We start from the raw sequence: 57,671 nt of genomic DNA on the forward strand, positions 1-57,671 counted from the left end.
GCCCAGCGGCCCGCCGTGCGTGCCGAACTCGTCCGGGCGCAGGTCGGACACGGGCGAGGAGCCGCGCCCACCATCAGCGGCTGGGCGGACCTTCTTGATGCACGGGTGCTGCGCGAGCAGGCAGACGGGCAGCACTTCGTCTGGTGGCCGACCCTTGTCGCGCCTCGTGCCGATGCCGTCCTCAAGCGGGTTGTCAGCGACGGTCACCTGCCCTGCCGGCGGATGTCGGTGCCGGATGACGTCTGGCACGCGGCCTCATCCATACTTCCCCGGGCCCGAGCACTCAGCGGAACCTTCGCCGGAGGGAGCAGAGGAGGCTCCTTCACCGAAGGAGGCGCGACCTTCTGCTTCGCGACCGTGATGGCGGCAGCAGGTGTTGAGGGGTCCGACGAGGAGCCCTTCGAAGCATGGCTGGCCGCCAACTGCGCCGAGGGAGGCATCGACGACCTGCCGGGAACCGTACTGGTGTGGCGCGACGCGGACCATCAAGACACGCATGCGGCGGTCACTCTCGGGGGCGGTTGGGTCCTACACAAACCAGGCCAGCAGTGGGTCAGCCCTCGCCAGGTGCTCACGGTGTGCGACCTCATCCGTACCGCCCCACCGGGAGTCACCCTTCACCGGTACTCCCTGCGGGATGCCGGCACCCGCACCGCACTGGACGAGCCAGCCTGAGACGCGAGGCGTCCCGTCAGCAAGCTGATGTTGACAACGAGTCATCCTTCGGTGACATCGGCTGCTGAACGTCTCGGCCGGCGAGGGTGATGACGAGCTGACCGGGCCGCCCAGCCATCTACCTGGCCGTCGGCCAGCCGTCTACCTGGCCATAGGCGAGCGGTGGGCAGGCTCTCGTCCGGCCCACGGCGAGGCGTTCGAGACCGAGTGGTCGAGCCGCGGGCGTCGATGAGCCGAAGCTCGCAGCACTCGGGTTAACGCGTCGGTAACTCCTCGGGTCTGGAAAGGTGTGCGGTGGTGGCGGCGGCACAGCGCCACGAAGTTCACGCGGAGTCATGGGAGGGCCGGTCGGTGTTCAGGCGGATCGCAGTGGTGAATCGTGGCGAGGCCGCGATGCGGCTGATCAACGCTGTCCGCGAGCTCAACGCCGAGGGCGGGGAGCCGATCGAGACGGTGGCCTTCTACACCGACGTCGAGCGGACGGCGACGTTCGTACGAGAGGCCGACCTCGCCTACTCGCTGGGCCCGGCATGGACGCGGCCGTACGTCGACCTCACGGTCCTTGAGCGCGCCCTCCGCGAGACGGAGGCGGACGCCGCGTGGGTCGGCTGGGGCTTCGTCGCCGAGGATCCCGCGTTCGCCGAACTGTGCGAGCGGCTCGGCGTGACGTTCATCGGGCCGACGCCGGAGGCGATGCGGAGGCTCGGCGACAAGATCGCCTCCAAGCTCATGGCCGAGGAGGTCGGCGTACCGGTCGCGGGGTGGAGCGGCGGCCCGGTCGAGTCGCTGGAGTCCGCGCTCGCCGCGGCCGAGAAGATCGGCTATCCGCTGATGCTCAAGGCGGCGGCTGGGGGCGGCGGCCGGGGGATCCGCGTGCTCATGTCGGCTGAGGACCTCAAGCAGGCGTACGACCGAACCCGCGACGAGGCGGAGCGTGCGTTCGGCAGCGGCGTCGTGTACCTCGAGCAGCTGGTGGTGGGCGCCCGCCACGTGGAGGTGCAGGTGATCGCCGACGGTCAGGGCAGCGCCTGGGCCCTCGGCGTGCGGGACTGCTCGTTGCAGCGCAGAAACCAGAAGGTGATCGAGGAGTCCGCCTCGATCGTGCTCTCCGCCGCGCAGGTCGATCAGCTCAAGGACTCGGCCGAGCGGCTGGCGCTCGCCGTCGGCTACCGCGGCGCCGGGACGGTGGAGTTCCTGTACCGGCCCGACGATTCGTTCTTCGCCTTTCTCGAGGTCAACACCCGGCTGCAGGTAGAACACCCGATCACCGAGGTGACCACCGACGTCGACCTGGTCAAGGCCCAGCTACGCGTCGCCGCCGGTGCCCGGCTGGAAGGTACGCGGCCGACCGAGAGCGGGCATGCGGTCGAGGCGCGGCTGAACGCCGAGGACCCGGACCGCGACTTCGCTCCGTCGCCGGGCCGGATCGCCCTGCTCGACCTCCCGGCGGGACCCGGTGTGCGGGTCGACACCGGGGTCAGTGCGGGCGACACCATCCCGTCGGAGTTCGACTCCATGATCGCCAAGATCATCGCCTACGGCCGGACACGAGAAGAGGCCCTCGCCCGGTTGCGACGGGCGGTTGCCGCCACCACGGTGATCATCGAGGGCGGCGTCACCAACAAGAGCTTCCTCCTCGAACTGCTCGACCAGCCCGAGGTGATCGACGGCAGCGCCGACACCGGCTGGATCGACCGGGTACGCGGTGAGGGTCGACTGGTCTCGCACCGGCACTCCGGCATCGGGCTGGTCGCGGCGGCGATCGAGGGGTACGAGGAGGCCGAGCAGGTCGAGCGCCTTCGGCTGCTGGAGACCGCGCACGGCGGCCGGCCGCAGGTGCAGCACGAGGTGGGTCGGGCGATCGACCTCAAGCTGCGCGGGGTCGCCTACCGCGTGACCGTGGCACGGGTCGGTCCGAACCGGTTCCGGGTCGGGGTCGGCCACGGCGACGACCTGCGCGTGGTCTACGGGGAGCGGGAGCGGTTGGGCCCGTACTCCGGCCGGCTGGTCGTCGGCGGCCGGAGCTTCCGGCTGGTGACCGCCACCCACGGTCCGGTGCACCTGGTCGAGGTCAACGGCGTCACCCATCGGGTCAGCCGGGACGAGGGCGGGGTGATGCGTTCGCCGGCCCCGGCCCTGGTCGTCGCGACGCCGGTGGCGCAGGGAGCAGAGGTCGAGGCCGGCGCACCGGTGTTGGTGCTGGAGAGCATGAAGATGGAGACGGTGCTGTACGCGCCGTTCCGGGCCACCGTGCGTGAGCTCCTGGTCTCCGCCGGGAGTCAGGTGGAGACCAGCGCGCCCCTGGTCCGACTGGAGCCGGTCGCCGACGGGAGTGCCGCGCCCCAGGCCACGGCCGACCAGGGAGTCGACCTGGACCTGCCGAGCGAGACCGTGGAGAGGTCCGCTTCGGAGCGGGCCGAGCGAGGCCTGGACGACCTGCGCAGCATGCTGCTCGGCTTCGACATCGACCCGCGGGGCGAGGGCGAGATACTCGCCGGCTACCTGGCCGCCCGGGCCGAGCTGGCGGCTGCCGGACAGGCGCCGGTGACGGCGGAGATCGAGCTGTTGCAGGTGTTCGCCGACTTCGCCGAGCTGAGCCGCAACCGTCCGGCCGGTGAGGAGGTCAGCACCGAGAACCGGGTCCACAGTCCGCGCGAGCACTTCCACACGTACCTGCAGAGTCTCGACCCGGACCGCGGCGGCCTGCCGGAGGCGTTCCGCGTCCGGCTCGCCCGCGCCCTCGGCCACTACGGCGTGACCGACCTGGAGCGCAGCGCCGAGTTGGAGGAGGCGCTGTTCCGTATCTTCCTCGCGCAGCAGCGGTCGACGCCGGAGGTGCTGCTGGTCACCGCGGTGCTGCGGTCCTGGATCGCCGAGCCGAGGCCGGCCCCGCCACTGGACGGTCGGGTTCGCGACGTGTTGGAGCGGCTGGTGCTCGCCACCCAGCTGCGCTTCCCGATCGTCGGCGACCTGGCCCGCAGCGTACGTTTCCGCTGGTTCGACCAGCCGCTGGTGGACGAGGCGCGGGCTGAGGTGGTGGCGGGCATCGGCAACGAGATCGCGTCGCTCGCGGGGAACCAGGACACGCCGGACCGCCGGCAGCGGATCGAGGCGCTCGCGGCCATCCCCGAACAGATCGCCCGGTTCCTGGCCCGGCGGCTGGAGGGCGGCTGGGGCGAGTGGGAGCCGATGCTGGAGGTGCTGATCCGCCGGCACTACCGCGAGTACGAGCTGCACGACCTGGGGGAGTCCACCGTCGACGGGAGACCGTTCGCGACGGCCGACTACTCACTGGACGACAGGCCGACCCACCTGGTCAGTACGGTCGGCACGGTCGCCGAACTCGCCGACCCCGACAGCGGTCTGGTCCGCGCGCTGACCGCGCAGATCGCCCTCAGGCCCGCCGGGCACGAGGCCGTGGTCGACCTGTACCTGTTCGGGCCGGACACGCCGCAGGAGCAGGAGGCGTCGGACGTGTTCCGTGGGCTGGTCGCGGCCCTGCCCCTGGCCCAGCGCGTACGCCGGATCTCCCTGGCCATCGCACGGGGCGGCGACCAGGCGGTGGAGTACTTCACCTACCGGCCGGTCGGCGGTTCGGTCGCCGAGGACGACAACATCCGTGGTGTCCACCCCATGGTGGCGCGGCGGCTGAACCTGTGGCGGCTTCGCGACTTTCGGATCACCCGACTCGACGCGCCCGAGGACGTGCTTCTCTACCACTGCGTGGCGCGGGAGAACGACGCCGACCAGCGGCTGGTCGCGCTCGCCCAGGTCCGCCAGTTCGCCGTGGTCCGCGACGACGACGGGCAGGTGACATCGCTGCCGCACGTGGAGCGGGCGATCGCGAACTGCCTGGAGGCGATCCGCCGGGCTCGTAGTGCGCGCGGTACGGCCGGCGCACGCCTGGACATGAACCACGTCTGGGTGCACATCTGGCCCGTCGTCGATGCCCAGGTCGACGAGCTGACCGCCATGCAGCGCACCATCACTCCGCTCACCGTGGGTGCGGGCATCGAGGAGGTGCTGACACAGGGCCGGGTCCGGACGCCCGACGGCGCGGTGGCGTCGGTGGTCGCGCGCTTCTCCTACCAGCCGGGAGCCGGTGTCGTCACCTCGGTCGAGGCGCCGACGACCGAGCGGCTCAAACCGCTCGACGACTACGCCCAGAAGATCCTGCGCTCGCGTCGCCGCAACATGGTCTACCCGTACGAGCTGACCGACATGATCGCCGGTCCGGGCGGCTCCGTCGTCGAGTACGACCTGGACACCACCGGAACGCTGGTGCCGGTCGACCGGCCGCGTGGCCTCAACAAGGCGGGGCTGATCGCCGGGGTGGTCAGTACGCCGACGCTGCGCTGTCCCGAGGGCGTCACCCGCGTCGTGCTCAGCGGCGACCCGACGAAGTCGCTCGGTGCGCTGGCAGAGGCCGAATGCTCGCGGGTGATCGCGGCACTCGACCTGGCCGAGCGGATGCGGGTACCCGTCGAGTGGTACGCGCTGTCGGCCGGTGCCCGGATCTCGATGGACTCCGGGACCGAGAACATGGACTGGGTCGCGGGGGCGCTGAAGCGGATCGTGGAGTTCACCCAGAACGGTGGCGAGATCAACGTCGTCGTCGCGGGTATCAACGTCGGGGCGCAGCCGTACTGGAACGCCGAGGCGACGATGCTGATGCACACCAAGGGCATCCTGGTGATGACGCCGGACAGCGCGATGGTGCTGACCGGAAAGCAGACGCTGGACTTCGCCGGCGGCGTCTCCGCCGAGGACAACTTCGGCATCGGTGGCTACGACCGCGTGATGGGCCCGAACGGCCAGGCGCAGTACTGGGCGCCGGACCTGAAGGGTGCCCGGGATGTTCTGATGGCGCACTACGACTACACCTACGTCGCGCCGGGGGAGTCACGGCCGCGGCGGGCCGAGACGGTCGATCCGGTGGACCGCGACGTCTCGACGTACCCGCACAACGCACCGGACAGCGACTTCCGCACGGTCGGCGACATCTTCTCCGCGGCGACGAACCCGGACCGCAAGAAGCCCTTCGACATCCGCACGGTGATGCGGGCGGTCACCGACCAGGACCACCCGGTACTGGAACGCTGGGCCGGGATGGCCGACGCGGACACCGCCGTGGTCCAGGACGCGCGGCTGGGTGGGTTCCCGGTCTGCCTGCTCGGAATCGAGTCCAGGTCCGTACCCCGCCGAGGCTTCCCACCCGCCGACGGTCCCGACGTCTACACCTCCGGAACGCTGTTCCCGCGCTCGTCGAAGAAGGCGGCGCGAGCGATCAACGCGGCCAGCGGCAACCGGCCACTGGTGGTGTTGGCGAACCTGTCCGGCTTCGACGGGTCACCCGACTCGATGCGGAACCTGCAGCTGGAGTACGGCGCGGAGATCGGCCGGGCGATCGTCAACTTCGTCGGACCGATCGTGTTCTGCGTGGTGTCGCGCTACCACGGTGGAGCGTTCGTGGTCTTCTCCAAGAAGCTGAATCCGAACCTGACCGTCCTGGCGGTGGAGGGCTCGTTCGCATCCGTGCTCGGTGGCGCGCCCGCGGCCGCGGTGGTGTTCGCCGCCGAGGTCGACGCCCGTACGTCGGCCGACCCCCGGGTGTCGAGCCTGGCCGCACGGGTCGCCGCGGCAACCGGGGCGGAGCGGGCGGCGATGGCGACCGAACTGGCGGAGCTGCGGGTCGCCGTCCGGGCCGAGAAGCTCGGCGAGGTGGCGGTTGGCTTCGACCGGGTGCACAGCATCCAGCGGGCTGTCGAGGTCGGCTCGGTCGACGCGGTGATCCACGCCGGCGAGCTGCGACCCCGGCTGATCGACGCGATCGAACGGGGCCTCAACGGGTCGAGCGACCCCACCGCCGAGAAGGAGTAGCTCCCATCGGCGCCCACTGAGCTTCGCTGTGGTCGGGGTGCCCGCGCGGACCGGGGCGTCGTGTGGTTCGCTGGACGGCCTGTCGTGCACCCCGGGGTCGGGGGTCTGGAGGACGAATGTCCGTCGGTCGCACCGTTGCCCGGACGAAGCTGCGCCTTGCCGTTGCCGTGCTGGGGGTGGTCGGCGCCGCCGCCGGGTGCGGGAACGGCAGCGCCGCGCCGGCCCAGCCGCCGCAGCCACCGGTCAGCGCGACCTCGCGGGCGCCCAGCCCGCCGGCGACGCCCTCGCCGGTGCCCAGCCCTCCGGTTTCGTCCTCCGCCACTCCGACCGCCCCGGCGCGGCCCACTCCGCGCTCGACCACGCAGGCCCAGGAGTGCGTCGACCAGGTGTACTCCGGGATGTCCAGCGCCCAGCGCGTCGGCCAGCTGATCATGTCCGCGGTCGACACGTCCGGGGTCACCGCGTCCGACCTTGACCTGCTCCGCCGCGACCATGTCGGCGGAGTCATCCTCATGGGCCACACCAACGCCGGGGCGCAGCACGTCCGGTCGCTCACCGACCGTGTGCAGTCGGTGGCCCCGACGGTCGCCGGGTCGAGGGTGGGTCTGCTGGTCTCCGTGGACCAGGAGGGCGGCCAGGTCCAGGTGCTCAACGGCCCCGGCTTCTCGGAGATGCCCGCCGCCGACGTCCAGGGAAACTGGCCGACGGCGCAGCTCCAGCAGCGTGCGGCGGACTGGGGCCGCCAACTGCGCGGCGCCGGTGTCAACCTGAACTTGGCGCCGGTGGTCGACGTGGTCCCGCCGGACCTCGTCTCCGCCAACCATCCGATCGGTCGCCTGTCGCGCGGGTACGGCAACGATCCGGAGACGGTCGCCCGGCAGTCCACCGCGTTCCTGCGTGGGCTCGCACAGTCGCACGTCGAGTCCACCCTCAAGCACTTTCCGAGCCTGGGCCACGTCGTCGGCAACACCGACTTCTCGGCAGACGTCACCGACGACGTGACCACGCGCACCGGCGACTTCGTCCTCCCGTACCGCAGCGGCATCCAGGCCGGGGCGGGCTTCGTCATGGCGTCCCTGGCCACCTACACCCGGATCGACCCCGCGAACCTCTCCGTGTTCTCGTCCGTGCTGCTACGCGACGTGCTGCGCGACCAGCTCGGGTTCGAGGGCGTCGTGATGTCCGATGACATGGGCAATACCGTGGCCCTCAAGTCGGTCCCCCCGGGCGAACGCGCGACGAGGTTCCTGGCCGCGGGCGGGGACATGGTGCTGACGGTCGATCCGTCGACCGTGGACGCCATGACCTCCGCGGTGTTGTCCCGGGTGTCGAGCGACGCGTCGTTCCGTGCCCATGTGGACGCGAGCGTGCACCGGGTGCTCGCCGCGAAGGTGAAAGCCGGCCTGCTCGACTGCTCGGGGTGAAGCTCCGGCGGGGGCCTGCCGGTAGCCGAGGCGTCAGTCGAATCGATCGCTGAGGATCTCCGCGGCAGATTCCCGAGCATCCTCGTTCGGGTCGGAGCTGGCGAGGTTCGCCACGACCACTCGGGCATCGGCGGGCCAGGCCCAGGACGGCCAGTCCCTGAGTACCTGCAGGGACATGTTCCTGTTCCGGGTGACAGGGCTGTCCAGGCCGACGAGTACCAGATCGCCACCCACACCCACATGGTCGCGCAGGGCTTGGAGAGTCCAGTCGAGCGCGGAGTGCGGTGCCCAGTCGGATCCCAGGCCGAGTTCGTCCGCGGCGCCGGTCGCGATCTCCTTCAGCGGAAGCAGGTCGCGTGCCAGGGCCACGAGCTGTTCGGCTCGTTCACCGTCGGCTTGCCTCCACGCCTGAAACCAGCCGCTGCCGAGCGGATCCTCCCGGATCTTCTCGACGTGGACGTGGAACGTGTCGATGCCCCACATCTGCGCGGCTCGTTCGGCTTGCCAGAACTCGGTTTGGTCGTCGGACAACAGGCCGACGGTGATTCGATCCCGCCACACCTCTCGCCACAGGATCTCGTCACACCGGTCCTCGAAGGTCTCGCGGCGAGTGGCCGTCCACCCCTTGGCGCTGCGGGACTCCCAGCCATCCTTGCGGGACAGGAAGGAACGGATCTCTCCGACCGTGTGCAGGTCGACAAGGGTCTCGGCGCGAGTGTTCATGTGATGGAGAAAGGCTTCCACCGCGTCAGCACCGGACACGTAGTCGTCGAGGTCCTCGGCGGGCCCACCACTCACCAGCGCCTGCAGGATCTCCCCGGCCGCGGTCAGGAGTTCCCGGTCCACGTCCTCGGTGAGGAGTGCGTCGAGCAGACCACCTGTCGTGGCGGCGATGAAGGCGAGGTACTCGTCCATGATGGAGTTGCGAAACCCCTGGCGGAGGATCCAGGAGCGGATCGCTGGGTCCTTGGTGTTGCGCAAGCGTTCGACGCAATGGATCCGTCCCCACCCGTCGACGGCGCTGGCGAGTGCCCAGAGCTCGGACTCGGGCTCAGCAAGGCCGTTCGTCATCGCGACCGCGGCGTAGAGGGTGAACTCCTCATGGGCGCCGAGCGCGCGCACCACGCCGACATCGCGGCCAAGCCCGGTGACCCCCAGGATCGCGATGCCGACCTTCACCGCCCCACGATCCGAGGCCGTCGTCGCCAACCATCGGCCCAAGGTGTGCAACGCCGTCATGTCAGGCCGAAGCTCCGCGAGGCGCTCGACCATCGGATCGATGAAGTCCAGCACGCCATCGTCGCAGACAACGGTGTAGAGCTCGCGGAGATTGGGTCCTGACTGACGGTCGCATGCGCTGGCGAACGCCTCCGCGGCGGCGATCGCCTTCGCGGCGGACTGACCGCCGCCCAGGCCGTGACCGAGCACGCCGTCAAGTGCACCGGCAGCCCAGCGAATACCCCCGGACATCGCCTTCGGCTCGTCAGGGAGAGCGACCCCTGACTCCTGAAGTCGACCGGCAGCGTCCAAACGCGTACGGATGAACTCATAGATCGAAGGGCCAGAGGCCACGCTGGGGAGACCATCTGCCACGGGTGTAGCCTCTCACGCCGACTCCGCCGCCCGCCAACCAGTTCGGTGGCGACAGGTCCGCCCACCTGTTCTCGGTTCCCAACTGCGCTCGTCCAGCGTTCGCCGGTGGTTCACCGCGTCATGGCGAGCTACTCGATCGACGCTCGTACTCTTCGCCAGGCATCACCGAACCAGCGAGGAGTTCACGCGTGCACAGCCCTTCGAACGACGCCACCGCCACCACGCTCGGCCGCCGGGGCCTGCTCGGCCTGGGGGCGGGTGTGCTGGGCGCACTGAGTCTCGGCGACCGGGCGCTCGCCGGGCCGGCAGCGAGCGCGAGGCCGTCCGGCTACCCGTTCACACTCGGCGTCGCGTCGGGCGAACCGCGGCCGGACAGTGTCGTCATCTGGACCCGGCTGGCCAGCGAGCCACTGGCGGACGACGGATTCGGCGGGATGCCGGCACGCGACTTCGCGTCGAAGTGGCAGGTGGCCGAGGACGAGCGCTTCAGCGTCGTGGTCCGTGCCGGCGCCGCGCGCACCGGCCCTGAGGTGGGCCACTCCGTGCATGTGGAGGTCGACGGGCTGCGGCCCAACCGCGAGTACTGGTATCGCTTCCGGCTGGGGACCGAACTCAGCCCGGTGGGCCGCACCCGCACCGCACCCGATCCGGCCCAGTCGATCGCGTCGATGTCGTTCGCGTTCGCCAGCTGCCAGTCGTTCGGTCAGGGCTGGTTCACGCCCTACGAGCACATGGTGCAAGACGATCCCGACGTCGTGCTCTTCCTGGGCGACTACATCTACTGCCAGCCCGCCGGCCCGGTCGCGTATCCCGGCAGCCCGGTCGCCAGCCGCATCCTCGCCCCGCCGCGGCGGTGCGAGACGCTCGGCGATTTCCGCGCACGCTATGCCACCTACAAGACCGACCCGCACCTGCAGGAGGCACACCGCCTGCTCCCGTGGTCAGTGACCATCGACGACAACGAGATCGAGAACGACCTGTGGAACGACCCTGACCCGGCCGCTGTCGAACGCCGACGTGCCGGGTATCAGGCGTACTGGGAGAACATGCCACTGTCGCCCGCCCAGCGGCCCGTGGGAGCCACCATGCCGGGGAGCTTCCGGCGCCTGAGGTACGGCACGCTGGCGACGTTCCACATGATCGACTCCCGCCAGTTCCGCACGCAGCCGCCCACGGCGGTCTGCGCACCGGAGGAGCGGCCCGACGGCTACTGCCCCGACGTGCTGAACCCCGCGAGTTCCATCCTCGGCGACGAGCAGGAGGCGTGGCTGCTGGACGGGCTCAGTTCCAGCGGTACCACCTGGAACGTGCTCGGCAACCAAATCGCGTTCACCCAGCGCGACGCCGACGGCCGCCTGCTGCCACCAGAGGAACGCGACCTTGGCGGCGGCTGGGACCGTTACGTCGCGGACCGGCAGACGATCCTCGATCACCTGGTCGCCGACGACATCCGCAACCTCGTCATCGTCACCGGCGACTCACACCGCAACTGGGTGCTCGACACGCCCCGCGACTACCGCACCTGGGACGCCACGGTGCCTCCGGTGTGCACCGAGTTCATGGTCACGTCGATCACCTCCGGTGGCGAACGCAATCCCGACCCTCGCTACGCGCCCCAGAAGTCCACCCCCCACCTGCTCTACCGCGACCAGTCCCACGGATACGGCCTGACCCGGCTCACCCCAGCCGAGATGCGGACGGACTATCGGGCGGTGTCCACCATCTGGGCGCCGACGTCGACCGTGGACACGATCAGCTCCTGGGTGGTCCACCCCGACCGCCCTGGCGCCAGCAGGGCCTGATCCGGCTGCGAGTCGCACGAGCGGCACTCCGCCGTGCGGTTAGGTGACCTGCCTTCAGGACCGTGCCACACTGCGAGGACTATGTCGGACACCACCCAGCGAGCCTGGTGGGTTGCCGTCCCTCGACCGGTGCTTCTGGTGGCTGGTCTGATGGTTGCCCTGCTGCTTGCCCTCTCGGGCGCCTACGGCTTCCATGGCGACGAGATGTACTACGTCATGGCGGGTCTGCATCCCGCCTTCGGCTACGTCGACCAGCCGCCACTCACCCCGCTCCTGTCCGCCGCCTCGGTGGGTGTGCTGGGCGTCTCTCCGACCGCGATCCGCGTGCTGCCGGCCCTGGAGATGGGGCTCGTCGTCGTCCTCGTCGGGCTCATCGCGCGGGACTTCGGCGGATCCCGAAGGGCGCAGCTGCTCGCGGCTGTCACGGCTGCCGTCTCCGGGTATCTCGGTGCGGGTCACCTCGACACCACCACCGAGTTCGACCTGTTCGCCTGGGCGCTCATCCTGTGGCTGGTCGTACGGCTCCTCGCCGGCGCCGACCCACGGCTGTGGCTGGCGGTTGGCGTGACCGCTGGGATCGGGCTCGAGAACAAGGACACGCTGTTGTTCCTGGGCGCTGGGCTGGCCATGGGTCTTGTCCTTGCTCGCCGCTGGGACGTCGTCCGCTCGGGGTGGGCCTGGGCGGCGATCGGGATCGCGCTGCTGCTCTGGGCGCCGAACCTCGTCTGGCAGGCGGCCAACGGCTGGCCGCAGCTCACCATGGCGTCGCGTATCGCTGGGTACGCCACGGACAACCGCGCCCAGATGCTCCCGCTGCTCTGGCTCTTCGCCGGGCCGGTCCTGTTCCCGGTGGCCGTCGCCGGCATCGCCTGGATCCTCCGGGCGAGGAACGCGGCGCCGTGGCGGGCGGTCGGTCTCGCGGGCCCGGCCGCGTTCGGCCTCGTCGTCGTGACCGGAGGCAAGCCCTACTACGCGATCGGCAGCGTGGCTGTGTTCATGGCCGCCGGTTCGATCGTCGTGGACCGCTGGCTCGCGCGTGGACACGCCGTACTCAAGGGGGTTGGCTTCACCGTCGCGGTGGTGGTCTCGGGGGCGCTTGTCGCGTTCCTGACCCTGCCGGTCCTGCCCGTCACCACCTTTGCCGCCAGCTCGCTGCCGGCCACGGTCCCCGACGCCGCGAACGAGGTCGGTTGGCCGGCGTTGGTCGCCACGGTGGAAGGTGTGGTGGCCGCGTTGCCCGCGGACGAGCGCGATCGAGCGGTGATCCTGACCAACGACTACAGCGAGGCAAGCCCGCTCATCCTGCTCGGATCAGGACTGCCACCTGTCTACTCCGGCCACAACGCGTACTGGGCGTGGGGCCCGCCACCAGCCGACCGTACGGTCGTGGTCCACGTGGGCGACTGGCGTCCGACCGACTGGAGCCGCTTCTTCGTCGGCTGCCACGACGCGGCCCGGATCGACAACGGGCTGGGCATTCCGAACGGGGAGCAGGGCAAGACCGTCTCGGTCTGTACCGGCCTGCGGGCGTCGTGGCGGACCATGTGGCCCGCGCTCCGGACCATCAGCTAGGAGACAGTGGCCTGCCCGGCGCGGCGAGTGGTCGGGATCCGGTGACGACCGAGAGAAGGACCCCGAGTGCTCAGTCGGCCAGTGTGGTGGCCATCCAGTCATGGACGCCGCCCACGTCCCTGGGGCCTTCGGTTGGCCCCATACGGAGGCTGGACTGGACGGCTCTGGCCTGCGTCCAGCGGAGCGCCCTCGCGACGTCGATCTCAGCGGCGTCGGCGAAGATGTCGATCCGCCTGCGTAGGGCTTGCTCGGGGTCGGACAGGTCTCGCAGCTCGGTCCACCGGTCGCGTAGGTGGGTGAGGCACTCGAACGCGATGTCGCCGACGTAGCCGAGGGGGTCGATGGCGAGCCAGTCCTCGCGCGTTCCCCGGAGAACGTTGGACTGGTTGAGGTCGCCGTGTTGGACGGTGTCGGGTTGGCCCGGACCGAGTTCCGCACAGGTCGCGATGGCGGCATCGACAACCCGCGCGGGAAGGGGATGACCCGCCGCGGCCGACATGGCAGGCAGCTCGATCGCCCACTGCTCGAACACCGGCTCCATCCGAGGCAACTCGGGCGGTGCCGGGACAGCGAGTCGTCGGGCCAGGCGGCCGATGATCGTCATTGCTTCGTCCGCGTCGGGAACAGTGGTCAGCGACTCCGGGCGGAGTTGTTCGAGGAGCATCGCGGCGTTCTCCTCGTCGCGCTCCCACAACAGCACGGCTCCCCGCCCGGCCCAGGTGGCGAGCGTGGTCGCCTCGAACTGCGGAACGTCGTACGGCGGCGAGATCTTCACCATGGCACCACTACCGTCCAGCCGACGTACGGGCACCACGACTCCTGCCCACCCGGACATGGTGGGCCCGGCGATCTCACACGACCAGCGCTCCAGCAGCCCCGTGACGATTTCGGGCAGCCTGTTCAACCACTCACGAGCCCGCTCGCCCTGGCTCTCCAGGAGTGCATCGCGAAACAACGCCGGGACAGCCAGAGCATGAGGGTCCGCTTGACTCATGGCAGCCGATTCGACCAGCACCGCGTTCGTTCGTCCACCAGTTTCCTCAACCGAGCTGTGACAGGGCCGCGCGCAGGAACGCGTCACGACGGGCGGTCGGCGTTCCGTCTCCGTCTCCGTCCAGTTCGGTGGGGGTGTTGAGTGCGGCGACGGCGTCCCAGTAGGCGACGTCACGCGCCCTCGTACCGGTCGCGCGTTCCCAGCCGTGGAGCACGTGGTCGGGCGCTTGCGGGCCGAACGTGATCGCGACCTGCTTGCGAAGCTCGCACAGGTCGACTCCCGGAGCACCGACGCCGGCCGTCTTCCAGTCGATGAGCGCCGCGATGTCGTTGCCGGCCCAGAGGAGGTTGCCGGGCCAGACGTCGCCGTGGAGGTAGACGGGTTCGCCGGACGGCAGACCGTACGCCGTGATCAGGTCGTCGGCCTCGCTCAGTAGTGGTGTCGTCGGCATCCGGCTGGCGCGGCGGTCGGCGGCGAAGTCGTCCACGGCGATCGGTCGCGGCCGGAACGGTAGGTCTTCACGCGGCGCCATCGCGACGGCGTGGACGCGTGCCAGGGCAGCGCCGGCGGCGCGCAGCCGTTTTGCCGACGGAGGCGGTGGCCAGGCGGTGGTGCCGGGGACAACGGTCTCGAGCGTCACGGGAACTCCGGCCAGTACGCCCTGGAGGTCGGCGTCCATCAGTCGCGGAGCCGGCAGCAAGCACCGTTCGGCCACCTCGAGAGCGGCCGCTCCGGTGGCGACCATCGCGGCGTCGATCCGCGGAGTCGGCGCCCGCAGCACGGCGTCGGTCAGACGACCGCGGTGGTGGAGAGTGAGCCGCCACGGGCCTTGGTCGTCGTGGAGGGCTTGTACGTGGGCGATCCTCGCGCCGGCGCCGATGGCGGCGGCAGCCCAGTCCAGCATGCGCATCGTCGGCATGCCACCGCTTGCGCGTTCGGTTTCCCGCATGCGCGAGCCTAGCGGCCAGGCCGCGGCGGACATCCATCGCGTCAAGCGTGGGCGGGCGCCAGGGGGATCCGTACGGTTCACTATGGGCGGGGACATTCGGGCGTCACGCACCGCAAGGAAGGCTGCTCGCCATGGCGTACGACATTCACATCGTCTTCGACTGCAAGGACGTGGACAAGGTGTCGCGGTTCTGGCTGACCGCGCTGGAGGGGTACAACTACCCGGGCAGCCCGCCGGACCAGCCGCCTGGCAGTCCGCCAGCCGGGTACGACAGCTGGGAGGCCATGGCCGACGCCATGGGCATACCCGCGGATCAGCGCTACACGACACGTACGATCATCGACACCCAGGGCAGCCGGCCCGACATCTTCTTCCTCGCCGTGCCCGAAGGCAAGGTTGTCAAGAACCGCGTGCATCTGGACATCAAGGCCTCCAACGGGTTGCCTCCCGACCAGGTACGCGCGCGGCAGGACGCCGAGGCGGAGCGACTGGTCGCGGCGGGCGCGAACATCCTCGCGCGGGTCGAGGGGATCCTCGTCATGCAGGACGTCGAAGGAAACGAGTTCTGCATCACGTAGCGGCTGTCGCCGGGTCGGAGACGGCCTGTGTCTCCTGGCTCCGGGTGCGTCTTGTTTCCCCGGTCGGAAGGAGTGAGGAGTTGTTGTCTGCGAGTCAGTACGACGAGTTCGAACGCACCGGCCTGCTGCGTCTGCCGGGTGCGATCCCTGACGTCGCCGCGATGTGCGACCGGATCTGGGACCACCTGCTCGAAGAGCGCGGGATCTCCCGGGCCGATCCCGCGACGTGGCCGGCCGACGGCCGAATGTCCGGCCTCCGAGGTGTCGGTCGGCACGGTGAACTCGACCGGATCGGCAGTTCGATCCTCCGCGCCGCACTCGACGGCCTTCTCGGGAAGGGGCGGTGGCTCGAGCCGCGGACGTGGGCTCGGCTCCTGCTCACGTTCCCGAATCGCGAGTCGGTCGAATGGGACGTGCCGCTGGGCGCGTGGCACAACGACTTCATACCGTTCCAGGCCGAGGCTGGGCTCCGGGCAGTGCAGCTGTTCGCGTTGCTGAACGAGGTACGACCACAAGGTGGCGGCACTCTCGGGCTCCGCGGATCACATCGACTCGTGGCGAAGTACGCCGACCCGGCCGGAGACGGCCCGCACCCGCGTGAGCTGAGGCGCGACATGGGATCGGCTCATCCGTGGCTTCGCGAGCTGTGGCGTGGTGGGTCCGACTCGGTATGCGACCGCACGCAGCGGTTCATGGTCGAGGGCGCGGTGCTGGACGGCATACCCGTACGGGTTGTCGAACTCAGCGGCTCGCCGGGTGACGTGTTCCTGATGCACTGCGACACCTTCCATGTGGCCGCGCCGAACTGCCTTGACCAACCGCGGATCATGGCCACCAACGTGATTAGCCGAGAACGTGCACGGAATCCAGGGCCGATCTAGTGTGCGGAGGATGCTCGCGCCTCCCGAAGATCTCTCGACACATCAGGTTTCCTGCTACCTCGGAGAGCACTGGGGTCTGCTCCGCGCCGAGGTGACCTATGTGCCCCTTGGGCACGGCAGCCACAACTGGGCCGTTGTCGCGGCGGATGGCACCAAGTGGTTCGTCAAGGCCAGCCGATCCGGCCCGGACTCGGATTTCTCCCGGGCGACCTACCAAACGGCGGCGCTCCTGCGCGAAGCTGGGCTGGATTTCGTGCTCGGCCCGGTACGCGACCGGTCCGGTGAGGTGCGACGGCAGGTCTCGTCGAACTGGGAGCTCGCCGTCTTTCCCTTCATCGAGGGACGGAATCCCGACTTCCGTTCCGGTGAGCGGGTGCGGGTCGCGGAGATTCTCGGCAGGTTGCATGCGTTCAGCCCGGTCCCGGACATTGCGGTGCGTTGGGAGCCTGGCTGGTTCCAGCCCGAGTTGAAGCAGGTTCTCGCCGATGAGCTCGATCGGGCATGGACCGAGGGCCCTTACGGAGAACGAGCCCGTGCGCTGTTCGTCAGTTCGCGTTCCGGGATCGAACGGTTGCTTGACCTGTCCGACCGGCTGGTCGCCCAACTCGCCGACTCCGACGAGCCCCCGGTGATCACTCATGGCGAGCCCCATGGCGGCAACACCATGGTCGACTCTTCGGGGAGGACGCACCTGATCGACTGCGACGCGTTGATGGTCGCGCCGCGGGAGCGAGATCTTCGGGTGCTGCTCTACGCCGGCCACCGACGACCCCGCGATCTCGACAACAGCGAGGTTCTCGCCGCCTACCAACGCAGCGCCGGCCCGATCGAGCCGAGGCCGTTCGTGCTCGAGTTGTTCCGGGCCGAGTGGCACCTGATCGAGCTGTCCAGATACGCCCGGCTGTTCTCCGGTCCGCACGGCCGGACAGCCGATGTCGAGGTGCGGTGGAACGCACTCGAGGGATACGTCCCCGTCAGCCAGAACTGGCCGGATCTGCTGTCCGCCCAGATCCAGGAGCGCTGAACTCGGGTTCCTCTCGGCGAGCCGGGCGATGACGAGAGGTGCTTCCGCACCGTCGGGGGACCTCCCGATGGGAGGTCCCCCCTGACGTGATGGAGCCAGCGTGGGCCTGACGTGATCAGGACGTGCCCTCGCTGGTGAACGCGTACACGTTGCCGTCCCACGCACCTGTGATCACCGTGTTGCCGGAGACCGCGGGCGCGCTGGCGACCCAACTGGACGACACGGCGAACTGCCACACGACCTCGCCGGTCTTGGTGTCCAGTCCGTACAGCTTCCCGCCGTTGGTGCCGACGTAGAGGGTCTCGCCGGAGACTGCCGGGGACGAGAGGACCGCGGCGCCGAGGTCGCGGCGCCACTTCTCCGCGCCGGTCGCCAGGTCGAGCGCGACGACGAAACCGCTCGGCAAGCCGGCATAGGCGACCCGACCCGCGACCGCCGGAGCGGTGCCGTGCAGGTTGGCCTCGACCAACACCTTCTGCGGGCCGACGAACCGCCAGATCTCGTTGGGAGTGGTGTCCGACGTGGTGTCGAACGCGAGGATCGCGTTCGGCCCCTGCGAGAGCTTGTCGACGTAGTTCACCAGCAGAATCCCGTCGGAGTACACGACCGGGCCCTGGCCGGCCAGGACGGCCTCGCCGGTCGTGGCGGGGCTTCCGGTCCACACCTGCTTGCCGGTGGCCAGGTCCAGGGCACGTGGTGTCAGGGAGATGAAGGTCGTACCCGGATTGAAGTACACCCGCCCGTCGCCGATGGCGGCCGGCTTGTTGCTGGTGCCGACCGAGACGAAGGTCGCCGTGTAGCTCCAGAGTTCCTTGCCGGTGGCGAGGTCACGCGCCTGGACCAGCGGGGTTCCGCCCGTGATCTCGTGCAGGTTGACGACGACACCATCGGACACCGTGGGGGAGCTGTAGACCTTCGGGTACAGCAGTGGCTTGCCCTCGTCGAGGCGATGTTCCCAGACAACCTCGCCGGTGGCGGCGTCCAGTGCCTGGATGGTGCCGTTGACGGAGGTGGTGACGACGTGTCCGTCGACGACGGCCGGGCTCGCTTCCACGAGACTGTCGGAGGGCACGCGCCACCGCTGTTCCCCGGTGGCGATGTCGAGTGCTACCAGCCCGCACGCCCTGACGTCGTTCTCGTCGCGGATGCCGACATACACGGTGTCGCCGGCGATGGCGGGCGAGGCGTTGAGGATCGTTCCCTCGCTTCGATAGCTCCACGCCAACCGAAGCGGCGGTGCGACGGTGTCGGGCGTGCGTCCGCCACGGGCCGGACCGCCGTGGAACATCGACCACGCCGTCCCGGCCGCGGGGGAGGGGAGCTCGTCGCTGGCGACGACCTCGAACGTCCCGGACGAACTCTTGCGACGACCGACGCTGTCGCGTACGTCCACCTGCCACTCGTGCTCGCCCTGCCCGAGCGCGGAGGTGTCCAGGTCCGTCGACCACGTCCAGTCTCCGGTCGGGTCCATCGACGTCCAGGGTCCGGAGTCGACGCGGTAGCGAGCCGACGTGATCTGACTCGTCGTGTTGTACGTGCTCACCTGCGCCGTCGTCGTCCCTTCGGGGACCCGAGCTCCCGCGGCCGGGTGCACGAGGGTCAGTGCGAACGAAACTCCGTAGACCCGGAACGGCGCCTTGATCTCCTCGCCCTCCCGAACCGCCATCAGCCGGAAGCCGAGCGGGGTGTTGTCGAGGGAGTAGTAGGAGGAGTTGGTGTTCACCTGCACGGTGCCCTGGCGGGTGGTGTGGTCGACACGGTTGACGTGGGCGTGCCCCGAGATCATGAGCTGCACGTTGTACGGCGCGAGCACATCGAGGAACGCCTGCGCGATCGAGTGCTCCAGGTCGGTGTAGTAGCGCGAGAGCCACCAGTCGGCCTCCGCGAAGGGAGCGTGGAACATCAACACGATCTCGCGGCCCAGACCCGCGATCGCGAGGTCGGCACGCAGCCACTTCAACTGGTCGGGCTGACCGATCCCGATCATGTTGTCGAGGACGACGAAGTGCTGGTTCCCGTACTCGAAGGAGTACCACTCCGGTCCCATGTTCGTGCGGTAGAGGTCGACTGCCGCGTCGTAGTTCGGGTCCTTGGCAATGCCGAGGCCTGCCAGCGGATAGTCGTGGTTGCCCAGCGCGGGCCACACGGGCAGGATCGAGTCCCTCGTACCGGTGCGGAAGGCCTGGAACTCCTCCGGCACGCCCAGATTCGTGACGTCACCCGCCACGGTGAGGAAGCGAGGTATCTCGGCCTGGCGCGGCGTCTGCCGGGTTCCGGAGACGATCTCGTTGAACTGGCCGATCTGACCACGCCAGCGGTTGACGGGATCGGGGTCGAACGGAAACCCGCCGGACAGGTGAAGGTGCGGATCGGACGCCGCGAGGAACTGGTAGTCGTTGCCCGCGAGGACGTCATGCTGCAAACCGAAGTCGACGTTCGCCTCGCTATCAGGCTGCAACGCGACCTTGCGGTAGAAGGACGGGATCATGTCCGCGTCCGGGGCCGCTGTCCATCCGGACGGGACGGTCACGAACACGATTCCGGTCGTACGCCGGGACGGGTTGACAGCCAGCTCGTACCTGCCCCCGGCGTCGGTGACCGCGATCGACTCGCCGTCGGAGACGGCGACCCCGGGTATCCCCTTGGAACGCGCCGGGGTGATCCCCTTCAGCTCCCGGAAGACCTTCCCGCGAACGATCGCGAGTCCGGCTGCCTTCGCGGACTTCGATGACCCGGGCGCGCTCGGACTGGCTGCCACCGGGCCGGCGAAGGTCCCAAGCGCCGCGGCTGAGACCCCGAAGATGCCGGCGGCACGGAGGAAGTTACGCCGATTCAGCTCCGCCCTCCTCAACGCCTCATCTGGGACGTCCGGGTCCTCATAGCGCGCGCGAGGACGGCTCATCGTCTTTCTCCTTACTGGGTGCATGCCGCGAACTGACACAGGGCAGCATGCGGCCCGACTGCGATCACACGGGGATCGTCAGTCTTCAGGAGGCCAATGACACCGGCGTGGCCGCCGCGTGACCCGAAACTGACGTGCGGGGGGCCAGCATCGCCGACGTTGCCGGTCCCGCAATGTTGTGTGAACAGTCAGGAGGGCTTCGCGATGACCTTGAACTTGTTCTCCACGCGTCGGGCGAACTTCCAGAACCCCCACATCCCGGGGATGCCCTCCATGACTCCGAAGAACGGGATCAGCAGGATCACGGCCAATGCCTCCCACCACCTGCGCCTGCCGCCACCCGATACGACGGCGTTGATCCGCAGGCCCTCCCAGTACATCCAGATCGTGTAGGCCATGTTCAACGCCCAGAACGGGATGATGAAGAGCGTCGCCGGAGATGTGTTGGAACCAGCGACAAGAAAGCTGACGAGCAGAACTACTCCGACGTTCTGGATCGGCCCGAGAGTCCAGGCCATCACCGAGTATCCGAGGAGCAGCCTGTTTCGCAGTTGTAGCGACCGGTTGAACACCAGGCCCGCCAGGCCCCAGGACCAGCGCTCGCGCTGCCGGAAGAAGTCACGGAGGCTGGAGGGCGACGCACCGTAGCAGCGTCCGCCGAACCAGGCGCTCCGGCCCTTGTAGCGGGAACAGAAGATCAGTGCGAACTGCGCGTCCTCGACAAGGCTCCCTGGGCCGAAGTCCCAGCCTATGGTCGCCTCGACCGAGGCCCGGACCAGCAGTAGTTCACCGTGCACGCCGGCGCGCGGCGTGCCACTGCCGGTCCAGGCCGAGAAGCGCCCTACGTCCTCGGCGGGCCGGATCGAGTCGGCAAGCCAGATGAACCTGTTCACCGCGTACTCGCGCGGGTAGGTCAGGATGCCCTGAGCCAGGTGCTTCGCGTCGGGGCCGGCCTGAGACTGCTCCTCGACGAACCGGGCCACCGCCAGCGCGGTGTCGGGACCCACACCGGTGTCGTCGTCCATGTGCAGCACCCACACGTCGTCGTTGGCCTCGTTCTCACGGATCCGTAGCTCATGCGAGTAGTGGGCGGCACGCGCCTTGAACCTGGTGCCGTTGGGGGTGTGATACTGCTTCGGCACGGTGACAAGGCGTATCAGGTCGCTCCTGGCGGCCAACTTGGCGATCCGGCCTGCCGCCTCGCAGCCCTCGTCGACGACGATGTCGATCCTGAGCCGGGGAAAGCACCTGGAGAGATAGGCGATGTAGGACAGGACCGAACGCTCGAGCGCAGGGTAGATGTCGTGCCGGCCGATGGTAGGAACAACGACGATCAGTGAGTCCTGGCTTCTCGTCAGCCCGTGGCCAGACCAACGAGCCTCTGACTCGCGCAGTGCCTTGCGAGTCCGTCGTACGCCGTAGATACCACTGAGCGTGTTGAAGATCTGCCACGACCATACGATTGTCAGCGGCCAGGCCAGAGCACCGGCTTCTGGGCCGGCGAACCACGCGTCACTCGCCAGAATGACGAGATAGGAGAGAACCAGCGGCCAGTAGGCCGGCTTCCAGCGGGCGAGCCTGCGGTGCAGTTCTCCCGCCTTCTGCGGGCCGAACAGGGTCCGTGCGACCCTGACCTGCCCCGTGCTCAACACAGTCCGGCGCGCAACCCAGGCTTCCCCGTCCGGCGGTAGAGCTCTCGGTCCCTCCACTTCCCCTTCTCCCCCCTGGCAGGTTCACGATCGCCCGGCCATGTATCACCAGCCGTTGGGCAGGGTGCGCCAACCAGGGGTAGGGCCGCAGAGCACTTCACCCGCTCGGACCACGTCGAAGGGTCCGTCTACTCAAGGCTCGCAACGCCGCTCCGAACTGGGAAAACTCTCCTATCGCCGCAAGTGTCAACGGACAATTGACGTTCCCCCACGAGAGGCCGGCAGTTGTCCCCGATGGCGGCCACCGTGTTGTTCCCGACGGCGGCCAGATCGCTTCCCGCCGCGGGTGAGGTGTCAGGTCAGCCCAAGGACGTTCACCCCCGATCTCGCATATGTCCCGCATTCGGCTATTTGGCTTCGGCAACCAGGCCGCCGCTTTACCGCGCGCCTGTGGGACAGCTAGCATCCCCCGTCGGCCGCATGAGCGAGGAGTGGGATGAGCACGCGAATACGGACGTTTCTGGCGCTGGCCGTCACGGCGACGATGCTCGGAGGTATCGCCGTGGTGACGACCGTCACCCACGTGGCAACGGTCTGCGACCGGTTCGGATCCGCCCACCGGGGCAACAACCTTGGCATGGACAACCGGTGGAATCCGGCCACGACCGCCCAGCAGTGCGTCGACGACGTCACCAGCAACGGCTTGAGGATCAGCGTACCGCCCAACACTGCTGCGACCAACGGTCCGAACGCCTCCTCGATCGCCGACCTCAGCTGCCAGGCCGCCGCCTGCGGCGACGGCTCCACTCGCAGCGAGGTCGGCAGCAACAGTGCTGTCCCCGGCCGTCCGTCAACGCCGGCTGGACAGGTGAGCAAGGCCGACGTGCTCTCCTGGATGTCGGGGCTTCCGCACCGTCGCGAGAGCAGGGTCGTCTCCGGTTTCTTCGGCGGATACAGCGGCAGCACGTTCAACCTGGAGCAGACCAACCAGCTCAAGAGCCAGAGCGGGCAGTATCCCGGCATGCTGGCCTGCGACTACGGCAACTGGGTCACCAGCGCCAACACGCAGGTCGACACCTCGTGCAACAACACGCTGAAGAGCTGGTGGCGTAAGGGCGGCCTGGTCAGCGTCGGCATTCACATGCCGAGCCCGACCGGCGCCGGCTTCAGCACGAAGCTGGACAACTTCGCTGACCTCACCGACAGCAGCACGGATGTCGGCCGCGCCTGGCAGGACACGCTCAAGCGGATCGGTGACGGCCTGAGCGATCTCAAGAAGTCCGGCGTGGTGGTCATGTGGCGGCCGTTCCACGAGATGAACGGTGACTGGTTCTGGTGGGGCGACCAGGACCCGGCCACGTTCAAGCGCGTGTGGAACTACACCTACAACTACCTCGTCAACACCCGCGGACTCGACAACCTGATCTGGGTGTACGCGCCGGACTGCAGCAGCGGCAGCAACATCACCGACTACTACCCGGGTGGCGCGAAGGTCGACGTGGCCGGACTCGACTGCTACACCGACAACCCTGCCGGTGGCGACGGCAAGATCGTCAAGAATCTCGACGCGCAGTACAAGCAGATGCTCCGCCTGGGCAAGCCGTTCGCCTTCTCCGAGGCGGGTCCCCGCGACCAGGTGGGCGGGTCGTTCGACTGGGCGAAGTGGATCGACGCGATCCAACGGCGGTACCCCAGGACGACGTACTTCCTGGCCTGGAACGACAAGTGGGGCCCGCCGCAGAATCGGAACTCGAGGGCTCTGATGAACCACCCGTGGGTTCTCAACCGAGACGGGATCGACCTCAGGGGTGGCGGCGCTCCTCCGGCGCCGCCACCGAGCAAGAACCCTGCCTGACCTGACCCGGCGCTGGGTCAACCGTGGTGGGCAACCGACCCTGAGCCGGGTCGCCCGGGCTCGTAGCGCAACAGGCGCGGGCCGTCACTGAACCACAGGTTGCCGACCCCGTCCTGGTCGAGCCGCTGGGTCCCGCGGGCGCGGACGACCCACACCTTGAACGACCGCGGGTCGACCCGTAGGAGTTGACCGCCGCTCGACAGGTAGACGTACCCGTCAGGGTTGACGTGGATCTCGTCCTGCCAACCGGAGGAGCCGCCCGGTAGGTCCTTCCGCCGCACGACGGCCCGTCGGAGCGGGTCGAAGACGAAGAGCGTCCCCCCGGCGAGGCCCCACAGACGCCCGTCCGGTCCTTCGGTGAGCGCGTCGACGGACGCGACGTCCCTGACCGGGGCGTACTGTCCGGTCTTCTCGCCGGTCGCCAGGTCGACGGCGAAGAGCCGCGCCTCGGTGGCTCGTGGCGTGGTTCCGCCCCCACCGGCGATGGACGAGCCGCCCCAGAGCGTGTCGCCGAGAACGGCGAGGGACACCACGGCCTGGTCCGGCACGATGTCGCGGCGGACGGTGTGGGTGCCGGTGGCGAGGTCGTACGCGGTGAGGGCGCCGCCCCACTGCCCGTAGTCCGGCGTACTGCCCACGTAGATCGTGTCCGGTGTCCCGAGGATCGCCACCGGGCGGTTCTGTCCGTGCTCGTTCTGCAGCCGGAACAGCTCCCGGGGATTGGTTCCGAGCGCGTACGGCTGGCTCGGGTCGTAGGCGAGCAGCCCGGCGTAGGGGTAGACGCCGGCGTAGAGCAGGCCGTCGTGCCAGGCGAAGCCGTCCGACTGGCCGAGCCGCCCCAACGTGGTGACGGTTTCGGTGTCGGGGTCGAACGTGGTGAGGTTCCCGTTGATGTAGAGGTTGGTGTAGATCGTGCCGTCGGGTCCGGCCGTGAGGTTGTTGAGGCCGATGGCCTGGGGCGGGAACGGCAAGGTGAAGCTCTCGTGGGTACCGGCGTCCGGGTCGTACCACATCGCCTGGCCGGCGTAGTTGCCGATCGCGGCGTACAACACGCCGTCGACGAAGCCCCAGCCGACACCCGCGCCGGTGGCGATCGGCTGCCCGCTGGCACCGAGCACCGGCGCCGGGGTGTCGGTGGTGAGGTCGTAACGCCACAGTTGGCCGGAGGAGGTGAAGTAGACCGACTCGCCGTCGGGAGCGAGTGGCGCCGTACCCCGCGAGCTCATCGTGAAGCCGTCGGCGATGACCTCTCCCGTGTCGGGGTCGAGGACGAACGCCGTGCCGTTCTGGCTGAGCTTGACGAACAGCCGACCCTCGATGAGGTTGATGTCGTACGGGTAGCTCGAGGCGCCCTGGAACTCCGCGGGGAGGATGTCGCGCTTCTCTCCGGTGCTGAGGTCCACCCGGATCAGGTGGCCGGCCGACCCGATCGCCACCCAGAGGATCTCGCGCTCGGGGTCGATCGCGGTGTCGATGGCGTAGAACTGCCCCTCGTACATCGGACCGAAGTCGCGCACACCCTCGGCCGGGGAGTAGGAGAACGCGTGAGCGTCCGGGTAGGTGCCGCCGTAGACCCGGCCGTCGGTTCCGGGGCGGAGGCCGTAGACGTAGGTCTGCCCCGCGATCGGCGGCCCGAGGTCGACCACCTCGTCGGCGACCGGGTCGTACTGGTAGAGCCGGCCCTCGTCGTAGGTTCCCGCGTAGACGAGTCCGTCGCTGGCCTGGGTGATGCCCCATCCACCCGAGGATCCGGGGAGCGGGATCGTTCGGCGAAGCTCCCGGGTGATCGGGTCGATCACCGACACGACGCCCGGCGTCCCCATCTGAATGCCGTAGACCACCGGCTGCCCGTCGCCGTCGGTGCCGAAGTGGCCCTCGAACACCGTCAGCGCCGTGCTCAGCACCCCGAAGTCGGTGATGGTGCCGGGCGGCGTCGGCCCGGCGGCGTGGGCGGAGGGACTGGTGGCGGTCATGACGCCGCCCAGGCCGAGGATGCCGGCACCTGCCACGCTTGCGCCGCGAAGGAAGTCCCGCCTCGTCGCTGTCGTCTCGCCTCGGAAACCCGCTGACCTGACGTCGTGCACGCTCTGCCCCTCTCGGCGCCCACGAGGCGGGCGCGGTCCGCAGCGCATCGGGTCTGACCTCGGCCACAGTATTGATCACGACGAATTGCGGTCAAGACCTAAAGTATGGCCTTATCCGGCGGCGGTTTCGGTCGCGTGATGACCGGCGTCCGCGTCGACCCGGCCCAAATTCGTTTCCAGCCTCACAGGTCGCGGGTCCACGATGTCCGTGCACCGTCGGATGAGGACACGTCGAACATCGAGGAGTGAAGGTCATGGGGACGACCCATACAGGCGTGGTGGAGCTGCACCTGACGGTCCGGGACATGGAGGAGACCGACCTGCCGGACCTCGCCTGCTTCTACTCCGAGCTCAACCTGAAGCAGATGACCGACGAACTCCAGCGGGGACCCCGGGACGTCGTCGACCACCTGGTCGTGTGCGTGCCCTCGGGAATGCCGGTCGCCAAGGGCGCGGTCAACTACGAGGAGAAGCCCGAGGCCGGGGTGATCTGGACCCTCTCCGTCCGTGCCGAACTGCGCTCCCTCGGGATCGGGACGGTCCTGATCTGTGCGTCCGAGGAGCGGATCCGGGCACGCGGCCTGCCCCGCGCCGAGATCGGGGTGGAGGAGAACAACCCGCGGGCACGCGCGCTGTACGAGCGGCTGGGCTACGTGGCCTACGGCAGCGAGCCCGCCTCCTGGGACTACCAGGCAGACGACGGCACGATCCGGCTGTACGAGACGACGTGCACGCTGCTGCGCAAGGACCTTCGCCCTGACCACGTCGACTGACCCGGTGGAAGACCGCTCCGCTCATCGTTCGTCCGCGACCTGAATGATCGTCTTGCCGGGCGTGCGGCGGTCGCGGGCGAACGCGGAGGCCGTTTCGGAAAGCGGTCGTACGGCGCCGACGATGGGGGTGAGCTGTCCGGCCCGCAGGCGCTGGGCGAGGTCGGTCAGCCGGGCACGGGTCGGCGGCTCGGCCGGTGCCGATCACGCGGGCGCCCACCTCTCGCGCGAGTTGGACGGCCATCGAGCCGACGCCGCCCGCGGCGCCGTGAACGAGGACGGTCTGGCCGGTCGTGAGGTGGGCGTGGTCGAACAGTCCCTGCCATGCGGTCAGTCCGGAGATGGGCAGCGCGGCAGCCACGGTGTGGTCGATGTCGGCCGCGAGGGGAGCGAGGTTGCGAGCCTCCACCGCGGTGTATTCGGCCAGGGATCCGTTACGGGCCCAGTCGGTCAAGCCGAACACCCGCTGGCCCACGCTGAGACCCGTGGTTCCGTAGCCGAGCTCGACCACGACGCCGGACAGATCGTGCCCGGGGATGCTGGGTGTCCGGTCGCGGCCGGCGCGATCGGTCCACGTGGCCGGCCAGTCGAGCTCTCCGGGGGTGAAGCCCGCGGCGTGCACGCGCACGATGACGTCGTTCTCCGCGGCGTGGGGGTAGGGCATGTCGGTCAGGGTCAGGCCGCCGACACCCGCGTCACGGTCCCGCACGGTGATCGCTCGCATGCTCGGAATCCTTTCGGGAACGTTCGTCTGTGTGGGTTGGTGGTGGGCGTTCAGCACGGGTTCCGCGCGTGGCGCGCGTGGCGCCGGCTCCCGGCCGCGGAGGTCGCGGGTCGCCCGTCGTGGGTGCGCCGGTGAGCCTGTGCTCGTCCGGCGTGAACCGCGGCGATCACGGACAGCACTGTGACGAACCCGATGTAGAGGTAGGCAGTGGCCTCCAGCCCCCACCAGCGGGCCAGCAGGCCGGCTGCCAGAGCAGGGACGCTCAGTGCCGTGTAGCTGACCACGTAGGCGGCTGAGAACACCTCCGACCGGGCCTTCGCGCTGGTCGCCGCGCTGATGACGCGGAGGGTTCCGGTGAACGTCAACCCGACGCCCAGTCCGGCGACGACCGAGCCGATGACGAAGACGACCACCGAGGTGAGCAGCAGGGCCGCTGCCAGTCCTGCGGAGCCGACCGTCAGGCACGCGGCCCCCAGCGAGGTGGCGACCCGTGGCGGGTGCCGGAGGGCCCAGCCGCTGCCCGCACTGTTGGCGAGGAACAGCACCGCGATGCTGAGCCCACCCGCGGCGCCGAACCCCACGTGCAACACGGTGGTCACCAGGGACGGGGCGAGCGCCAGGAAGAGCCCGGTCACGGACCACCCGGCGACGATGGAGGGGACCGAGGCAAGGAACTCCGGCCGGGCTTCCCCCGGAACGCGGACTCGCGGTCGCAGCGACGCCAGTCCACCGATCCGCCGGGTGTGTCGCTCAGGGATCGCGAGGACCACCACGGCGAGGCTCACGAACGCCATTGTCAGGAAAGGGAACACGTACGCGTCGGGATGCGTGCTCACCTGAACGAGCAGCCCGACGACCCCCGCACCGATCGCCAGGCCGGCGCTGGTGCCCACGGCTGTCATCGTGGGCCCCAGCTGCGGGCGTTTCTCGGGCGCGAAGTCGACCAACCCGGCGGCGAGCGCACCCGTCGCGGTCCCGGTGGCGAGCCCCTGCACCACGCGGGCGACCTCCAGCGCTCCCACCCCGTCGGCGGTCCAGAAGATCGCCGTGCTGGCTGCGGCTACAAGGAGGGCGGCGACCAGCACCGGACGGCGACCCAGGTGATCGCTGAGCGACCCGACCGTCAGCAAAGCGCCGAGCAGACCGGCGACGTACACGGCGAAGATCACCGTCAGCATCGTCACCGAGTAGCCCCAACGCTCCCGGTACAGCGGGTAGATCGGGGACGGCGCGCTCGCGTTCGCCATCATCAGCACGTTGGCGCAGACGAGCAGGACGAACGAAGCCCGACGTCCCAGACGACGCCCGTTGTCGAGGTGACTCACGACGTTCATCGCGTCGGTGTGATGTCCGGTCAGCTCGGCCAGGGCGCGCCGAGCATGGCCTCGACGGTCGTCGTGCGCTGGAAGCCGGGGATGAAGTGCTCGAGCACGTCGGCGTTGACGGTGCCGTTCGTGGTGTCGGGGCGGTTCTTGAGCCCGTCCACGTAGGCTCGCAGAAACTCGTTCTTGAAGTTCTCTCGTGGGTGGACGGCGACGATCTCGTCCAGCTGATCGCGTTCCAGTCCGTCCAGGCCGAAGCCGAGCACGTCGGTCAGGACGCCGAGGTACGTGGTCGCGATTTCGGGAGCCATCCGGTCGGGGATGCCCGGTGTGGTGTGCAACGCGATCGCCGTCCAGACCGTCTCGACGGCCCTCGTCGAGAAGCCCCGGTCCAGGAGAAACTTGCGCGCGTGGTCGGCGCCATCGACTTCGAAGCGCTGCTCGACGTCGGAAAAGGGGGTCAGGAGGCCGGTGTCGTGGAACATGGCGGCCAGGTAGAGCAGCTCCGGGTCCGGGGTCACTCCGAGCTTGTGCGCGTGCATCAGGCTGAAGAAGAAGACCCGCCGGGAGTGGTGGTAGATGAGGGCGCTGGTCGTCTCCTGGATGAGCTTGGTCGCTTCGGCGACCGCCGCCGTCTCTGGAATCTCCAACCCTGCGATGACCTCTGGCATGACCTCTGACCCTCCGGGAAGCGTGTCGCTGTGGACCGTGTGTCCGATTTCCATGCTGGCCGCCGATCGGCCCGCGGCGCCGCCTTCGTCCGGCCAGGAACCACCTAGATCCGGACACGGCGTGGTCGCAGCCGTGTGCGTCGCGCACGCTTCGGAGCTTCTTGAACAGACCAGCTCTGCCACACCGGCTGAGGCAACTCCGAGTTGTCAGCAGACTCCTCGCGAGCCGAACGCGCCGTATGGCACCAATCACCGCAGTCGGTGCGGACGAGAGTTCGTTTACACGTAAGAGTCGTCACGTAACTCGCTACAGGGCGCAGGAGTGGACGATTCTCGCCGCCTCGGGCGCCCGGACCGCTGCACTGACTCTCGTGACGACCCGCACTCGCCACGGCACGCCGAAGCCACCCAGGCGCCGTCGTAACGGTGTGCTACCAATGAACGGTGTCCATGGCTTCTGCGTCGCCTACCCCTCGGCGGTCAGCGCCGCCGGGGTCCGGCAGGTCACCGAGCGGATCCGGCTCGGGAGGGACCGGAGAGGTGGACGCTACCCCCCATCGCGTCGCGATCCTCGTCTACGACGGAGTGACGTTGCTGGACGTCGCCGGTCCCGCGGAGGTGTTCAAGGAGGCGAACCGGTTCGGTGCCGACTACCGGATGGTATGGCTGTCGCCGACGGGTGCGGACGTCACGTCGAACCTCGGGGTCCGGATCGCGGTCGACGACGCCGTCACCTCACAGCCGGCTTCCGACACGTTCCTGGTGGCCGGGTCCGACCTCTATCCGCGCTTCCGAGTCCCCCGCGACCTGGCGGACGCCGCGCGGATACCGGCGGCTGGAGCGGGCCGGGTCGCGTCGATCTGCACCGGGGCGTTCGTCCTCGCCGCCGCAGGCCTCCTGGAGGGCAAGCGCGCGACCACGCACTGGCGGGTCGCGGACGAACTCGTCGCCCGCTGTCCGACGTGCCGCGTCGAGCCCGACGCGATCTACGTTCGCGATGGCACCACATACACGTCGGCAGGGGTGACGGCCGGGATCGACCTGGCGCTCGCTCTCGTCGAAGAGGACCACGGGCCCGACCTGGCGCGCGACGTCGCCCGTGCCCTGGTGGTGTACATGCAGCGTGCGGGCGGCCAGTCGCAGTTCTCGGCACCCCTGCAAGGACCGCCGCCCCGCTCGCTGGCACTCCGCAAGATCACCGACTGGGTGACGGCGAACCCCGGCGGGGACCACTCGCTGGGTGGGCTCGCGAAACACCTCAACGTGAGCACCCGGCAGCTCACCCGGCTCTTCCACGACGAGCTGTCCACGACACCCGCCCGCTACGTGGAAAACATCCGATTCGACCTGGCCAGGGCACTGCTCGACCAAGGTCACACCGCGACGCACGCCGCGACCCTCGCCGGGTTCCCCAGTTACGAAAGCATGCGACGGGTTTTCGCCAGGAAGCTGTCGATCAGCCCCGCCGCCTACCAACGCCGGTTCGGCACGGCCCGTCGCGCCAACGCGGGTTAGAGCAACGGCGGGGCAACGGCTCGTTCACTGACCGGACACCCTCTAGGCGTCCTTGTGACTGGTGACGTTGATGAGGTTGCCGTCAGGCGCGCGTACGAAGAACCGCCGTAGGCCCCACGCTTCCGTGGTGAGCGGGTGGACGATCTCGAAGCCGCGCTTCTTGGCCTCCTCGTAGGCCTCGTCGATGTCGTCGCCGACGTGGATCGAGATCACCGAGTCCTGCGGAGCGGTGGCGTCGCGGGTGACGAGCTGAACGACGGCCTGGCCGTCAGGGGACTGGTACCTGGCGACCCAACCCATGTTGAACGCCTCGACGCTGAGCCCGAGGTAGTCCACGTAGAAGTCGCGAGCTGCGCCGATGTCGGGGACGGAGAGGTTCGCGGTGATGCCGGTGACCTGCATCAGTGGCTCCTTCTTGTTGGTGGCGATCCGCGGTCATTCTTTTACGTTCGGGCGAGGCAGTCCAGCTCAGCGCGCACGTGAGAACCCGTGGTCGCGTAGGTGAGGAACAGGAGCGCCCCGGGTCGGCGGCATCCCGACCCGGCCTGCCTGGGGTCTGGGTGGACGACCGTTCCGGCACCGAATCTTTACTGGAACGTTCGTTCCATCTGGCTTCGGTTCCGTCCGCGTTTCGCGAGCCCTTCCTAGCGTCGTTGTCGTGCGTGTCCCGCAACACGAGTGTCCGTCGACCGGCACGTGCTGGAGCTGCCGGTAGGCAGGCACAGGTTGACTGCGTGGAGGGCTTGCACTCGGCCCGGGGGAACTCGCACTCGACACGGCGCGGTGACCAACCGCGTTCACGACGCTCATCCGCGATGAGAGGAACCCCACCGTCATGGCACGAACTCCGATCAAGATGATCGCCTGCCTCGCCGGACTGGTCACCGCGTTGGCCCTTGCCGGCTGTGGCGCGAGCGCGGCCCAGACGAACGACGCCAGCACCGGCAACCCCGGGTCCGGCTCCGGGGGCGGCTCCGACCCCGACACCATCACCATCGCTCACATTCCCAGCGAGGAGAACACCGACATCGACCAGTCCTACGCGAAGATCGCGGAGGTCATCGAGCAGGAGACGGGTAAGAAGGTCGCCTTCCAACAGGCCACGAGTTATGCGGCCGTGATCGAAGCCCAGCGGGCCGGGAAGGTCCAGATCGCGGCGTACGGTCCGTTCTCCTACGTGGTCGCCAAGGACAGTGGTGCCGGGGCCGAACTCCTCGGCTACTCGGCAGAGTCATCGCAGGACCCGGGCGGTTACTACTCCGTCGCCAGCGTCCCGAAGGGCTCGAAGATCACGGATCTGAGTGGCTTCAAGGGCAAGAAGGTCTGCTTCGTCGACCCGACCTCGACGTCGGGATACCTGTTCCCGTCGGCTGGTCTGCTCAAGGAGCACATCGACCCCAAGAAGGGTGTCACGCCCATCTTCGCCGGGGGTCACGACGCGTCGGTCCTGGCTGTCGCGGACGGACAGTGCGACGGCGGGTTCAGCACCGAGTCGATGGCCAAGGAGGAGCTGATCAAGAGTGGTCAGCTCAAGCAGGGTGACATCAAGGTCATCTGGAAGTCGGAACTGATCCCGCCCTCGCCGGTAGCGGTGAGCACGAAGTTGTCCCCCGAACTGCGCAAGCAGCTGAAGAACATCTTCCTGACCAAGCTGAACGTCGACGCGCTGAAGAAGAGCGGCGAGTGTGACACCTCCAAGGACAACTGTGGTCTGCCCATGAAGTGGGGCTACCTGTCGATCGAGGACTCGGCTTACGACGGCATCCGTGCGGTCTGCGACACCACGAAGTCCGACTCCTGCAACGCCTGAGCCCGGAGGCCGCGATGACCACACAGAGGGAAACCGAACATGGGCAGCCGGCGATCGTCTTCTCCCATGTCACCAAGCGGTTCACCGAGACCGTGCTCGGCTTGGACAACGTCACCTTGACGGTACCGACAAGTCAGCGGGTCGTTCTGCTGGGACTCTCCGGATCGGGGAAGTCGACGATGCTGCGCCACGTCAACGGGCTGCAGCGGCCGACGAGCGGCACGATCGAGGTGCTCGGGCGGGACGTCGGAAGCGTGACCGGACGGGGTGTGCGCGACCTGCGTCGCCACGTGGGGTTCATCTTCCAGAACTTCCACCTCGTCGGGAGCATCACCGCGCTGGAGAACGTGTGCACGGGCCTGCTCGGCTCGCTGCGCGGGCCGCGACTCGGCTTGTGGATGTATCCGAAGTCGTGTCGGCGGCAGGCACTGGTGCAACTCGACCGGGTCGGCCTCGCCGATCGGGCGTTCCAGCGTACGGACACGCTCTCCGGCGGGCAGCAGCAGCGGGTGGCGATCGCTCGCGCGCTGATCCAGCAGCCGTCGGTGTTGCTCGCCGATGAACCGGTGGCCTCGCTGGATCCGGAGTCGAGCGCGCAGGTGCTCGACGTGATCACGAAGATCAGCGCCGAGGACCACCTGACGGTCCTGTGCAGCCTCCATCAGGTCGAGTTGGCGCTGGGGTTCGCCGAGCGGGTCATCGGCCTCCGGCACGGCCGGGTCGTCCTGGACGAGGTCGCGAACAAGATCAGCCGCGCGCAGGCCATGACGGTGTACGGGCCCAACGCAGTTCCGGATGTACCGCCGGACGTGACCCGGAACCCGACGCCGACCCCGGCCATGACGCCGACCCCGACCATGACGCCGACCCCGACCGCCACCCCGGTCGGGTAGCTCGAACCGGGTGGCTCGAGTCGGACAAGAGGAGGTACGCCATCACCACGCTCGGGAGTGAACCGCGGGCAGCCGGCGAACTGCCCGCGGGACTCCAGTTCCCTCCGCGACCGCGGATATCGCTGAGCAAGATCGGCAACACCACCGTCCTGCTGGTCCTGGGCGCCGCCGCTATCTGGTCCGTGATCGACCTGCGGATCAACGTGGCGACCTTCATCGACGGTTACGGCAACGCCGTGGACTTCCTGCGGCGTACGGTGCCGCTGCGCCTTCCTCCGCTCGACGAGATCTGGTCGATGGTCGGACAGACGCTGGCGATCGTGGTGCTCGGCACCGTCCTCGCCTATCTGCTCAGCGTCCCGGTCGCGTTGCTCGCCGCCGAGAACACCACGATCAACAAGCCTGTACGGGCGGTGGCTCGCATTCTCATTGTGGTGGCCCGGGCCATGCCCGAGCTCATCATCGCGATGTTCTTCCTCCGGGTCTTCGGGCTCGGAGCGCTGCCCGGCATCCTGGCGCTGGGGCTGGGCTCCATCGGCATGATGGCCAAGCTGTTCACCGATGCCATCGAGGAGCTCGACGCCGGACCACGGGAGGCGTTGCGGGCGACCGGGGCGACCAACCTGCAGCAGATCGTCGGCGCGGTCATTCCCGCCCTGAAGCCGGCGATGGTCGCGACGACGCTGCACCGCTTCGACATCAACCTGCGCGGGTCGGTGATCCTGGGCTTCGTGGGGGTCGGCGGCATCGGGCTGCAGATCTCCGCGGCGCTCCAGACCCTGAACTACCGGCTGGGCCTTGGACTCATGGCGATCCTGCTCGTCCTCTGCCTGGTCACCGAGCTTGTCTCCGGCATCGTCCGGACCGCCCTGCTCGGCCGGGACTACACGCCCAAGCACGCGACCCTGATGTCCCGGCTGGGGCGGTGGCTCACGCCCCGGCGGGCCGGACGCGCCACGACCGGGACGACCGGGACGACCGGGAGGGCCGAGAGGACCGTGCCGAACCGACCGTCCTCGTTCGACCCGGACCGGGTCTCTCCGCCGTGGAACGGCGAACGGATCCGTCGTGCGCTCTGGGTTGGTGCGGTGCTCGTGGCCCTGGTGGCCGCACTCATCGGCGCGCAGATCTCGGTTGCGCAACTCGAAGGCGGACTCGGCAAAGCGCTGTACACGTTGGGTCTGTACTTCCCACCGAGCACGGCCGAGATCGGCGACAAGCTGGTCGGATCGATGGTCGAGACGCTTCAGATGGCTCTCGCCGGCACACTGCTCGGACTGGTCCTGGCCACACCGATCGGAGTCCTGGCGGCCCGGAACGTGGCGCCACCCCGCGTCGCGGCGTTCTTCCGGACGCTCGTGGTCTGCGTCCGGGCGATCCCCGGGATCATCATCGGGATCTGCTTCGTCGTGATCACCGGGCTGGGCTCCACCGCCGGTGCTCTGGCACTCGCGATCGGCGCGATCGGGTTCTTCAGCAAGATCATCGCCGACTCGATCGAGGAGACGGACGTCCGGGTCCAGGAGGCGATCCGTGCCTCCGGAGCGGAGGCCCAGCAGGTCTTCGTGGCCGCGACCCTGCGACAGGTGGCGCCCTCGCTCGCCTCACACGCCATGCATCAACTGGACAACGACCTGAGAGGTGCGACCGGGCTGGGCGTCATCGGCGCCGGAGGCATCGGTTTCTACATGCTCAACGCGGCCCGCGTGCTCGAGTACGGCGTCGTCACGACCTGCATGTTGATGATCCTCGTCAGCGTCCTCCTGGTGGAGGGGTTGGCGCTCTGGACGCGTCGGGAGGTCAAGTGAGGAGACGCCCTGTCGGGATGAATCCTCGGGCCGACCCTCTCCGCCTCGCCCGGCCGACGCCCTACCGATTCCTGAACGAAGGTGGCAACACATGACCGCACCCCCACTGGGCGAGATGACCCGCGAGGAGATCTGCGCCGAGCTGAACCAGGCCGAGTCCGGCGACGTGATCGCGCTCGCGGCGGCCTGCGTGGCCGGCGATGCCGCCCTCGTCATCACCCGGCCGCCCACGGTCGGCACGGTGGTCACCCAGGTGCGTGAACCGGTCGCCGAGCAGCGGTTCATCCTCGCCGATGTCCTGGCCTGTCAGGCCGAGGTGACCCTGCACGGTCACCAGGGCTGGGCGATGCGGATGGGCTCGGACCGTATGGCCACGCTCGCGGCCGCCATCTGTGCGGCCGAGTTCGAAGCGAACGGTCCGTACGCGGCAGAGATCGTCGCGCTGTGCCACGCCGGCCGGCAACGCCGCAAGGAGAACCGCTCCGCCGAGTGGGAGCGGCTCGCTCCGACCATCGTCGAGTTCGAGGAGATCCCATGACCCTCACGGCCACCACACCACCCTGCACGGCGCCGAACGACTGGCCGACGCTGCGAGCGCTGCCCGGTGACACGTCCCAGCAGGTCTTCCGCGCCTGCCTGACGGCTCTCGCCCGGCCCGGCATGGTCACGCGTCTGCCTGCCGGCTGCGTACCGGACTCGGTCCCGGCGGTCGTTGCACCCGTGCTCGCCCTCACCGACCTGATGACCCCACTGACCGGTCTGGACGCCGCCGAGGTCCCCGGCGCACGCGAAGCCGCCGATCTGCTCGCGAGGGTGACCGGCGCGAAGGTCAGGGAGCCGGCCCGCGCGCGGTTCGCCCTTGCCTTCGCGGAGTCTGCGGAGATGACCGACCTGTCGCTCGGTTCCCACTGGTCACCGGAGTTCGGTGCGCTGCTGTGTCAGCGGGTGACCGGGCTCGGGGACACCACCGCGCCGAACGACCGGCCGGCTCTGCGGCTGCGGCTGACCGGCCCCGGTGTGAAGGTCAACGCGGACCTGACGGTCACCGGGCTGACGCCACGTTTCGTCGAGCTCCGGGCCGGGGTTGGCGGTCCTATCACGCCATCCGGCAACGCGCCACGGAGCTGTTGGACCGCGTGGAGGTGCCTCGTCACCGGATGGACGACGTGGTGGGCCAGTTCTCAGGCGGCATGCGACAGCGCGTCCAGATCGCCAAGGCGTTGGCCACCGATCCCCAGGTGCTGCTCCTCGACGAGCCGACGACGGGCCTGGACGCCTCGGTAGCCGCTGGCGTCCTCGACCTGCTCCGTGAGTTGCTCGCCGAACGGGAGATCGCCGTCGTCGTGGTCAGTCACGACTTCTCCGTGATCGGCGCGCTCACCGACCGGACCGTCGTCATGCGCAACGGCCACCTCGTCGAGAGCGGACTCACCGACCAGCTGTTCGCCGACCCCCACCACCCCCACACCCAGCAGCTCGTCGCTGCGGCGCGCAGCTGAGAGGCCACCATGACCCATCCTGACGTGACCCAGCCAGCCGTGACCCAGCCAGACATGACTCATCCCGAGGCGACTGGCCAAGACCTGACCCACCCGGCTCCGGTCCTGTCGGTGCGCGACCTGACCAAGACCTTCACCCTGCACGCGATCGGTCGGGAGGTGGTCTCGCTGCGGTCGGTGTCGTTCACCCTGTACGCCGGCGAGCACCTGGCCGTCATCGGAGCCAGTGGGGCAGGCAAGTCCAGCTTGCTGCGGTGCATCTACCGGAACTACCTGCCCGACACGGGGACAGTGCAGGTGCACGACGGTGGCCGAACCACCGACCTGACCGCGCTCGACGACCGCACGATGGTGCGGCTCCGCGGTCGTGACTTCGGCTATGTCTCCCAGTTTCTCGACGCGCCGCCACGACAGGGACCCTTGCGGCTGGTCACCAACGCGGCCAGGCGGCGTGGGTTGTCGCCGGCGGCGGGGGAGGAGGCCGCCGCCGCCTCGCTGGCCAAGCTGGGGGTGGAGGAGCGGCTGTGGGACGTGGACTGCAGCGTGTTGTCCGGCGGCGAGCGCCAGCGGGTCAACCTGGCCGCCGGCACCGTCAGCCCGCCCCGTCTCCTGCTGCTCGACGAGCCGGTGTCGGCGCTGGATCCGGCCAACCGGGCACGCGCGCTGACCGTCATCGAGGACCTCCGGCACCAGGACGTGAGCGTGTTGGCGATCTACCACGACATGACGATCATCCGTCGTGTCGCGAGTCGGGTTCTGCTGATGGAGAACGGCGTGATCACCGCGGACGGGACACCGGACGAGGTGCTCGGCAGCGGGGTGCGTGGCCTCGAGGAGGTGTACGCGTGAGCGACACGCTCTCGCTGTCGTCCGGGGACCAACGGTCGTCGTCCCCGCTGCCCTGGTCACTGGGCCGAACTCCGTCGTCGTACGTCGTGTCGAACGTCCGGGTCGTCCTCGACGACCGGGTCACCGACCCGGCGAGTGTCGTCGTCGAGCGGGGTGTCATCGTCGCGGTCGTCGAGCGGAAGCACCCGCTGGTCGGAGACGTCGACGGTGGCGGCCTGGTGCTGATGCCGGGGCTGATCGACGTCCACAGCGATGCTCTGGAGAAAGAGCGGGTGCCACGCCCGACCGCGGTGCTTCCCTGGGACTTCGCGCTGGCCTCGTTCGAGACCAAACTCGTCGGTGCGGGCGTGACCACGATCTTCCACGGAGCGGCGTTCCAGAACAAGACCGCCCACGGCGTGACCCGTACCCCGACCACCGCCCTGGACATCTGTGAGACGGTCGACCGGCATCGAAGCGCCCGGGTCGACCACCGGGTCGACCACCGGGTCCTGCACCGCTTCGCCATCCGCTCAGAGGATGGGGCGAACTCGCTCCGTGAACGGTTGCGGGCGCACGCCGAGGATGCCGAGCCGATCCTGCTGTCGCACGAGGACCACACCCCCGGCCAGGGCCAGTACGCGAACGTCGCGCACTTCGTCGACGCCCGGGTGGCCAGTGGCGCGGACCGTGCGGAGGTGACCGCACAGGTCGCGCGGCGGATGGCCGAGGCCCACCTGACCGATCACGTCCGGGAGGCCAACTTCAGCTGGATCGAAGGCTTGGTACGTGCGGGTCGGGTCCGGCTGCTCGGCCATGACCCGGACTCGGCCGAAGCCGTCGACGCACTGGTCGAGCGCGGTGGCAGAGTCGCGGAGTTCCCGACCACCCTCGAGGCGGCGCGGCGCGCCCGCGAGGTCGGGCTGTTGGTCGTCGCCGGCGCACCGAACGTGCTCCGGGGTGGGTCACACTCCGGCAACGTCGCCGCCACCGAGCTGATCTCCCACGGTCTGGTCGACGCCCTGGCGTCGGACTACCTTCCGACGGGGCTACTCGGTAGCGTCGCCGCCCTTGTCCGCCGAGGCCTCACGTCCCTGCCCGAGGCGGTCGCCCTGGTCACCGCCGGCCCGGCCGCCGTTGCCGGGTTGGGGGACAGGGGCCGGATCGCGCCCGGCCTGGTCGCCGACTTCGCGCTCGTCGACGACCGCACCAGCTGGCCCCATGTCGTGACGACACTGAAGGCTCACCCGCTGGCAGTCCTTTGACGATCCGATCCGGTCCCGGCCGGAGCGGCGCACGATCAGGACACAGAGCGCGTTGAGCACGGCGAGATGGACGAGGCGGCTCGCCATCTCCTCCGAGCGGACCCCGGCTGGCCTGCTGCCAGCGACCAGCACCGCCTCCGCGATTCCGCTCAACCGGGAGTTCGCGAAGCTGGTCAGGGCGACCGTGGGTGTCTGGTTGGTGATCGCGATCCGGATGGAATCGATGGTGGAAGGGGTCCGCCCGGAGTGGCTGATCGCCAGACACACGTCCTTGCAGCCCAGGCTGTGGGCGGCCGCCTGCTGGGTGTCCACCTCGACGGGATACGACACCGGTAGACCGATGCTGGTCAGCCGGTAGGCCATGTCCGCCGCGATGGGGGAGGACGTTCCGGTCGCGACGATCAGAATCCGTTGCGCGTTGATCAGCAGGTCGGCGACCCGGTCCAGCATGGCGACGTCCATCGCGTGCGCGGTGTCGACCAGGGCGTCGGCTATGTCCGCGAACACCTTCTGGGCGGGGTTGGACGAGGCGCGGTCCACTGACCTGGTCGACGGGCTCCAGGCAGGCGCACTTCGTTGGGCGAGCCTAATCTTGAAGTCCTGGTAGCCGGGCAGGCCGAGCGCATGGCAGAAACGCACGACCGACCCGACCGAACTCCCTGATGCTTTTGCCAACCGAGCCGCCGACATGTGCAGGACGTTCCCGGGCGTCTCGAGAACCGCCTCCGCGACACGCCGCTCTGCCGGAGAGAACCCCGGAAGTCGGGATCTGATGAATTCGAGCACGTCACCGTCGACCGGGGCTTGGGACGTTGGATGCTCCATGCGAAGGACGCTAGGAAGGGGCCGCGAACATCGGCGGAACTGAAGCCGGATCTGGAGCGGACGGTCCAGGATCATCGGGTGACGGAATCTCGTTCCCAACGCCTGCCGTCGTCCTGATCAATTGCGGGCCGATGAGGCGTCCGATCTGTTCAAGAATCGCTCCGCGAGATTCGCCATCATGGGACGCATGAGTGTTGACCTGTCGCGTGCCGCATCGTTCCTCGCCAGCCATGGCCGCCTGCTCGACCGGCGCCGCTTCGAGTTCCTCCTGGGCGAAACGGAGCCAGTCGCCGTGCTCGCCGCTGTAGATGGCTACCGCAACGGTGACGGCGGTTACGGCTGGGGGCTGGAGCCCGACCTGCGCGCGCCGGAAAGCCAGCCAGGTGGCGCGCTGCACGCGTTCGAGGTGTTCGAGGACATCGCCCCGGTGCGGACTCCGCGTGCGGTCGAGTTGTGCGACTGGTTGAACTCGGTGACGCTGCCAGACGGTGGCCTTCCGTTCGCACTGCCGGTGGCGGACGCCGCTGCCTGCGCGCCCTTCTGGGCCCAGGCCGAGCACACGGTTTCCACGCTCCAGAGCACCGCGTTCGCCGCCGGTGCCGCGTTACGGGTCGCCGCGCACGACCCCGCCGTCGCGGCGCATCCCTGGCTGGCCCGCGCCACCACGTACTGCTTCGACACCATCGCCGCCCTGGACTCGGCGCCGCACGCGATCGCGCTGTCGTTCGCTGTCCGCTTCCTCGACGCCGCGTACGAGCAGTATCCAGCGGCCGCGCCCCTGCTGGAGCGGCTCGGCAGGTTCGTGCCGGAGACCGGGCTGGTTCCGGTCGCGGGCGGCAGCGAAGGTGAGACGATGCGCGCACTCGACTTCGCCTCGGTGCCCGGTAGCCCGGCGAGCGCGCTGCTGGGTGCCGGCGTGATCGAGGCCGGTCTGGACGAGCTGGCCGCGCAACAGCGGGAGGATGGCGGCTGGACGGTCGACTTCGCCAGCTACTCCCCAGCGGCGGCACTGGAATGGCGTGGCTACGCGACGGTGAACGCTGTCCTGACCCTGAAGCGCGCCGGGCGCCTCGCCCACCTGCCAGGCTGACGCCCACAGACCAGAAGCTGGTCGCGGTCATACTGTGGGTCGTGACCCTAGAGGAAGTACGTGTCCACCACCGCAGCGGGCAATGGTGTTCCGGTGTCCGAACCGGCGACAACATCGTGGCCTATGACGTTGAGATCCTTCCTCAGTGGCAGGTTCCCGGCCACCCCACGACCGATCGCTGCTTCGTCATCCCCGACGAAGGGGTCGACTAACTTCTCTCGAATAGGTGTCTGTGAGAGTCTTTTAGCCTCAATCCGTGGACTCGCTGGGTTGATGGTTTTGGTTGCGGGTCGCTCGTGGTTGGTGGTGGGTGGGCAGGCGGGGGCTGCTGGTCTGCCCAGCTTTCCTTTGGTCTCCGGTCGGGCCTTGGTGGCGGGTGGGTAGTTTCAGGCGACGCGTGGTGGGCCGGTTGCGGGGCGGAACACGTTGTGCCAAAGGGTGTTCCACTGTTCCGCCCAGGGCCAGTGCTCGGGTAGGTGCAGGACGGGCCGGCGCTGTGGGCGGGCGATTCTGGCGGGGACGGTGACGATGTGGCGGCGAAGCGTCGCGCCGCGGGCGGTGGCGTGGCGGGGGCTGGTGAGGGTGCCGGCGGCGCGGAGCAGGTTGTGGGTGATGGCTGCGCAGATGGCCCAGGCGCTGTTGGCGGCGAACTGTCCTGAGGGTAGATGAGCCAACGGCCCGTCGATCAGATCGGCGAACACGGTTTCGATGATCGCGTGCCGGCGGTGGGTGATGTCAGCATCGGCTGTGGGTTCGGTGTTGTTGGTGAAGAACGGGTGATGACGCCAGACCGGGAACAGCTCCTGATCGCCGGCCTGGTCGTGGGCTTGGTCGCGGGCGCGGTCACGGACCCGGCGCACGACCAGCCGGGCGGTGACCGGGTGCTTGGTGGAGGTGAAGGCGGTGAACTCCGTCTCGGCGACCTCGGCGTCGGAAATCAACTCACCGGTGTCGGGATCGGTGACCGCGCCGGGGTAGTGCACCGGTGTCCAGGCGTCCTCGGCGATGGAGGCGATCGCGGCGGTGACTGCCGGGTTCTTGGTGAGCACGACGGAGAACCGGACCCCGGCCTTCAGGCACGCGGCGACCACGACGTGGTTGCCATACGCCGAATCGCCCCAGTCGTTACGTCCTGGCCTGCGAGGTTGCCTTCGCGCACCGGGGTGCTGAGTGGCGCGACCGAATCTTGGTGAACCAGGCCGTGGCCTACCGCATCCACCTGGACGTGGCGCGTGGGCGCTGGTACCTCACCGCGGCGTGGAGGCGGCCGGTGGTCCAGACGATCCCGCTCCAGGCGGTCCGCGCCGCCGGGATGTGTCTCGCCCCGGGTTAGATGGAGACATCGAAGCCTGGAGGAACGAGGACGATGGCAGCGCAGCGTAAGTACCCGGATGAGTTGAGGGAGCGGGCCACGCGGTTGGCGGTGGAGGCTCGGCAGGATCCGGGGTCTCGGATGGGCGCGGTGAAGCGGATCGCGGACCAACTCGGGGTGCATCCGGAAGCGTTGCGGACGTGGGTGAAGCAGGTTGAGGTTGACGCTGGGGTGGCGCCGGGGACGACGACGTCGGAGGCGGCCAAGATGGCGGAGCTGGAGCGGGAGAACCGTGAGCTGCGCCGGGCGAACTCGATTCTGAAGTCGGCGGCGTCTTTCTTCGCGGCGGAGTTGGACCGTCCGAGTCGATAGACACGGCGTTGAAGGTCGAGTTCGTGGACTCCGTGGAAGCGGAGCACGGTGGCGTCCAGCCGGTCCTGACGGCGTTGAAGGGAACGCCTGCTGAGATCGCGCCGTCGACCTACTACGCGCAGAAGTCCCGGCCGCCGTCGGCTCGGTCTGTCCGTGACCAGATCCTGGTCGAGCAGATCAAGGAGGTGCATGTGAAGAACCTGGAGGTCTACGGCGCGAGGAAGGTGTGGCACGAGATGCGCCGTCAGGGCCATCAGGTGGCCAAGTGCACGGTCGAACGGCTGATGCGCGCCGAAGGTGTCCGTGGCGTCACCCGGGACAAGCACCCCCGGACCACCAAGCCGGCCGCTGAGACCGAGCGACCCTGTGACCTGGTCAGACGCGACTTCACCGCGTCACGTCCGAACCAGTTGTGGGTGGCCGATCTGACCTATGTGCGCACCGCGGACGGGTGGGTCTATGTGGCCTTCGTGCTCGACGTCTACTCCCGCATGATCGTCGGGTGGCAGGTGTCGATCAGCCTGTATACCGAGCTCGCACTGGATGCGCTGCAGATGGGTATCTGGCGGCGTGAACACGCTAGTCAGGACGTGGCCGGCCTGGTCCATCACAGCGACAGAGGCGTGCAGCTTAGGTTCAAGGGGTCGTAGCAACACCGTCCTAGGAAACTAAGGATAGGTGGTCTTTGAACGCTTCGGCGGGTGTTCTCCATCCGAGTGTTTTGCGGGGACGTGTGTTGAGGGTGGAGGCTATGGCGTCGAGGTCGGTGATGCTGTGCCGCGACAGGTCGGTTCCTTTGGGGAAGTACTGGCGCAGCAGGCCGTTGGTGTTCTCGTTGGTGCCGCGCTGCCAGGGTGAATGGGGGTCGCAGAAGTAGATGTCCAGACCGGTTTGGAGTTTCAGCTGTAGGTGTTGAGCCATCTCGGCTCCTTGGTCCCAGGTCAACGAGCGGCGCAACTGCTCGGGCAGGCCGCCGATCTGGGCCGCGATCGCGTCGCGCACCGCCAACGCGCCGTGTCCGGCTAACGGTGGGCCGTTCTTCGTCGGTAGGGTGAGTCCGTAGCTCTCCATCCGCGGCAGGTGCAGCAGGACGGTGAACCGCGTGGTGCGCTCGACAAGCGTCCCGATTGCCGATTGGTTGAGTCCGATGATGAGTCGGGTAGCGGGGACGCATTACTGCGTCCCCGCCCCCTCAGAACCGTGCAAGCAGCTATTCACCGCACACGGCTCAAGCAAGCCCGAAAGGCGCACCGGCAGGAGAAGGTGCGGGACTCGTCATCACGGCGGCTCCGTTCCGCCGTTGACAATGGGTGTGGAGGAGACGGACTCGTTGATCGCCAGGCGTGCTCTCCTCCGGGAATGCGATGTATTGCTTGGAGATCGCCTTCCGGATGACGACCCGCCATGCTTCCCATTCTTGTGGGCTTTGTGGCGGGTGGTCGGCGTGCAGCAGGAGCCCTCCGCAGACCGAGCAGCGGCCGTGTTGAGCCTGTAGGAGGCGCACGGTCATAGCGGCGACTGGCAGAGGTGTTCCCTTGCGGCGCCGCTGAGCCCAGTATGACTCCAGGGTGGGGTCGTCCGGGGACGCCTTCCCCTTGACCAACTGGTGCCGGACTATCTTCGTCCAGGAGAACTTGAGCAGGTAGGCGCCGCTGTCGCGGTCACCGAACACCCATCGGTCCCTCCTGGTCTTGTTGAACCGGCCGAAGTACTTGTCGCAGATCCAGTGCTTCGGCTTGTTCGGGTGGCCGTGCTTGGCCCACTTGTAAGCGAGCTTCCACATGTAGCTGTCCAGCGCCGTGAAGATTTCGCTGGACACCACCGTCCGGTAATAGGTCGACCAACCCCGCACAATCGGGTTGATCTTCTTGAGTACCGCACCAGCGTTGGCCCCTCGCAGGGCCAGCATTTCGGTGCGCAGCCGTTCCCGGATCCGTCGTTGAGCCGCTGCACTCGGTTTGATCAGCAGCTTGCCGTGATAGCGGCGGACATTGAATCCCAGGAAGTCGAACCCGCTCTCCGCGTGGACAATGCGTGTCTTGCCCTCGTGGAAGGCGAGCCCCCGGGGCGTCAGCCATACCGCCAGCCGTTCCTTGACCTGTTCGGCCTGCTCACGGCTGGTGCACATCGCGACAAAATCATCTGCGTACCGCACCAGCACGGGGCTACCGCTCTGCGCACTCCCGGCATCTCTGCCGGAGGTGTAATAGCGGACCCCTGCGGCTTCCTCCATCCCATGCAAGGCCACGTTGAAGAGCAAAGGGCTAATAACCCCGCCCTGCGGAGTTCCCTCCTCGGTCGGGGCGAACCGACCGCGATCCACGACCCCGGACTTCAGCCACTGCCGGACCAGTCCCCGGGCTGGGAAGGTGCCGAGCGCCGCCATGAGCCGGGCATGGTCGATACGGTCGAATGCCGCCGTCAGGTCAGCGTCGAGCACCCACGCACGCTGCGGGTTCTTCCCGTTGAGCGTGGAGTAGATGGCCCCGATCGCGTCGTGACAGCCGCGGCCAGGCCGGAAGCCATACGACTTCGGCTCGAACCGCGCTTCCCACTCGGGCTCCAGTGCACCCAATGCCACAGCTTGCAGGCATCGGTCAACAATCACTGGAATCCCGAGCCCGCGCTTCTTCTTCGTCCCCGGCTTGGGGATAAACACCCGCTTGACGGGCCAGGGAATCCACGGTCGGGCACGGTGCTGGACCCAGTCGGCCAGAGCGGCCTTTGACTGGGAAAGCAACACCACCTTCCCGTCGACTCCCGCCGTCGCACGTCCCGCGTTGATCTCCGTCACCCGTCGCACGCTCAGGAGCGTGTTCGAGCGGGACCGAAGCATCAGCTTCTGCAAATTGCGGACCTTCCTCAGGTCCCCTGCCTGCGATGCCGTGAAGATTCTCTGCCGCAGACGTCGTACGTCTTCCTCGACCCGCCGCCAGTCAACCGACGCCCAGTCCAAGTCTTCGCCCTCGGGTCCGTTCACCAGCGCGGAGGCGGCAGAACGACCGAGGCCGTTCCGTCCCGCGATCAACATGGTGTCCAACTTGCCCCTCGGTTCCGTCGTCTTTCTTCAGTGATCTCTGCACAGGCTCACCTGGCCCACGTCAGCACCCTTTCGGGCCGGGCAGCACACCCGTATCCGGACGGTTATGCGGGGCGGCCGGCGGAGAGGCCGGCCATACTGCCCCGGGTTCCCGTTTCCTTTCGGCTTCCGGCATTGGCTTCTTGGGTCATCCTGTTCCCGCTGGGGAATTTAGCCTTCCTCACAGTCGGCCGACCGGGCTCCTAACAGCCCGGACCCCAACGGGGTTTCCACGTTCCACACGAATGAGATACGACCGGGGTGGGTGCTCCCTTTACCCCGAGGCGGCGGTGTCCACCTGGCCGGAGTGACCTCTACCAGCCAGCGCCTACCGCTTCACAACGGCTAGCCATACACCCCACTAAGAACTTCCATCGGCGAGGCTTGGGATCACGAGGCATCATCGGGAGTTCACTTTCGTTCACCCGTCCGGTCTTCCCCTTGCCTGTAACTCCCGGATGGAACGGGAGTCCTTGGGCTTTCCCCTGAGCTTCGCACCACCCCGTTACCGGCGTCGCACGTCAAGGGCGGGGACGGGCCATACGGACACAGACCCGTGACTGCACCTACGGCCTTATCAACCGCCTCTCCAACTGGACAGTCCACTCAAATTCGTGCGGCTTCGTGTCGCACGGTCGCCTTCCCAATGCCCTGGAACGGCCCGGTCCTCAACCTCAGCAGGCCGGTTGGTGATCAGCACCTCGGGCGTGACGAACTTCTTGCCCCGTCCACGGGTGCGGGCGCGGGGAACTCGAAGGGCACGGCCAGTGCGTAGGCAGGCAGTCAACTCGCGCTTGAGGGCGCCACGCCCTTGGATGTATAGCGCCTGGTAGATCGTCTCGTGCGAGATCCGCATTGACTCATCATCACCGAAGTCGACCTGCAGCCGCTTGCTGATCTGCTCTGGACTCCACGCAACTCCCCAGCGCCGGTCCGCGCGGCGGCCGTGACGCCTTCCCTTCCACGGCACGTTCGGTCCCGGGATCGGCCGGCCCTCGGCGTCGCGGACCACTCCTGCCAGCCGCTGTTCGACATAGCGACGGAGCCGATCGTTGACGGCCAGCTTCGCGACCTTCGGGCGCTTACCGCGACTCTCGGCGTGCCACTGGGCAACGGATGCGCGGTAGTCCACACGCCCGCCGCGGGTGGCGGCGTTGCGGCGCAGCTCCCGAGAAATCGTCGAGGGGCTGCGACCCAGCTGTGAGGCGATCTGACGAAACCCATGGCCTTCGACTCTCAGCAGCGCGATCTCCTCACGCTCAGTGAACGACAGATACCGACCCGACGGCTCGGCAAGACTGATCGGTGGCATGCCGCCACCCTCACGGAACCAGCGCGATCCCACTGGCACCGACACGCCGCACGCGACAGACGCGTCCTCACTCGACAATCCCTTCCTGACCTCACGCCAGAACCGTCGCTGGACCTCGCGAGCGTTGCCCCCTGGCCGACCCGACGACCGCATCGCCGGCCTTCCCGTAACAGCTGTCGTCCATCCCGGCGGACGCCCCATCCACACACCTCCTCATCGAGGTGTTGCGACGACCACTGGAATCCGCCCAGTACCGCGCGTTGCGCTACACCCAGCGGCTGGAGGAGGCCGACGCGGTCGCGTCGGTTGGAAGTAGAGGAGACAGCTACGACAATGCCATGGCCGAGGCGCTGAACTCGCTGTTCAAGGCCGAGCTCGTCCGCGGTCCAGCGCGTCGGCGGAAGGGACCCTGGCGCGGGATCGACGACCTTGAGATCGCGGTCGCGGAGTGGGCCGACTGGTACAACCAACGACGCCTGCACGGCGAGCTCGGGCACGTCCCGCCCGCCGAGTACGAGGCCGCCTACTGGGCCCGTCAGGCCACCGACCCTGACGACCACGACGAGCAGCCCGACGCCCAGCATGGCCACCACCACGACGCCACCAAAGCGTCCCAGACCGATGCCAGCACGGCATCACACGCCCAGACCAACCCGGTCTTGGCCGCGGCAGGAACCAGCTAAATCAGTCTCCACGAAACCCGGGGCTTGACAATGGTCGGCGTGGACACCAACGCCGACCACTTCGCCGCCTACCACCTCGACCAGCACGGCAACCCCGTCGGCGAACCCAGGCGGTTCTTCTACGACCTGTCCGCAACCGCCGACCACCGTGACGCCCAGATCCGGCACGCCATCAGCCGCCTGCTGCACTGGGCCAAACGCTGCAGCGTGGCTGCGATCGGTATCGAGAACCTGGACTTCACCGCCGAGAAGACCCGTGAGAAGCACGGCCGCAAGAAACGCTTTCGGCAGCTCGTTTCCGGGATCCCTACCGGCAAGCTCAAAGCCCGGCTCCTCAGCATGGCTGCTGCCCAGGATCTGTCGATCGTGGCCGTCGATGCGGCGTACACGTCGATGTGGGGCGAGGAGCACTGGCGCAAGCCGTTGACCAGCAACAAGCGAAAGATGTCCCGACACGATGCCGCTGGTATCGCGATCGGGCGACGCGCCCTCGGGCACCCGGTCCGGCGACGGACGGCACCGCCCCACGACGACCAGAGCGATCCTCGTGGGCATCGGACCGCCCAGGCCGGACCAGACACACGAGGACGTGAGGGAACCCGCCCACCCGTCACGGAGCGTGCACACGATGCACGTCGCCGGCCGGGGACTCAGCGAACGCGGGAGACCAGCACATCCAACACCGTTCGGGATGCGCGCAGTTCCAGGACGCGGCACCAGATGCCACTCCTAGACACTGATTAGGAACGGTTCAGATCACCCGACCGGTCATCTTCGTCGACGCGTTGGAAGGTGGTTGGTACGTCGATCTGGTCGAACTGGAGGAAGTGGGCCCGAAGCGGCTGGTGGTTCACGACCTCTACGTGGACATCGTGGTGCCTCCGCTCAGCCGGCGCTACGAAGTGCTGGATCTCGACGAACTCGCTGACGCGCTGCGGGACGGTGCCATCGATCCCGCCACCACAGTCCGGGTTCTACGCGATGCACAACGCTTCCTTGACAAGCTCCTGCGCAACCTGGACCCGGAGGCGCCGAACTCCTGGCCGGACTTCCCGCCGGCAGCCATTCCTGGTTGAGCTGCCGCCCTTTGATGTCGACCCTGAGGCGTCCGTATCCGGCTGACCGTCGGCTGTCGGTGGCCCGTGGCATCCTTCGGCCATGGCCAACGACGAGCGGCTCACCGCGCCGCAGTTCCAGCAGGCCGCCGGGGTCGAGCACTGGCGGATGCTCGCCTTCGGGGCAAGCGCCTGGTTCGACGCGCCCTCGCAGACGACGGGGGCGGCGCTGGTTCGCCGGATCACTGAACTCACCGACAGCTCGGGCCGCCTGCCAGACGTCGATCTGCGCGCCAGCGGGGTCCACGTCCGGATCGGCGCGTCCGGCTCTCCGGGCATGAGCCTGGCTGACGTGGAGCTGGCGCGGGCCGTCTCGGCGGCGGCTCGGGACCTCGACCTGGCTGCCGATCCGTCCGCGCTGCAATGCGTACAGCTCGCCATCGACGCGCTCGACAAGCCGTCGGTGATGTCGTTCTGGCACGCCGCACTCGGCTACGAACGGCTGGGGGACGACGACCTCGTCGACGCGATGCGGCGGGACCCGGCGATCTGGTTCCAGCAGCAGGATCGGCCGCGTCCGCTGCGCAATCGGATTCACGTCGACATCGCTCGTCCCCATGCGCTGGCCCTCGAAGCGGTGGAGGCGGTCAAGGCGCTCGGCGGCCACGAGACGTATGACGGTGAGGGTTACGCCACGCTCGCCGACGCCGAGGGAAACGAGGCCGACGTCCTCCCGCTCCTCCCGGGCGACGAGTTGGGCGACAGACGGGAGACAGCCGACTGGCGGGTGCTGTTCGGCGCGATGACCTTCTACCCGATCGTCTCGCCCGTGCGGGCAGCCGAGCTGGCTGTCGTCGTGGCAGGCCTGGCCGACGAGGCGGGCCTGCCGCTTCTGATCGACCTGCGCCCGGACGGCGTCATGATCGACACCGGCAAGGACCAATGGGAGGACGAGCGGTTCGCCGACCTGGCTCGCCGGATCCAGGCGCGGCGCGCGGCATGGCGCTGAGCGCCGACACGACTCGTCTGCGCTTCGTACAGATCGGGATCGACGCCGTCGACGTCCCCGCGGTCCGGGACTTCTGGAGGGCTCTTCTCGGCTACGAATACGACCCTCGGCCCGGAGTCACCGACATCTACGATCCGCGCCGGCTCAACATGCCGATCTTCTTCCAGCAAATGCCCGCGTCGGAGGAGGCCAGGCGCAACCAGCGCAACCGCATCCACGTCGACGTTTTCGTGCCCGACGACCAAGCCCGAGGACGCATCGACGCAGCCCTTGCCGCCGGGGGACAGCTCGTGAACGACGACGGGGCGCCGGAGGGGTGGACACTCGCCGATCCGGAGGGCAACGAGGTGGACATCGCCGTCCTGGTCGGGCGTGAAGAAGCCCGGCTGGCCAGCCAAACGGAGCCGGGCTGAGACCTACGTGGACTCGGGTTTGAGGAAGATACAGAGCTCGTTGCCCTCTGGGTCGGCGAGAACCGTCCAGTGGTAGCCGTGTTCGGTCAGATCAGTCGCGACCGTGCTGGCACCGAGGCCGAGAAGACGGTCCACCTCCGCGTCCACGTCCTGGACGCCGAGATCGAGGTGCATCCGGTTCTTCGTGCTTTTGGGCTCCGGCACCCGTTGCAGAAGCAGGGTAGGCCCCTGTTCCGACACCAGGCTCAGGTACGGCGGGGCGTCGAAGGACCGGCGGTAGGCCAAGGGAGAAAGTGCCGCCAGCCAGAAGTCCGCAAGCGCCTCGGTGTCGAGGCAGTCCAGAGTCACGACTAGCTCCATGTTCCGAAGGCTAACCGGGGTCTGGCACTCGCACGAGCGGATACAGCGTGTCCGGGGTCATCACGTTCTCCCGGTTCTGATGCCCTCTGCCAGACTTCGTGAGTACGCCGCGGCCGAAGTCGGGGATGAGGTCCGCCATCCGCCCCACAGTAGATTTGGCCGGCATGACGACGCAGGCAGAGCGGTTCGAGGTCGGAACGACAGCCGTGCGACGTGATGTCTTCCGCGGAAGAGTGTGGACAGCAGGGCCGGGCCGAGTGGTAGCCGACTCTGACGAGTTGCTGGCCCTGGCTCGGTGGCCAGGCGTCCAGGGACTCGTTGCAACCGAATCGCTGCACCTTGCCGACACGTCGTCGCGAGCTGAAGCCCTGACTGCTCTCGCCTCTGGCAGATGGGAACTGGGCAAGCGGACCTGGCAAGGCACTACCACTCTGAACCTCATGCTGCCGGGAAGCTATTTCAGCGTGATCCTGTTCTTTCGCGACAACGACTTCGCGAGGTGGTACGTCAACTTCGAGCGACCCTACCGGCGTACTGAGATCGGGATCGATACCCTTGATCTCCTCCTGGACCTCGTCATCGATCCTGATCTCTCCTTCCGATGGAAGGACGAGGACGAGTATCGCCAAGGTAGGCGGCTCGGCATCATCACCGATGCTGAGCATCACCGGGTCAAGCAGGCACGGGACCAGGTCATCGCGTTGTTCGAACAGAGGACTGGCCCCTTCGCCGAACACTGGCAATCGTGGCGCCGGTCAGCTGAGTGGCCGACCCCTACTCTTCCCACCAACGTGATGGACGTTCCTGTCACCACCGAGTGAGGCTGCTCCGCGGCCCGACGTGCGAGGAGTAGGGCCGCGTTGGCGTCGGTCTGTCGGAGCGGCCAGTAGAACCCTGTCGTTCCAGGCGTTGTGGAGTGGTTCCCACGTCCTCTGGGCCGGCCTCGTGACCGATTTCGGATCTCTGGCGACGCGTCGCACCGCGCTCGGGCGAACCGTGCAAGCCGTCACGTGTTCTGTGCATGGCGACGTCCGCATGACGGCGGCAAGCTCGATGGGAAGCTGACCACGTGCCGCGCTCGCCAACGTGAGCCGCCGAGCCAGAGTGCAGAGGATGCCCGAGATGGACATGGACGCCGCGCTGAGGGACCTCGGCGTAGGAGATGACCTACTCGACGCGAAGACCAGGGCGCAACTCGACAACGACGGTTTCGCTCCACTCCATGGCATCCTCTCGCCACCGCAGGTCGAGGCGTTCGGCGCTCGACTGGCCGAGTTGTCGGTCATCGAGGGGTCGCGTGCGGGAGCGGAAGTACACCAGGAGGCCGGCACCGACCGGCTCTCGGACCTGGTCAACAAGGACCCGATGTTCGACGTCTGTTTCACCCACCCGAAGGTGCTCGCGGCCATCCGGCACGTGCTGGGGGAGTTCCGCCTCTCCTCGCTCAACAGTCGGGCGGCCCTGCCCGGCCAGGGACATCAGGGACTCCACACCGACTGGGGTGTGCTGCGGGCAGGGGAGGGCTACCAGGTGTGCAACTCGATCTGGCTGCTGGACGACTTCACCGCCCAGAACGGCGCCACCCGGGTCGTCCCGGACTCGCACCGCAAACGCGGCGTGGCACCCGCCGACGAGCTGGGCGGCGACCCGACGGCCACCCATCCGGACGAGATCCAGCTGATCGCACCCGCGGGGACCGTCGTGGTGTTCAACAGTCACCTCTGGCACGGCGGCACCCGCAACGACACCGACCGACCTCGCCGGGCCATGCACTCCTACTTCGCCAGGCGCGACGTCCCCCAACAGTTGGACCAGGCGGAGTACCTCCGGGTGCGGACCCGGGACAGGTTGAGCCCCGCCGCCCGCTACGTGCTGGGCGTCTAGCGCCCGCATCCGCAGGGGATGAGACCGTACGGCGACCCGACGATCGAGAAGGGACGGCTTCATGCCGGAGGCAGCGTCATCTGTACAGGCGAGCGCGGATCCGCCTCTCGACGAGTGGATCGCGAAGTTTCACCGCGACGGATTCCTGGTGGTCAAGGACGCACTGCCCGGCGACCTCGTGGAGCAGCTGAGATGCGACTTGGACGAGGCCGTCGGGGAACCGCCGAACTCCCGTGGTCAGGTCGAGATCCAGGTACGGATGTTCGAGCGAAGCGCGGCGAACCTACGGCTGTTCGACCACGAGCCGATCGTCACCTTCGCCGAACAACTCATCAGCGCCGACCGGCCAGGTCTGGGTCCAGAGCACGTGCACGTCGTTCACAACAACGCGTTCCGCACCCCCGCGCGGGCGGGCATCTCGACCTGGCACCAGGACGAGCCGCCGCACTACCTCGTGACGCACGGCGACCCGCCGACCAACGTACGGCTGCCCGTGCTCCTGTTCACCTGCAACTACTACGTCACCGACGTGACCGAACTCCGACACGGACCTACGCAGTTCGTTCCCGGGTCACATCTCTTCGGCGCCCACTGCCCTCCGACCCTCCAGGGAACGCGATGGGAGAAGGACCTGGTGACCGCCTACGGGACAGCGGGTACCGCGATCATGTTCAGCTGCCAGGTCTGGCACCGCGGCCACCCCAATCTCAGTGACCGAACCCGTTACGTCAGCCAGGTCTCCTACGCGCACCGCATCATCGGCCACCGCTACTTCCCGTTCATGAACTACGTGATGCCCGCCCACGTGTACGCCGACGCCGACCCTCGGCGCAAGCGCCTCCTCGGCTTCCTTCCCACGGGGGCATACGGATAGGGCTTGGCCCGCTCAGCGGTCCCAGACCGGTTCCGGCACCTCGGCGACGGTGCCGTCCGCCGAGAAGGCGACGAACCGGTCGAACGTCCGCGCGAACCAGCGGTCGTGCGTCACCGCGACGACCGTGCCGTCGAAGCTGCCGATCGCCGACTCCAGGGCCTCCGCCGACGCGACGTCGAGGTTGTCGGTCGGCTCGTCCAGAACGAGCAACGTGGCGCCGCTGCGTCGACCGGCACCACCCCCGCCGGCACCACCTCCGCCGGCACCACCTCCGCCGGCTCCGGCCGCTCCGGTTTCTGGGCGGTCGCGGCGTACCCCGAGTTCCAGCAGCAGGATCTTGAACCTCGCCTGCTGGCCGCCGGACAGGGTTTCGAAGCGCTGGTCGCGTGCTGCCGTCAGCTCGTAGCGGTGCAACGCCGGGGCCGCCTCGGCGAGCTGGACGGCATGGTCGGCCCAGAGAATCTCCAGCAGTGTCCTGCCCCGCAGGTCGGGCCGCTCGTGGGTCTGGGAGAAGTGGCCGGGAACGACGCGTGCGCCAAGCTTCCACGCGCCCTCGTGCGCCACGGTGTCCAGGTCGGGCCAGCCCGCGAGGAGCCGGAGGAAGTGCGACTTGCCGGTGCCGTTGGCGCCCAGCACCGCGACCTGTTCGCCGTAGAACACCTCCAGGTCGAACGGCACGGTGAGGCCGCGCAGCGCGAGACGCTCGCAGGTCAGCACGCGTACGCCGGTCCGGCCTCCGGTCAGGCGCATCCTGATGTCCTGGCGGCGCGGCGGCTCCGGCGGCGGTCCGGCCTCGTCGAACCGCGTGAGCCGGCTGACGGCCGCCTGGGTCTTCGGTGACTTCGCGAGTCGCAGTGTGTCGACCAGCGACTGCAGCTTGGCGCGATCCTCGTCCCACCGGCGGCGGAGTTCCTCGAAGCGGGAGTGCCGGTCCAGCCGTGCCTCGTGGTAGGACCGGAACCCGCCGCCGTGGACCCATGCGCTGTTGCCGTCGCGGCCGCCTTCCAGGGTCACGATCCGGTCCGCCGTCGCGGCGAGCAGCTCACGGTCGTGCGAGACGTACAGCACGGTCTTTCCGGTCTCGCGCAGGCGCTCCTCCAGCCAGCGCTTGCTGGGTACGTCGAGGTAGTTGTCCGGTTCGTCGAGTACCAGCACCTGGTCGGGGCCACGCAGCAGCGCCTGCAGGACAAGCCGCTTCTGCTCTCCGCCGGACAGAGTGGTGACGGCCCTGCCGTGCACACCGTCGTAGGGACGTGCCAACGCCTCCGTGCAGCAGATGTCCCAGGTCACCTCGGCGTCGTAGCCGCCGGCGTCCGACCAGTCCGCGAGCGCGGCGGCGTAGCCGACCTGGGTGGGTTCGTCGTCGCGGTCCATCATGGCGAGTTCGGCCCGGTCCAGTGCCGCGGCTGCCGCGCGGATCGGCGGCGGGGAGACGGACAGCAGCAGGTCGCGAACGGTTTCGGTGCCGCGTCCAGTGCCGACGAACTGTCGCATCACCCCCAGGCCCCCACCGCGGGTCACGCTTCCCGACATCGGCTCGAGATCGCCCGCGATGATGCGGAGCAAGGTGGTCTTGCCAGATCCGTTCGCGCCTACCAGGGCGACCTTGGCGCCGTCGCCGACCCGGAAACTCACCTCCGTCAGCAACGGGCGGCCATCGGGCAGCTGGTAGCTGACGTCCGACACGTCCACGTGGCCCATGCGGCCGATTCTGTTGGCTGTGCGGGCGGAACGCGAACCATTAACCGGCCCGGGCCGATCTCGGGTCGCGCCGGGACGCCGTCAGGTCGGCCAGAGGTAGAACGTCACCGAGGGACTCGTCTCGCCGCCTACGGCCAGGAGGCCGAGGTGGAGGTTGACCTGATGGCGCCGGGTGAGCGCGCTGACCAGCCGCAGCGGACCCAGGTCGACCGCGACGACCCCCGACAGGAACGCCAGCAGGTCGGCCAGGCCGTCCGGCCCTGCCCAGCCCCACGGTCCGGCGAAGAAGAACAGCTTGTCCTGCGTCCCGTTCCCGTCGACCTTCCGTTGCAGGAACGTCGACATCCCACGCGCGCTGTCCGGCACCGCGGCCGAGAACCGGTCGTACACCTGTCCCGCGTAGGTCAGGTTCCGCAGTGGATCCGGATGATCGGCCAGCACGCGGCCGGGCTCGACGCTGAGCCAGTGATAGGTCTTCCAGCAGGTCAGTCCGCCGGCGCCGAAGTCATAGCCGACGACCTCAGCGGGGCGGGGGAGAGGCACGGGACCCGGGAGCCGTTTCTCCAGGTCGTCCGCGACCAGCCAGCTCGCGGGCACGTACAGCGAGCTGCGCCGCCGACCACCGCCCGCCCGTCCGACGCCGTGCATCACAGTGCCTTTGGTGCCGGGCGGCACGTCGTGAAGGTGGCAGTCGAGGAGTTGCCGGAGTACGCCATCGGGCTGGCCCGTCGTCATCCGCGCGGCATCGAGATACCGCTCGAGGTTGCCCGAGAGGTCCAGCGCGTGGTCGGCCGTGTCGACGACGTACCGCAGGGACGGGTCGCCGCCCATGTCCAGCTTGAGCGACAGTTCGAACGGCGCCCCGGACCGCGTCAACGCGGATCGGCACGCGGCAGGATCGCGTCGATGGTCCGACCACGGCCTGGCCAGAAGCCGGCCGAGTTCGGCGACGGGTTCGGTGGGGTCGTTGTCGATGTCGAGTTCTACGAGGAGCTCGCCGAAGGCCGCGAGCAGATCGTCCACCCGTGCTTTCATCGGATTCCCTTGCTAGCGTGATCGACGTGGAGTCCGCGGACGTCGTGGTCGTCGGAGCGGGAGTCGCGGGGCTCGCGTGCGCGCAGGAGTTGACCTCCGCTGGACGGAGGGTCATCGTTCTCGAGGCGCGTGATCGCGTCGGTGGTCGGGTCCACACCGTACGCATGCCCGACGGCGAGGTCGTGGAGCTCGGCGCTCAGGTGGTGCACCAGACACGCGACGACACGCTTGCCCGACTCGTGCGAGCGGCCGGGATTCGCGTCCGGGCGTTCCCGATGGATGCCCAGCTCGCGGTCTTGCACGAAGGTGCGCGATGGGACGCGGCGAACCTGTCGCGACACCGGTCGCCGGCGCCGTGGGTCGTGGAGGCACAGCTGGGCAGCGTTGTCGCCGGCGATCGCGCCGGCACCGTGAGCAAGGCGCTGGCAGGCCTGCCGGAGGATCGCCGTTTCCTGGCGAGCGCCTGGCTCGACCAGGTGGTGGGAGGGGACTGTCGAACCCTCGATCTGCAGGGCGTCGTCGGCACCCGGGCGGCCCGGCGGCACGGGCCCGAGGTGCTGCTCGTCGACGGCTTCACGGCCGTCGTGGACGCACTCGCCGCCGGCCTGGACATTCGGACGGCCTGTCCGGCGCAGACGGTCGTGTGGTCGGAAGCCCATGTCGAGATCCGCGGGACACGACCGATCCGCGCCCGGACGGCGGTCGTCACCGTCCCACCCTCGGTCGTTCTCGGTGGCCGACTGGGCTTCGACCCACCCCTGCCGGAAGCCAGGTTGGACGCTCTCATGCCTCTTGCCTCCAACGACGCGCTCGCCATCGTCGTGACGACGACAGCCCCGGCGCGCAGGTCGACGTGGGTCCTGCTCGCCGATCCGCCCGGCGGGTTGTGGCGTACGACCGCCGGCTCGAGGGTGGTCCGTGGGCACATCAAGGGTCCGGCCGCCGCGATCGCCCGGCAGGGTGGGTGGAACGCCGGTCGGGCGGCCACGGCGGCGGCGCTGGTCGACCCCGACCTCGGCGGCGTCGAGGACGTTCTGGTGTGCGACTGGGGTACGGATCCCTGGGCAGGGGGCGGATACAGCGTTCCGGTGGTGGGGGTCGACGCGGCGGCGCGGCGGTGGGCCGAGCCGCTCGCGGGCGTCGTCTTCTTCGCCGGTGAGGCGTGTGGCGACCCCGAGGTGCGAGGTCTGGTTCAGGGGGCGCTGACCAGTGGACGCCGTGCGGCCCGCGAGATCCTCGGCCGTGATGCTCACGCCTGACCTGCGATTCGCCGGATCGGGAGCCGCTGGTAGCCGCGCGGGACCGTCGCCGGACGTCGTACGGCCGGGGTGGGCCCTGCCGTGAACGACGGCAGCGGACGTGGCAGCGCCTCGAGGATCAGCTCTGCGAACATCCGCGCCAGCGGTGCGCCCAGGCAGGCGTGGGGGCCCGCGCCGAAGGACAGGTGTGGATTCGTTCTCCGGTCCGGCACCACGCGGTCGGGATCGGTGAACCTCGCGGGATCACGGTTGGCCGCGCCGAGCAGGACGACGACGTTGTCCCCGGCGGAAACCCGCTGACCACCAAGCTCCACGGCCTCGGTGGCCTGGCGTGCCGTGAACTGGATGGGTGCGTCGAAGCGCAGGAACTCCTCCACGACCGTACGGAGCCTGCCCCCGGATTCGAGTCGCGCGGCCGGCGTTCCCAGCATCGCCGCCACA

46 protein-coding genes and 8 pseudogenes (2 of these 54 cut by a window edge) are annotated in these 57,671 nt (G+C 68.5%); 34 read left to right on the plus strand and 20 right to left on the minus strand.

Features of this window, described 5'->3' with window-relative positions; translation table 11 throughout:
- The 3 genes from HEB94_RS28325 to HEB94_RS28335 form a co-directional block, all read left to right on the plus strand.
- Window positions 1–675, plus strand: partial view of a hypothetical protein gene (locus tag HEB94_RS28325; protein ID WP_192752712.1) — the 3' portion only. It extends 273 nt beyond the left edge of the window; the window shows 675 of its 948 coding nt (coding positions 274–948); its start codon lies beyond the left edge, outside the window; the stop codon is at window positions 673–675.
- A 351-nt stretch (window positions 676–1,026) separates the two neighbouring features.
- Window positions 1,027–6,555, plus strand: a complete 5,529-nt coding sequence (locus HEB94_RS28330) for an ATP-binding protein (RefSeq protein WP_192756715.1) — start codon at window positions 1,027–1,029, stop codon at window positions 6,553–6,555.
- 116 nt (window positions 6,556–6,671) lie between these two features.
- The gene (locus HEB94_RS28335) at window positions 6,672–7,979 is read left to right on the plus strand and encodes a glycoside hydrolase family 3 N-terminal domain-containing protein (RefSeq protein ID WP_192752713.1); all 1,308 of its coding nucleotides are present in this window, start codon (window positions 6,672–6,674) and stop codon (window positions 7,977–7,979) included.
- Between the two features lie 33 nt (window positions 7,980–8,012).
- On the opposite strand, the gene HEB94_RS28340 is transcribed toward HEB94_RS28335, so the two are convergent.
- Entirely contained in the window at window positions 8,013–9,449 is a 1,437-nt protein-coding gene (locus tag HEB94_RS28340; protein WP_192752714.1) for a hypothetical protein, read from the minus strand.
- Window positions 9,450–9,760: 311 nt separating this feature from the next.
- Here HEB94_RS28340 and HEB94_RS28345 point away from each other — a divergent pair, with 311 nt between their 5' ends.
- Window positions 9,761–11,374 carry an alkaline phosphatase D family protein gene (locus tag HEB94_RS28345; RefSeq protein ID WP_192752715.1) on the plus strand — a complete coding sequence of 538 codons (1,614 nt, stop codon included), beginning with the start codon at window positions 9,761–9,763 and terminating at the stop codon, window positions 11,372–11,374.
- A gap of 81 nt (window positions 11,375–11,455) precedes the next feature.
- Window positions 11,456–12,946 carry an ArnT family glycosyltransferase gene (locus HEB94_RS28350; protein WP_192752716.1) on the plus strand — a complete coding sequence of 497 codons (1,491 nt, stop codon included), beginning with the start codon at window positions 11,456–11,458 and terminating at the stop codon, window positions 12,944–12,946.
- Window positions 12,947–13,016: 70 nt separating this feature from the next.
- On the opposite strand, the gene HEB94_RS28355 is transcribed toward HEB94_RS28350, so the two are convergent.
- Together HEB94_RS28355 and HEB94_RS28360 are read right to left on the minus strand one after the other, a co-directional pair.
- Window positions 13,017–13,940 (minus strand): aminoglycoside phosphotransferase family protein, encoded by a 924-nt coding sequence (locus HEB94_RS28355; protein WP_192752717.1) that lies wholly within the window; start codon window positions 13,938–13,940, stop codon window positions 13,017–13,019.
- A gap of 46 nt (window positions 13,941–13,986) precedes the next feature.
- A complete protein-coding gene (locus HEB94_RS28360; RefSeq protein ID WP_202896593.1) occupies window positions 13,987–14,850 on the minus strand; it encodes a phosphotransferase family protein in 864 nt (287 codons plus the stop codon).
- Window positions 14,851–15,020: 170 nt separating this feature from the next.
- Here HEB94_RS28360 and HEB94_RS28365 point away from each other — a divergent pair, with 170 nt between their 5' ends.
- The 3 genes from HEB94_RS28365 (at window position 15,021) to HEB94_RS28375 (ending at window position 17,372) form a co-directional block, all read left to right on the plus strand.
- Window positions 15,021–15,467 carry a VOC family protein gene (locus HEB94_RS28365; protein WP_192752718.1) on the plus strand — a complete coding sequence of 149 codons (447 nt, stop codon included), beginning with the start codon at window positions 15,021–15,023 and terminating at the stop codon, window positions 15,465–15,467.
- A gap of 80 nt (window positions 15,468–15,547) precedes the next feature.
- Complete coding sequence (locus HEB94_RS28370) at window positions 15,548–16,348, plus strand: phytanoyl-CoA dioxygenase family protein (RefSeq protein ID WP_192752719.1); 801 nt, start codon at window positions 15,548–15,550, stop codon at window positions 16,346–16,348.
- Between the two features lie 10 nt (window positions 16,349–16,358).
- Window positions 16,359–17,372 (plus strand): phosphotransferase enzyme family protein, encoded by a 1,014-nt coding sequence (locus HEB94_RS28375; RefSeq protein ID WP_192752720.1) that lies wholly within the window; start codon window positions 16,359–16,361, stop codon window positions 17,370–17,372.
- 115 nt (window positions 17,373–17,487) lie between these two features.
- Here the strand turns inward: HEB94_RS28375 and HEB94_RS28380 are convergent, their stop codons facing one another.
- Together HEB94_RS28380 and HEB94_RS28385 are read right to left on the minus strand one after the other, a co-directional pair.
- Window positions 17,488–20,274 carry an outer membrane protein assembly factor BamB family protein gene (locus HEB94_RS28380; protein ID WP_192752721.1) on the minus strand — a complete coding sequence of 929 codons (2,787 nt, stop codon included), beginning with the start codon at window positions 20,272–20,274 and terminating at the stop codon, window positions 17,488–17,490.
- A 188-nt stretch (window positions 20,275–20,462) separates the two neighbouring features.
- Window positions 20,463–21,926, minus strand: coding sequence for a glycosyltransferase family 2 protein (locus HEB94_RS28385; protein WP_337918033.1), 1,464 nt, complete (start codon window positions 21,924–21,926; stop codon window positions 20,463–20,465).
- A gap of 493 nt (window positions 21,927–22,419) precedes the next feature.
- Here HEB94_RS28385 and HEB94_RS28390 point away from each other — a divergent pair, with 493 nt between their 5' ends.
- Complete coding sequence (locus HEB94_RS28390; RefSeq protein WP_192752723.1) at window positions 22,420–23,778, plus strand: glycosyl hydrolase; 1,359 nt, start codon at window positions 22,420–22,422, stop codon at window positions 23,776–23,778.
- 17 nt (window positions 23,779–23,795) lie between these two features.
- On the opposite strand, the gene HEB94_RS28395 is transcribed toward HEB94_RS28390, so the two are convergent.
- On the minus strand, window positions 23,796–25,862 hold the full coding sequence (locus HEB94_RS28395; RefSeq protein ID WP_192752724.1) for a hypothetical protein: 2,067 nt from the start codon (window positions 25,860–25,862) through the stop codon (window positions 23,796–23,798).
- 254 nt (window positions 25,863–26,116) lie between these two features.
- On the opposite strand from HEB94_RS28395, the gene HEB94_RS28400 reads away from it, so the two are divergent.
- On the plus strand, window positions 26,117–26,635 hold the full coding sequence (locus HEB94_RS28400) for a GNAT family N-acetyltransferase (protein WP_192752725.1): 519 nt from the start codon (window positions 26,117–26,119) through the stop codon (window positions 26,633–26,635).
- Between the two features lie 439 nt (window positions 26,636–27,074).
- Here HEB94_RS28400 and HEB94_RS51215 read toward each other — a convergent pair.
- From HEB94_RS51215 to HEB94_RS28415, 3 genes and pseudogenes are all read right to left on the minus strand, one after another.
- Window positions 27,075–27,356 (minus strand): annotated as a pseudogene (locus tag HEB94_RS51215) (alcohol dehydrogenase catalytic domain-containing protein); the annotation flags it as partial.
- A 50-nt stretch (window positions 27,357–27,406) separates the two neighbouring features.
- Window positions 27,407–28,690: an MFS transporter gene (locus HEB94_RS28410; RefSeq protein ID WP_192752726.1), complete on the minus strand. Its 1,284-nt coding sequence runs from the start codon at window positions 28,688–28,690 to the stop codon at window positions 27,407–27,409.
- A gap of 20 nt (window positions 28,691–28,710) precedes the next feature.
- Window positions 28,711–29,349, minus strand: a complete 639-nt coding sequence (locus HEB94_RS28415; RefSeq protein WP_192752727.1) for an HD domain-containing protein — start codon at window positions 29,347–29,349, stop codon at window positions 28,711–28,713.
- A gap of 540 nt (window positions 29,350–29,889) precedes the next feature.
- On the opposite strand from HEB94_RS28415, the gene HEB94_RS28420 reads away from it, so the two are divergent.
- Window positions 29,890–30,864 (plus strand): GlxA family transcriptional regulator, encoded by a 975-nt coding sequence (locus HEB94_RS28420; RefSeq protein WP_337918034.1) that lies wholly within the window; start codon window positions 29,890–29,892, stop codon window positions 30,862–30,864.
- A gap of 42 nt (window positions 30,865–30,906) precedes the next feature.
- Here HEB94_RS28420 and HEB94_RS28425 read toward each other — a convergent pair whose 3' ends face one another.
- The gene (locus tag HEB94_RS28425; protein WP_192752729.1) at window positions 30,907–31,266 is read right to left on the minus strand and encodes a VOC family protein; all 360 of its coding nucleotides are present in this window, start codon (window positions 31,264–31,266) and stop codon (window positions 30,907–30,909) included.
- Window positions 31,267–31,699: 433 nt separating this feature from the next.
- On the opposite strand from HEB94_RS28425, the gene HEB94_RS28430 reads away from it, so the two are divergent.
- From HEB94_RS28430 to HEB94_RS51220, 9 genes and pseudogenes are all read left to right on the plus strand, one after another.
- Complete coding sequence (locus tag HEB94_RS28430) at window positions 31,700–32,674, plus strand: phosphate/phosphite/phosphonate ABC transporter substrate-binding protein (RefSeq protein WP_202896595.1); 975 nt, start codon at window positions 31,700–31,702, stop codon at window positions 32,672–32,674.
- Between the two features lie 14 nt (window positions 32,675–32,688).
- A complete protein-coding gene (locus tag HEB94_RS28435) occupies window positions 32,689–33,567 on the plus strand; it encodes a phosphonate ABC transporter ATP-binding protein (protein WP_192752730.1) in 879 nt (292 codons plus the stop codon).
- Between the two features lie 152 nt (window positions 33,568–33,719).
- Window positions 33,720–35,375, plus strand: coding sequence for a phosphonate ABC transporter, permease protein PhnE (phnE, locus tag HEB94_RS28440; RefSeq protein WP_273378414.1), 1,656 nt, complete (start codon window positions 33,720–33,722; stop codon window positions 35,373–35,375).
- A gap of 91 nt (window positions 35,376–35,466) precedes the next feature.
- Window positions 35,467–35,913, plus strand: coding sequence for a phosphonate C-P lyase system protein PhnG (locus tag HEB94_RS28445; RefSeq protein ID WP_202896597.1), 447 nt, complete (start codon window positions 35,467–35,469; stop codon window positions 35,911–35,913).
- Window positions 35,910–36,440 (plus strand): annotated as a pseudogene (locus HEB94_RS28450) (phosphonate C-P lyase system protein PhnH); the annotation flags it as partial. The gene HEB94_RS28445 and the pseudogene HEB94_RS28450, both read left to right, overlap by 4 nt.
- 92 nt (window positions 36,441–36,532) lie before the next feature.
- A pseudogene (locus HEB94_RS54820) lies at window positions 36,533–36,580 on the plus strand (hypothetical protein); the annotation flags it as partial.
- 33 nt (window positions 36,581–36,613) lie between these two features.
- Window positions 36,614–36,874 carry a hypothetical protein gene (locus tag HEB94_RS49560; protein ID WP_202897947.1) on the plus strand — a complete coding sequence of 87 codons (261 nt, stop codon included), beginning with the start codon at window positions 36,614–36,616 and terminating at the stop codon, window positions 36,872–36,874.
- A gap of 54 nt (window positions 36,875–36,928) precedes the next feature.
- The gene (locus HEB94_RS28460) at window positions 36,929–37,723 is read left to right on the plus strand and encodes an ATP-binding cassette domain-containing protein (RefSeq protein WP_192752731.1); all 795 of its coding nucleotides are present in this window, start codon (window positions 36,929–36,931) and stop codon (window positions 37,721–37,723) included.
- Window positions 37,720–38,967 (plus strand): alpha-D-ribose 1-methylphosphonate 5-triphosphate diphosphatase, encoded by a 1,248-nt coding sequence (locus HEB94_RS51220; protein WP_337918035.1) that lies wholly within the window; start codon window positions 37,720–37,722, stop codon window positions 38,965–38,967. Before HEB94_RS28460 ends, HEB94_RS51220 begins: the two co-directional genes overlap by 4 nt.
- A 120-nt stretch (window positions 38,968–39,087) precedes the next feature.
- Here the strand turns inward: HEB94_RS51220 and HEB94_RS51225 are convergent.
- Window positions 39,088–39,867, minus strand: a pseudogene (locus HEB94_RS51225) (MurR/RpiR family transcriptional regulator); the annotation flags it as partial.
- A gap of 112 nt (window positions 39,868–39,979) precedes the next feature.
- On the opposite strand from HEB94_RS51225, the gene HEB94_RS28470 reads away from it, so the two are divergent.
- Together HEB94_RS28470 and HEB94_RS28475 are read left to right on the plus strand one after the other, a co-directional pair.
- Window positions 39,980–40,882 carry a hypothetical protein gene (locus HEB94_RS28470; RefSeq protein WP_192752733.1) on the plus strand — a complete coding sequence of 301 codons (903 nt, stop codon included), beginning with the start codon at window positions 39,980–39,982 and terminating at the stop codon, window positions 40,880–40,882.
- 41 nt (window positions 40,883–40,923) lie between these two features.
- Complete coding sequence (locus HEB94_RS28475) at window positions 40,924–41,094, plus strand: hypothetical protein (protein WP_192752734.1); 171 nt, start codon at window positions 40,924–40,926, stop codon at window positions 41,092–41,094.
- Between the two features lie 174 nt (window positions 41,095–41,268).
- Here HEB94_RS28475 and HEB94_RS28480 read toward each other — a convergent pair.
- Window positions 41,269–42,000: pseudogene (locus tag HEB94_RS28480) on the minus strand (transposase); the annotation flags it as partial.
- A gap of 71 nt (window positions 42,001–42,071) precedes the next feature.
- On the opposite strand from HEB94_RS28480, the gene HEB94_RS28485 reads away from it, so the two are divergent.
- The 3 genes from HEB94_RS28485 to HEB94_RS28495 are packed head-to-tail and all read left to right on the plus strand — an operon-like array spanning window position 42,072 to window position 43,216.
- On the plus strand, window positions 42,072–42,215 hold the full coding sequence (locus HEB94_RS28485) for a hypothetical protein (RefSeq protein WP_202896599.1): 144 nt from the start codon (window positions 42,072–42,074) through the stop codon (window positions 42,213–42,215).
- 33 nt (window positions 42,216–42,248) lie between these two features.
- A complete protein-coding gene (locus HEB94_RS28490) occupies window positions 42,249–42,566 on the plus strand; it encodes a transposase (protein ID WP_192752735.1) in 318 nt (105 codons plus the stop codon).
- Between the two features lie 8 nt (window positions 42,567–42,574).
- On the plus strand, window positions 42,575–43,216 hold the full coding sequence (locus HEB94_RS28495; RefSeq protein ID WP_238361653.1) for an IS3 family transposase: 642 nt from the start codon (window positions 42,575–42,577) through the stop codon (window positions 43,214–43,216).
- Window positions 43,217–43,226: 10 nt separating this feature from the next.
- Here the strand turns inward: HEB94_RS28495 and HEB94_RS28500 are convergent.
- The 3 genes and pseudogenes from HEB94_RS28500 to HEB94_RS28510 form a co-directional block, all read right to left on the minus strand.
- Window positions 43,227–43,721: pseudogene (locus tag HEB94_RS28500) on the minus strand (IS30 family transposase); the annotation flags it as partial.
- A gap of 73 nt (window positions 43,722–43,794) precedes the next feature.
- A complete protein-coding gene (gene ltrA, locus HEB94_RS28505; RefSeq protein WP_192752737.1) occupies window positions 43,795–45,597 on the minus strand; it encodes a group II intron reverse transcriptase/maturase in 1,803 nt (600 codons plus the stop codon).
- Between the two features lie 682 nt (window positions 45,598–46,279).
- Window positions 46,280–47,158, minus strand: a pseudogene (locus HEB94_RS28510) (transposase); the annotation flags it as partial.
- Window positions 47,159–47,205: 47 nt separating this feature from the next.
- Here HEB94_RS28510 and HEB94_RS54825 point away from each other — a divergent pair.
- The 5 genes and pseudogenes from HEB94_RS54825 to HEB94_RS51230 all read left to right on the plus strand — a co-directional run.
- Window positions 47,206–47,403: pseudogene (locus tag HEB94_RS54825) on the plus strand (IS3 family transposase); the annotation flags it as partial.
- Between the two features lie 276 nt (window positions 47,404–47,679).
- Complete coding sequence (locus HEB94_RS28520) at window positions 47,680–48,384, plus strand: hypothetical protein (protein WP_202896600.1); 705 nt, start codon at window positions 47,680–47,682, stop codon at window positions 48,382–48,384.
- 41 nt (window positions 48,385–48,425) lie between these two features.
- The gene (locus HEB94_RS28525; RefSeq protein WP_202896601.1) at window positions 48,426–48,716 is read left to right on the plus strand and encodes a ribonuclease FAU-1 family protein; all 291 of its coding nucleotides are present in this window, start codon (window positions 48,426–48,428) and stop codon (window positions 48,714–48,716) included.
- Window positions 48,717–48,798: 82 nt separating this feature from the next.
- Window positions 48,799–49,704 (plus strand): VOC family protein, encoded by a 906-nt coding sequence (locus tag HEB94_RS28530; RefSeq protein WP_238361654.1) that lies wholly within the window; start codon window positions 48,799–48,801, stop codon window positions 49,702–49,704.
- Window positions 49,695–50,117, plus strand: coding sequence for a VOC family protein (locus HEB94_RS51230; RefSeq protein WP_238361655.1), 423 nt, complete (start codon window positions 49,695–49,697; stop codon window positions 50,115–50,117). The genes HEB94_RS28530 and HEB94_RS51230 overlap by 10 nt, the downstream gene beginning before the upstream one ends.
- A 3-nt stretch (window positions 50,118–50,120) precedes the next feature.
- On the opposite strand, the gene HEB94_RS28535 is transcribed toward HEB94_RS51230, so the two are convergent.
- Window positions 50,121–50,477 carry a VOC family protein gene (locus tag HEB94_RS28535; RefSeq protein WP_192752739.1) on the minus strand — a complete coding sequence of 119 codons (357 nt, stop codon included), beginning with the start codon at window positions 50,475–50,477 and terminating at the stop codon, window positions 50,121–50,123.
- Between the two features lie 10 nt (window positions 50,478–50,487).
- Entirely contained in the window at window positions 50,488–50,616 is a 129-nt protein-coding gene (locus HEB94_RS52765) for a hypothetical protein (protein ID WP_273376620.1), read from the minus strand.
- A 139-nt stretch (window positions 50,617–50,755) separates the two neighbouring features.
- Here HEB94_RS52765 and HEB94_RS28540 point away from each other — a divergent pair, with 139 nt between their 5' ends.
- The 3 genes from HEB94_RS28540 (at window position 50,756) to HEB94_RS28550 (ending at window position 53,235) form a co-directional block, all read left to right on the plus strand.
- Window positions 50,756–51,298 carry a DUF402 domain-containing protein gene (locus HEB94_RS28540; protein WP_202896602.1) on the plus strand — a complete coding sequence of 181 codons (543 nt, stop codon included), beginning with the start codon at window positions 50,756–50,758 and terminating at the stop codon, window positions 51,296–51,298.
- A gap of 292 nt (window positions 51,299–51,590) precedes the next feature.
- A complete protein-coding gene (locus HEB94_RS28545; RefSeq protein ID WP_238361656.1) occupies window positions 51,591–52,361 on the plus strand; it encodes a phytanoyl-CoA dioxygenase family protein in 771 nt (256 codons plus the stop codon).
- 61 nt (window positions 52,362–52,422) lie between these two features.
- Window positions 52,423–53,235, plus strand: coding sequence for a phytanoyl-CoA dioxygenase family protein (locus tag HEB94_RS28550; RefSeq protein ID WP_192752740.1), 813 nt, complete (start codon window positions 52,423–52,425; stop codon window positions 53,233–53,235).
- A gap of 12 nt (window positions 53,236–53,247) precedes the next feature.
- Here HEB94_RS28550 and HEB94_RS28555 read toward each other — a convergent pair whose 3' ends face one another.
- Complete coding sequence (locus HEB94_RS28555) at window positions 53,248–54,936, minus strand: ATP-binding cassette domain-containing protein (protein ID WP_192752741.1); 1,689 nt, start codon at window positions 54,934–54,936, stop codon at window positions 53,248–53,250.
- 81 nt (window positions 54,937–55,017) lie between these two features.
- Window positions 55,018–55,971 (minus strand): hypothetical protein, encoded by a 954-nt coding sequence (locus tag HEB94_RS28560; protein ID WP_192752742.1) that lies wholly within the window; start codon window positions 55,969–55,971, stop codon window positions 55,018–55,020.
- A gap of 17 nt (window positions 55,972–55,988) precedes the next feature.
- On the opposite strand from HEB94_RS28560, the gene HEB94_RS53750 reads away from it, so the two are divergent.
- Window positions 55,989–57,230, plus strand: a complete 1,242-nt coding sequence (locus HEB94_RS53750; protein WP_192752743.1) for an FAD-dependent oxidoreductase — start codon at window positions 55,989–55,991, stop codon at window positions 57,228–57,230.
- On the opposite strand, the gene HEB94_RS28570 is transcribed toward HEB94_RS53750, so the two are convergent.
- Window positions 57,221–57,671: the 3' portion of a cytochrome P450 gene (locus HEB94_RS28570; protein WP_192752744.1), read on the minus strand. Its footprint extends 737 nt past the window's final position; 451 of the gene's 1,188 nt are visible here — the last part of the coding sequence; the start codon falls outside the window, past its right edge — the gene reads right to left on this strand; the stop codon is at window positions 57,221–57,223. The two genes, HEB94_RS53750 and HEB94_RS28570, sit on opposite strands and share 10 nt — an antisense overlap.

This window comes from Actinopolymorpha pittospori (assembly GCF_014873875.1).
GTDB lineage: Bacteria > Actinomycetota > Actinomycetes > Propionibacteriales > Actinopolymorphaceae > Actinopolymorpha > Actinopolymorpha pittospori.

Coding starts and splice junctions, on each gene's coding strand:
- HEB94_RS28335 (WP_192752713.1), top strand. CDS start 6,672: ATGTCCGTCGGTCGCACCGTTGCCCGGACGAAGCTGCGCCTTGCCGTT.
- HEB94_RS28340 (WP_192752714.1), bottom strand. CDS start 9,449: ATGTCCGGGGGTATTCGCTGGGCTGCCGGTGCACTTGACGGCGTGCTC.
- HEB94_RS28350 (WP_192752716.1), top strand. CDS start 11,456: ATGTCGGACACCACCCAGCGAGCCTGGTGGGTTGCCGTCCCTCGACCG.
- HEB94_RS28355 (WP_192752717.1), bottom strand. CDS start 13,940: ATGAGTCAAGCGGACCCTCATGCTCTGGCTGTCCCGGCGTTGTTTCGC.
- HEB94_RS28360 (WP_202896593.1), bottom strand. CDS start 14,850: ATGCGCATGCTGGACTGGGCTGCCGCCGCCATCGGCGCCGGCGCGAGG.
- HEB94_RS28365 (WP_192752718.1), top strand. CDS start 15,021: ATGGCGTACGACATTCACATCGTCTTCGACTGCAAGGACGTGGACAAG.
- HEB94_RS28375 (WP_192752720.1), top strand. CDS start 16,359: ATGCTCGCGCCTCCCGAAGATCTCTCGACACATCAGGTTTCCTGCTAC.
- HEB94_RS28380 (WP_192752721.1), bottom strand. CDS start 20,274: ATGAGCCGTCCTCGCGCGCGCTATGAGGACCCGGACGTCCCAGATGAG.
- HEB94_RS28390 (WP_192752723.1), top strand. CDS start 22,420: ATGAGCACGCGAATACGGACGTTTCTGGCGCTGGCCGTCACGGCGACG.
- HEB94_RS28400 (WP_192752725.1), top strand. CDS start 26,117: ATGGGGACGACCCATACAGGCGTGGTGGAGCTGCACCTGACGGTCCGG.
- HEB94_RS28410 (WP_192752726.1), bottom strand. CDS start 28,690: ATGAACGTCGTGAGTCACCTCGACAACGGGCGTCGTCTGGGACGTCGG.
- HEB94_RS28415 (WP_192752727.1), bottom strand. CDS start 29,349: ATGCCAGAGGTCATCGCAGGGTTGGAGATTCCAGAGACGGCGGCGGTC.
- HEB94_RS28425 (WP_192752729.1), bottom strand. CDS start 31,266: ATGCAGGTCACCGGCATCACCGCGAACCTCTCCGTCCCCGACATCGGC.
- HEB94_RS28430 (WP_202896595.1), top strand. CDS start 31,700: ATGGCACGAACTCCGATCAAGATGATCGCCTGCCTCGCCGGACTGGTC.
- HEB94_RS28435 (WP_192752730.1), top strand. CDS start 32,689: ATGACCACACAGAGGGAAACCGAACATGGGCAGCCGGCGATCGTCTTC.
- HEB94_RS28445 (WP_202896597.1), top strand. CDS start 35,467: ATGACCGCACCCCCACTGGGCGAGATGACCCGCGAGGAGATCTGCGCC.
- HEB94_RS28460 (WP_192752731.1), top strand. CDS start 36,929: ATGACTCATCCCGAGGCGACTGGCCAAGACCTGACCCACCCGGCTCCG.
- HEB94_RS28470 (WP_192752733.1), top strand. CDS start 39,980: ATGAGTGTTGACCTGTCGCGTGCCGCATCGTTCCTCGCCAGCCATGGC.
- HEB94_RS28490 (WP_192752735.1), top strand. CDS start 42,249: ATGGCAGCGCAGCGTAAGTACCCGGATGAGTTGAGGGAGCGGGCCACG.
- ltrA (WP_192752737.1), bottom strand. CDS start 45,597: ATGTTGATCGCGGGACGGAACGGCCTCGGTCGTTCTGCCGCCTCCGCG.
- HEB94_RS28530 (WP_238361654.1), top strand. CDS start 48,799: ATGGCCAACGACGAGCGGCTCACCGCGCCGCAGTTCCAGCAGGCCGCC.
- HEB94_RS51230 (WP_238361655.1), top strand. CDS start 49,695: ATGGCGCTGAGCGCCGACACGACTCGTCTGCGCTTCGTACAGATCGGG.
- HEB94_RS28535 (WP_192752739.1), bottom strand. CDS start 50,477: ATGGAGCTAGTCGTGACTCTGGACTGCCTCGACACCGAGGCGCTTGCG.
- HEB94_RS52765 (WP_273376620.1), bottom strand. CDS start 50,616: ATGGCGGACCTCATCCCCGACTTCGGCCGCGGCGTACTCACGAAGTCT.
- HEB94_RS28545 (WP_238361656.1), top strand. CDS start 51,591: ATGCCCGAGATGGACATGGACGCCGCGCTGAGGGACCTCGGCGTAGGA.
- HEB94_RS28550 (WP_192752740.1), top strand. CDS start 52,423: ATGCCGGAGGCAGCGTCATCTGTACAGGCGAGCGCGGATCCGCCTCTC.
- HEB94_RS28555 (WP_192752741.1), bottom strand. CDS start 54,936: ATGGGCCACGTGGACGTGTCGGACGTCAGCTACCAGCTGCCCGATGGC.
- HEB94_RS28560 (WP_192752742.1), bottom strand. CDS start 55,971: ATGAAAGCACGGGTGGACGATCTGCTCGCGGCCTTCGGCGAGCTCCTC.